Source organism: Bacillus salipaludis, assembly GCF_030938565.1.
In the GTDB taxonomy this organism is placed as follows: Bacteria; Bacillota; Bacilli; order Bacillales; family Cytobacillaceae; genus Neobacillus; species Neobacillus salipaludis_A.
The window spans coordinates 1,898,529-1,956,199 of record NZ_JAVGVR010000001.1 but is presented as its reverse complement, the minus strand read 5'-3'; the positions used below and the strand labels follow the sequence as shown (position 1 = coordinate 1,956,199).

Here is a 57,671-nt window from a genome sequence, read left to right as displayed (position 1 = left end):
ATTAACTCCACCAAAAGTCGGTTCCAATAATTTGACGACCTCCACGATTTTATCCGGATCCGTTGTATCCAGGCAAATCGGGAATGCATCTACGCCTGCAAATGATTTGAATAATAATGCTTTTCCTTCCATAACAGGCATAGCAGCTTTCGGGCCTATATTACCAAGACCAAGTACGGCAGTTCCGTCCGAGATAACAGCAACGAGATTCCCTTTCATGGTGTAATCATAGACTTTGCTTTCATCCTCATGAATGTCCAGGCAAGGCTCCGCTACACCTGGAGAGTAGGCAAGACTTAAATCATTTGCATCTTGCACAGGAATTTTTGAATGAACCCCCAGTTTTCCTTGATACTTTTTGTGTATCTTTAATGCTTCTTCACGTAACGTTGACATACAATCCCTCTTTCCATTTCTTAATGGTTGCACTATTTGTTGTTGCTACTATCTCCAATTCGCCTGGGGCAGAAAATGAACCTCATAGATGTCCGCTTCCTGCATGGTTTACAATGTGCCGCGAATTTCTTTTGATAAACCTAATTAAATTCCCCCTCTATCTGGTGCTAACACCACCTTTCCTTTCTTTTCGTTGCTTATTAAGGAACTGCGTTTCTATAATTTCTTAAAAAAAAGCAACGATTTACAGATTACTTTTTACAATGAAGAAATTCTGAAACTCATTTTATAGATCCAAAACCATACATTTTCACTTCGATACCTCCATTAAGTTGCCTATTGTGAAACAAAGTTCCATAATTGTTTTGTTTACGGAAATCTTACCATTCTATCTAATCACTTTCAATATATTTTTAGAAAATTTATTCAATTCATAATTCTAATCTTCCTCAAATCGTTCCACTCACTTCATAAATATCACTTCTAACTGATTCATCGGTTTGTTCCCATCTGAATATATTTGTTAATTTACCGAGCTTTTCAATTTCAACTGTTACTGCATCGCCATCTTTTAACCAAACCCTTTTGTCCTTAGAATATCCCAAAATTACCCCTTCCGGCGTTCCGGTTAAAATGATGTCACCTGGTTGAAGTGTTAAATGCTTGGAAACATAACTTACTAGTTCTTCACAACTAAAAATCATATCTGAAGTATTTGAATCTTGTCGTAATTCTCCATTAAGGGATAAGGTAATCTTTAAGTTATTGGGATTTTCGACTTCCTCTTTGCTAACCAAATTGGGACCAATTGGACAAAATCCATCACTTGTTTTCCCTAGCATCCACTGTGAAGATTTATTTTGTAAATCACGGGCGGATACATCATTCGCAGCGCAATAACCATAAACGATAGAAAGTGCATTTTCCACCTTTACATTTTTTGCCTTTTGGCCGATAACAATAGCTAATTCTGCTTCATAATCAACTTGTGAAGATGTAATTGGAATGAAAATATCTTTTCCATGTGCATTTATCGCGTTATTAAATTTACTAAATAAAATTGGAGCTAAAGGGAAAGGCATATTACACTCAATTGCATGCTTTTTGTAATTTAATCCGATGCAGATTATTTTCTGGGGCTTAGGTACACATGGTCCGTAGTTAAGTGAATCTTCCTTATAAAATAAGTCATCCTCCATTAGTGAATGCTCGATCAGCCTTTGAAGTCCCAGTTTTGCACTTTCTCCTAGAGTAACTAATTCAAATACTGTTTTAGGTATATTATTTATATAGGGAAACTTGGCATATGCAGCTTCAATATCTAATACTCCCCTATTTGTTTTAACTCCTAAAACTAGCCGATTATTTTTATAAAAAGTAACAGTAATCATCTTCGAATCCTCCTAAATAAATTAACGAAAATTGACTCGAGATAGCCGTTATGTATACAGGTTAAAAAATACATACATGTATGTTATAATAAATGGTATCTGCACATTGAAAATTGCATACGTAAAGGGTTGGGACAGCAAACCTTCTGTCCCGTAAAATGTATGGAGTCGGTAAAGATTACGTAATCAACCATGCAGATACCTGTATTTTTATATGTCAAGAATAAAAATGTCGTGAGCAGTACAACCCCCCACAGGTTGAATGCTCTGTTTTTGACTTAGTTATTTACTGTTACCTTTGAAAATACTTTTCCCCATTCTTTAAGTATATTAGGATCTATATCTACCATTTTTAAACATTCCCACATTAGTACATTAATAGTGTCATACATTGGTAATTTATATGTTTTTTCATAGTATTCTACTTTATTTACTGCAGGAAAGTTCGTACATACTACACTTATTGCATCTGCAGGCAAAACAGATACCGATTTAATTTGCTCTTCAATTCTTTCTTGTGATACGAGAGCGAAAGAACGATTGTGTGTTTGAGCAAGTCCTGAAATATTAATCGTATCAACATTACAATGCTTTTTATATTGTTCTGCAATTAGTTTATTAATTTCAGGAATGTATGGAGTTACAAGGTGAACCGATTTAATATTGTGCTCTTTAAACGCTCTTACTTGAGACAACATGGAAGTAGTTGCTGGAATACCTGTTCTTTTGGTAATAGCTTCACAAAGTTCACGGTCTGCTTCAAAACCAAGCCATCCACCAGAGGTCCCGTTCCATGCAATCACATCTACTTCAGCATGTGCTAACAATTCTGCAGCCTGGAGCATTGGCTCAAAATTAAATTGACTTAAAGCGTCTTGTTCAAGTGAAATTTTAGTAACCTCAAAGCGTCCATAGTGGCAAGTTACTTCTGGAACATTATAAAGCATTCTGGAACAAATTGGCTCTAAGGTTGTGTTAGAAGAAGGAGTAAGCATTCCAATTTTTTTAGGTTCTTTCATGATAATTCCTCCTATTAAATTTAATGTTTTATTTTACACTGCTACTTGAACTGCCAATTTTTTTATTGTAATTTATTAAACTTGAAACCGTCGCCAAAAGAAGACCAGCGAAGACAAACACCATTAATGCCAAGAAATAAGATCCTGTTGTCGATACAATAAGACCAATATAAATTGGAGTTATAACACCTGCAATATTCCCAGCGAAGTTCATACATCCACCCACTGTACCAATATGTTCACGTTGTGAAATTGCAGCAGGAACACTCCAATACAAGCCGCCCCAACGAAGGAAGAATAACGCAAATGACAGTGTTGTTATCGCCATAGTTACAGAAGTTGACTTACTTAACAAAAAGATGGATAGTGCAGTCATGATTCCGGCTATGGATAACATCGTTCTCATCACCGTGTTATAATTACCGCCTTTTTCGCGCCACTTGTCTGTAATCCACCCACCAATGAGTTCACCGATAAATCCTGAACCGAAAATAATTAGAATGGAGCCGCCAATCGACTTAATGTCCAGATTTTGTGTTGCAGCAAGATATGATGGACCCCATGTCATTAATCCATAGAATACAGTGTTAAATGAAAACCATCCAAGACACATACACCAGAAATTACGAGCTGTCAGATAATCCTTTGCACCGATTTTAATTCCAGTAGCATTACGCTTATGCTCTTCGTACTCCTCTTCGAGAGCTTTACGAATATATTCACGTTCTGCCTCGTTGACTTTTGAATTTCCTTCTGGTCCGCCTTTAATAACTCTCCATACCAAAAATGCGACAACAATGGTAAGGATACCAGCCCCAATTAAAGCGCCGCGCCAGCCGCCAAACCATGCCATAAATCCAACAATAATAGGTCCACCAATTGCTGTACCTAATGGTGCACCGCTATCAATGATCGTGGCTCCGCGGCCCCTTTCCTTTGAACTAAGCCAAATCGACTGTAATTTCGAACATCCCGGCATAACAGGTGCCTCTGTTATTCCAAGCAAAACTCGAAGAAACAAAAGTGTTTTTGCACCTGATATAAAACCTGTTAATGCTTGGACAATCCCCCATCCAAGTGCAGCACCATACACTACTTTTTCTGGGCGGTATTTGTCGGCAATCCAACCTGATGGAATTTGCATTAAGGCATATCCCCAAAAGAAAGAACTAAGAATAAGTCCTACGATAGCAGGATCTAAATTTAAATCCTTTTGGATTGCAGGCATTGCAATAGACAATACTGCTCGGTCAACATAGTTAATTGTCACGAGCATAAGCAGCATAAAAAATACTCGCCAACGGATATTAGTTGGTTTTGCCGCTAAATCAATAAGCGATTCTTGCACATTTAGATTTACGTTACCTCTTGCCATAAAAATCCCCCTTTTTAAGATAAAGATGTTCGGTGTGTTTTACTCCAAAAATTAGATAATGTTTAGGAATCACCCCCTTCAATAACTGGGAAACACACCTGGGGACTTTACAAGATGTTTTCATTTAGCAACTAACGTTTAATTGAACAATGTAAACACCCTTACAATGGTATCGCTTACAAAATTATCTGCAGTTCCTGTTACTTTGGTAGATCAAATCAGATTTCTCCATATCAAGCAGCATTTTATTGTCGTCTGTCGACACTTTATTTATCCCCCCTCTATATTTATCATTATGTAAACAACATAGAAAAACAGGTCCTATTCCGTTTTGCCAGGTTTTAGCTGGTTATTAAAAATTTCCTTTAAATGTTGCAAATCAGTTTCTAGATGTTTTTTCATTTGTAACGAAGCATTTTCTTCATTTCTTCGTTTAATTTGATCAAGAATTTCTTGATGTTCGTTAAAAACAATCCACTCTCTATTTTCACCCTGAAAATTTAATACTCGATAATATTGACTTAGTGATTTTAGCTCCCTAAGTTGTTTCTGTAACCTTCTATTTTGACTATATTTTGTAATCAGATCATGAAAACGGCCATTTTCCTCAATTAGCACGTCCCTATTTTGTTCACCTTCAGGATTAAGGTTCTGTTTTACATTTAGAACGGTATTTTCAATATCTTTTATTTCCTGGTTTGTAGCGTACCTTGTTGTCAATCTCGTCGCTAATGATTCAAGTGCAATACGGCATTCATATATATCGAAAATATCCTTTAATGTTGGTTTATAAACTGTTATTCTTGATTTTTCATCAATAACCAATAATCCTTCTTTTTCCAATGCTCGGACCGCTTCCCTTACCGGACTGCGGCTAATATTTAATTCTTTTGCTATTCTAGATTCAAAAATGCTATCACCAGGCTTTATAACTCCTTTAACAATTTTTTCTTTAATCGAATTATAGACCTGATCATAATATCTCACTGGTTTTTCTATAGAGAAAGAATTCATAGTGTTCTCCTATCTTGTCGTTTATAGACACTTTGATCCGGTTTTAATAGTAATAAAAATAACACAACTATCCTCATTATTTGTTGCTTATTACAAAACATAGTTTCCTATTCGTTTTCTATACTAAAAATAACATCTTTAATAGACATTTTCAATATTTATTTTAAATTTTCTCATAATTACTATTTTTTAAATCAATATTCCGTCAAAAATTAATAAGATACATCTTAACGATAAAAAAGACATAACACATTCATTAAGTCTTCATAATTATTCTCCCAAATTATATTTCAGTTACTTTTATATCCCAGACACTCAGAGACATTCTTCCCGGCATCCATAAGATTTTCCTTTAACCAATCAATTTTCTCTTATTCTTCCTCAAGGAAATGGTGATATACTTTCCACACCAGTAACATCACTAAGATAATTAAAGATCGGAAACCGCTATACTAGTGATTTCCGGTTCATTTTTCTTCTCTTTCAATTCCGAATCCTTGTTTTTTGGATACTTTTGAGGTCAGAAATTAATTCGACCTTTTTTAGGAATTATTAATTCATCATCTGGAATTAAACGTCCAGGGAAATATCGAAATTTATATTAATTATTTTGTCCCTGCAAAAGATCATATAATGTGAGAGCAACAATTTTTGTTGCTTTTATTAGATCATCTACTTTTACGTGTTCGTCTGCACGGTGTCCATTTGCCTCCAATAATGTTCTAGGACCAGCACCAAATAAAACGACAGGAATATCAGCTTCATAAAAGTGACGAGCATCAGTATATAAAGGAGATCCAACTATAGGAAGCTCTTCTCCACCCATAATTTTTGACCAATTTGCTGCGAAAGATTGTACCAAAGGAGAATGAACTGGAACAGGGCCCATGCTGTGTGCCAATATAATTCGATTAACTTCTGCTTCCACCCCTGGATAATTTTAAAGTGCTTCTACAATGACATTACGAATTTCTGCTTCTGCAAACTTTGGATTTTCTTCAGGAATTAATCTTCTATCAATTCGAATGGTGGCTGTATCTGGAACAACGTTCGTATTAATACCACCTGAAATCAATCCAACTACTAGATTAGGAGAACCAACATTAGGAATATTAGATTTTATCTCCGAGAAGCCTTTTCTGTATTCGTATAATGCACTTAAAACACCTGTCATTGCCTCCAAGGCATCATGTCCATATTGCGGCTCCGCAGCATGGGCAGACTTTCCTTTCAATTTTACTTCTAAATGAAGGCAACCATTATGAGCATTGGCAAGGGAATATGTAAATCCAGGACAAATCGCCATATCAGGGTTTATAAGCCCTTTCTCGAGCAGCCATTTTGGTCCGATGTCTCCACCCGTTTCTTCATCAAATGTGAAAGCCAATGAAATTTTTCCGTTTAATGTTTCTTTCAATTGTCTTAATGCTAATGTAGCGAATGTAAAAGAGGCGATATCAGATTTTGATACAGCTGCACCGCCATAAAGTTTTCCATCAACAATATTGCCTCCATAAGGATTTTGTGTCCATCCAAGCCCAGGAGGTACAACATCTCCATGCGAATTCAAAGTAATTTCTGGACCTTGGGTATTTCCAAAGGTTTGAAACCCAATAACATTGGAAACCTTAATCCTTCCAACTGCTTTAACTCTTTCTTCTTCTACTTCATTCAATGAAACATTTTCAAATTCATATTCTCCAAGTCGCTTAAAAATATGTTCAGCAATTTTTTGACAGTTACCTGGAGGGTTATCAGACGGAATCGATACAAGCTCTTTTAAAAAACCACTTAAATTTTCTTGTTGGTCCTCAATAAAATTAATAATTTGTTGTTTTTCTGTACTTAATGTTTCGGTTGTCAGCTTATACTCTCTTTAATCTTGTTTTTTGCTAGTTAACTGAATAAAAGATTCCAATAAAACCATCGTACCTATTTTTGTATCTCGTAAATAAATGGATTCCTTTAGATTATGGCTAATTCCACCCCTTACAACGGACAAAAATCAGAAATCCTTCCTAACTCATCAATTCTTTGATATATTCTCTGAACGTTGAGTTTTCCATTGAGGTCCAACAACATCTTCCTTAGCCTAACCCCATCCAATAACAAAGAGAGAACCAAATGGGTAACTCCTTGTTATTGGACGGTTTTGATCATTTCAATGAAAATTTAAATTTCTACCAAACTACTTTTTGCAGAAATATACTTTCCTATTGGTTTACCAACTATTCCTTCTTCAAGATCAAATACTAGCTGCCCTCTAACAAAAGTTTTCGTTACACGACTATTTATTGTCCGGCCAATATAAGGGCTGTGCTGATGACGATAATATAAGTCTTCCTTTTGTACTGTATAGTACTGATTCGGGTCGATGAAGATGATGTCTGCATCTTTACCTAATTCGATACTACCTTTTTGAGGTAAATTTAATCTCTCTGAAGGGGTGGTTGCAATCATCTTGGCAAAACGATTAATAGATAACCCGCGTTTTTTAACCGCTTCATCAAACATTAAATCAACATTATTTTGGCAGCCGCTGATTCCCCCCAGATATCAAAAATACTGTTTGTATCGCTTTGCTTCATTTCAGGCGTGCATGGGGAGTGATCAGAAGTCAGCATATCAATTTTCCCTTCCAAAAGAGCTTCCCATAATTGATCCTGTTCAGCTTTTTCACGTAATGGAGGAGCACACTTTGCAACAGGACCAATTTTTTCAAAAGCTTCTAAATCAATTGTAAAATAATGTGGACATGACTCTAATGTGACATCTTGGCCCTCTTCACGTGCCTTTTGAATTTCCTCCACCGCTCGTTTACTGCTGATATGAACAAAATGCAATTTACATCCTGTTTCTTTTGCTAAAAATAAAGCTCGCCTTACGGCATCAACTTCTGCGATAACCGGTCTGGATTCCACATAATCCCTAATAGCTACCTTTCCCTGCTTTATTTTATTAAGTGCGTAATTATCAGTAAATTCGGCATTTTCAGCATGTATGGATAAGACATGCCCTAATTCTGCCAATTTCTTCATTCCATGATAAAGAGTGTAGTCATCGGCGTTTTTGAAATCGCCAATCTCATCAGTACCGCATGTTGCCATAAAACATTTATAAGCGACTACACCTTCATCTGAGAGATCTTTTAAATCATCGATGTTTCCTGGTACTAGTCCCCCATATAGTGCATAATCGACATAGGCTTTATTTTCCGCAGATTTTAATTTTTTTCTTAATGCCTCTTTATCTGTGGTAGCTGGAAGAGCATTTAAAGGCATATCGACAAAAGCGGTCGTTCCACCCGCAGCCAAAGCCTTTGTCCCTGTTTCAAAGCCTTCCCATTCCGATCTTCCAGGTTCACAAATATGAACATGAGTATCGATCATCCCTGGCATAACATACTGATTGGAAGCATCAACAACTTCTTTTGAAGGATCGGTTATATTTTTAGATATTTCAGCAATTTTTCCATTTTTAATCCCAATATCTACTTGTTCCACAAAATTCTTTAACACAACATTTCCATTTTTTATGAGCAAATCATACTTCATACCTTTTGATCCTCCAGTTTTATGAATATTCAGAAAAATATTCATTTATTTATCTTTAAAATAAAGTTTTAATTGAGTCAACTATTTTTTTCGAATATTGTGCCTCTTTTGAACTTTGAATCCTTAAATGCGTACTTCGTAAGGAGATAATAAGCAATACCTGAAGTGATAAGACCAATAATCCATGCAAGCTTTACAACTAAAAAGGCTCCTGTTGCACCAATACACATTGCAAGTACTGCGGCAGGATTAAGACCTGAAAATGTTCCGTTTTCCTGGTACAATTCTTCTATATTGATTTTTTGCTTTCTAAGAATATAGTATTCTACTAATAAAATGGAAACGATCGGTCCTAAAAATGCTGAATAAGTGAGAATGAATAAATTAAGACCTTCTGCATTAGAATCTTGAACAAGCAGCCAAGGGAATGAGCCTAAAGCAAGAAGTCCAGTAATTGTAACAGAAACTTTAAATTTAGCTTTTGTAAGTAATGTAATTACATAGGTCGGTGGAATAATATTGGCAACCATATTTACAGCAATCGTACCCAGTACAATAAATACGGAAACAAAAAATGTAATATAAGAATTATCTACTACGATGGCAAATGCCTTTACAGGATTAGTGATGCCAGTAACTGAAGCAAGCATTGCTCCGATGGCAAGTGTAACGCTATACACAACTAAAATTGGCGAAAAGTACAATAATCCTCGTTTTGAGTCACTAATACCAGCTTTGAGTTCTCGTGAGTAATCTGCAGCACTTAAAAAAATTGCTGCATAATTTCCCATAAACACCATGATGAACCCAAAGAACGGTAATCCCCACGTACCCTTTGTACGAACCCATTTTTCTGCAATGACAGTGCTATGGTCTTTTAGTAGAATAACAAATACATAAAGAAGTGCTCCGATAATTACTACCGATACTAATGTTTCCACCCATTTAATGGCATGAAAACCGTACATCGAAAGTACAATTTGTATTAATTGAATTACAACAAAGCAAATGGCAACATTATCAAAGGTTCCACTTGTAGCAATCTTCGCAATTTCATTTAAAGCAGTACCTCCGATCCAACTTTGAAAACCGTACCAAATGATGGCGGGGATTCCCCGCAAAAGGGATGATATGATGGCACCTTTCTCCCCGAAGGACATTCTCAGATGGACAACATATGGAATTCCCGTTTTGTATCCTAGCCTGTCATTTAAAGCAAAAATTGTAGAAGTTATAGCAATCGATATGAAAGCAGCGACAAATGTCTGAAAGATGTTTAGCGTTGCGACACCAGCTATGAACAAACTCGCTCCAAGCGTCATATTGCCTAAATTAACACCGTCACCCATCCACATAAAAACATAGTTTTGCGGACTTACCGTCCTATCCTTTGCACTTTTTGGCCTTAATGATTCATCGATATTAGCAGCAAATTGGATCTGTGGCTCTTCATAAACATCTTCTTTTTTTAAATTTGTTGACATTATATACCCAACTCCCTTAATTCATTGTAATACGGTATTTTAAAATACAATGCTCTCCAAGTTAGGTCTTAGATGTTTACCAATAGACATTAATTCAATCTTAAAAAATTTTACTACTAATAATTTTTTCTGGTGAAATATATTGTTGTTTATCAGGCAACTACGTTTCTACTATGGTGTAAAAAAATAAACAAACTCTAATTACTTTCTTATTTTGTTCTATCACCACCTATATACTTTTTTATGTAAAATCCTCTCCAACTAAAGTACATGCTCTTATTAAATAGGAGAAGAATGAACATCTACCATTTACTATATCCGTATTTTCATATGCATACTCCACGATGGGTAAGCGTTTTCAATTATTCGAAAAATTTTATATTTTTAGGAAAGAAGTTCCAAAAGAGAAGTGGAGATCTGAAGGTTTTCATTAAAGTGAAGATTCGATTCTATTTCTTTCAAATGATCGACAGTCAATTTCTCAGCTAAATCTTCATCTCTTTCTTTTATTGCATGGAAGATTTCAAGATGGTGAGAACATGTACCATTCCTCTCATCTCCCCTTCCATAAATGGAAACAATAACATACGTTAACGAAATTAAATCTTCAAGATACTGATAAAAATAAGAATTACCAGCCATTTCAGCTATTTTCAAATGGAAATCTCCAGACATTTGCAATGCTTCAATGTAGTTTCCTTGTCCAATTTCTCTTAATTCTTCATGAACCATATTTTCAAGTTCTTGAATCTGTTCCTGGTTGTATAATCTACATGATTTTCGAACTGCCTCTGCCTCAAGAATTCTTCTCATTTCAAATACTTCTTTTGATTCTTCTATTGAGGAACAAGTAACGAACGCACCTTTATTCTCAATAATTTTTACCAACCTCTCATAGGACAATCTACGAAGCACATTACGGACTGGAGTTCGGCTAACTCCAAAAGAATCAGCTATTTCCTTTTCAACTAATTGCATATTTGGAAAGAGTTTTCGATGGAGAATAGCTTGCTTAATCTTTTTATAAATCTCTAATTCCTTGGAATTCATTTCACATTTTCCTTTCTTCTAAAATTCAATATGATAAGCATCCTCAAAGAATTCCAGATTGAGAAATAAAAAAGTTCCAATAAAATGGTATTTATTGTATCTCTTTTAGAATACTAGATTGTATACAATTTCTATAAATAGAATACTCTAAATTGTTTTTATTTGCAAGTGTTTTCTGAAAACTCAAAAATTATATTATGATAATTTAATGCCTTTCATCTTTTTTTATTCAAAGGTAGATTTCTCATATATACTAGGGAATCTACCTTTTTTTGATTTAAACAATTATAGCAAAAAAGACATTTAAGTATAGTTTATAAAAAAGAACGTAGATTTATTTAGACTGTATCATTGTCAATAAGATTGAACTTAAGGATTCCCTCCCTAAAAAATATTAATAAATTAGCAAGTACGATCAAGAATGGCCGCTAGAGCTGGAGGTAAACCCTTATTAGGCTTTATTGGTGGTTTAGCGAAACTGCCCGCTACTGCTCTTCCGGGATTAAGAGCTATTAGTGACTCACAATGACGTACAGCACTAGACACACCATCAACTACTGGCACAGATAATTGACCTTCAAGGGTGCGAGCTAACCCTGCAAGAGGAGCTCCAGCCAGAATAATAACGTCAGCGCCATCCTTCTCAACCGCCTCTTTTGCAAGCTCTTTTAACCGCTTGGAATGATCTTCCTGTACAGAACCAATATCACGCAAAGGATCATCTAATGATCTGATGCTAGCTAGACGTGTTGTTAAATGGCCACTATGAACAGTCTCTAAATACCATGCCTTGATACGTGATGAAATTGCAATAATCGAAAAGCGTTTTCCCAGGAGACATGCCGAGGCCAGAGCGGCTTCTGTCATTCCTACTACAGGAACGTCAAGCATTTCTTTGATACCCAAAAGTCCGGGATCTCCAAAAGCATCAATAATTACCCCATCATATTCACCGTGGCGTTCAGCCGCAATGCATGCCGCTGCGTATCCGCCAATTAGGGCTTCCATTCTCGTTTCAATATAAGCAACCCCAAAAGAAGCTGTAGCAAACGTTAATTCTGTTCCTGGGGATGCAACACGTCGAGACTCATTTGCTATAAGTTCTGTAACACTCTCTGAAATATTCGGATTAATAACTAAGATTCGCACAAGTTTGATCTCCTTTTTCTTTTGTAAAAAAATATGAGAATAATTTACTTCAATCTGAAAGTTCTTGTTTAAATCATAACTTTAAGATTAAGCTCTAACCTTCTTTACGCAGTTAATCATTGCAGCTGCAATAGTTAAAAATACCTTGTGAAGGAAAAAAATCATTAGACCTACAGTAAAAGAGCCGGTGAATTTAGCGATAAGCCCAATGTAAAATGGTTAATAACACCAGCAATATTTCTATAGGAGTTGATAAAACCACAGCAACACCTACATATTAAACGTTATACCATTGCTGTTACCATGTCATTCATTTTAACAAAAAGGTCAAACACCCCCAGCCTATTGTTCATGTGCCGGGTTTATATGATTTCTTAATTAAATTCAATTCTAAATCAACTTATAATTTAAATGACTCTTTCGGAACCGCCATGCTCTATAATTCTGGTGTTACAATTGGGGGCTGTCTATGGTGAGTAGCTTGTTCATATGAATAAGCTATTTCAAATAGAATAGGTTCACTCCAGGGACGTCCTAGAAATTCAATTCCAACTGGAACCCCAATAGGAGCTGATATTTCAGGACTTGAAAACCCTGCTGGAACCGTTATAGCTGGAAAACCTGATATGGCTCCTATAATCCCATTTCTCCCCGTCTGCGGCTCCCCAACTTTCGCAACAAGCTGTTTTTGATGGGGATATACAATAGCATGAAGATTGTTGTCTGCCATAGATTTGATTACGATATTCTTTAGCTCCAAACCATAAAGCAAGCGTTTCTTATACTCTGTTTCTTCCAATGGATTTTCTAATGCCTGTGTATCCAATAAGAAGTTTTCAATTCTATTGTCATAAGTTTTCGAATCGATAAGTTCCTTTAATGATTTTATTGAAGCATTAGTGGCATGACCTTCCAAATAAGAATTAAATAGAGTTTTAAATTCAAAAACAGTAACATCTTTTTCTAGAACACGATTGGTATCAAGTTCTGGAATATCCAAATAAACAATCTCAGCACCGTTATTTTTTAAATCCTCAATTGCCTTTTCCATAATATTATTTACTTCCTGATGCTCTGAATCACTACCAAATAAAGTCTTTAGGACACCTAACCTTTTCCCTTTTAACCCATCTTTTTGTAGAAATTCAGTATAGGTTTTGGGTATATGACTAACATTCCAGGCTGTAGTTGAATCATAGGGATTATACCCGGCCAATACGTCCAACAATACAGCAGCATCCTGTACTGTTCTGGTTATCGGGCCAACTGTTTCCTGAGTAATTGTTGCAGGCATAATTCCCTCACGGCTTAAAAGTCCCTTTGTAGGTCTAAACCCCACAAGACTATTTGCGGAACCAGGAGAACGAATAGAATTTACGCCATCAGTTCCCATTCCAGCAGCTGCAAAATTACTCGCAATGGAAGCCCCTGTCCCGCCGCTTGAACTTCCTGGAGTCCTTGTTAAATCGTATGGATTTAGCGTCTGCCCTCCTAATGAACTATAGTTCTGAGGTAACATTGCTAGTTCACCAAGATTTGATTTCGCAATTATTATTGCTCCTGCTTCTCGTAGTTTATTTACCACAAATGCATCCTTTGTTGGAATGAAATCTTTAAGTATCGTGGCTCCACCTGTTGTTGGCATATCAACTGTATCAAAGTTATCCTTTAATATAATGGGTATACCATGTAGGGGTCCCCGTAAATTTCCTTCAATTCTTTCTTTATCAAGACGTGCGGCTTCCGTGAGTCCACTTTCGTTAATGCTAATTATGCTTTTTAAATTTGGTCCAGATTTATCATAAGCATTAATACGATCTAGATAAATTTGTACTAACTCAACGGATGTAATTTCTCCCGTCGTCAAAGCTTCCTGTAATTCTTCAATTGTCTTTTCCAATACCTTAAATGTCTTTTGAATGGTACTCATGTTTTCCTCCCTAAGAGCAAAAAAAGCTTTTCCTTTCTAGTAAAATATAAAATTAAGTAAGTAATAAAACGTATACAATTTTTTAGTCTTAATCCCCAGAATGCAGAGACTTATCTTATTCCGTAGCTATATTTGGCATGTGGTCTTGTTTCAAAAGATACAAATCGCATTTTAGTCCCCTTTTAAAAACAATATTTTTCCGCAAATTATTATTGAGTCATACTTCCTGTGTAGGTATGTATCTCCAGACAATATAGTTTATGTGTATTTCCCTTTCTAACTCCCCTTTCTTATCAAAGATTTACTAATAGTAGTAACCTTATTTTCTGGAGAACACCCCCTAAATAAATCGTTAGCCGCTTTCAGAAAAAATTCAATATATGAGCACTCAAACTCCACTCCTTAATGTCGTCTGTCGACAGTTTATTTAGTGTTATTAACACTTTTAGTCATACTTATCGACCTGTTGTTGCTTATTACAAAACAACGTTTCTAAAACTTATAAATAAAGAATACCATCACGTTTTTGTAAATTCAATATTAATTTTTAAAATTTTCTTAAAATTTTTTATATCCAATTATAACTCGTATATATCAAACTTCGGTGAGTGATATCGACAAATAAGCCTTAATGTAATTGCTTGGAAGACCTGAATCGATTACGATTTCTAGGCTCTTATTTTTTATAAATCTGGGTTGCATGTAATAAAAGCCATGTTTAAGAAATATGACTCTCAATCCTTCATCAATTGTAAAAAACATGTCTATTATTGACTCGAAATACTTCTTCAGATCGTAACCTTCCCTTCCCACTTTTCTGTCTCTTTACAACGGAAGGTAACTCGTTCACATCATTATTAAAAGCTTCAATAACTACCTCCCAATTCATCCATAAATAAAAAGAAATTCAAAATTTATGAATCTCTTTTTGTACTACTACTCTTTTTAATTAATTTTCATAGCTATGCCGGCCGCTCCTCACTCGAAACGGTATATTATTCTCCCTCACCCATCTCACTGCATTTAAGACATCTTGAACATTCTGACAAAATACAATAACCCTTGGGAATATTGGGATGCTTAAATTATTATTAATTCTTGCCTGTCTATATTCAGGATCATCAGGTGTCACGATTCGTCCAGATAGCTCCGTCTTTTTCAATACATAACCCCTTTCACAATAGTTTTGAGATATGTAATATACTATGGGGAATTTTTAAAAAAGACATAGGCTGCTATATGGGGAAATATAAGGAGTTAATAATAATGTTCATAGTGTTTATTAATTTAATCAAACTGATTTTCGTGATCTACAAATAGGGAGTACTCTCTTATATTAGATGTGTTCAATGGCACTGAAGAGGAATATGTTTTAGCAGTTTTGCCTATAGGGCCATGATAAGCTGTCCCTCGCAATTTTTAAATGACTGAGCTTCCTCTATTTATTCTTGCCTTTTTTCCCAAGTATAAATTTCATGGTAACTCAAGACAGAGTATAACCAACACCTTCTAAGTGCTTTGCTCCATAATCTTGATATTGGTGAGTATCTGATACCAAGTGGTCGCCATAATAACCTACTGTTTCCTGCGGGTTATATAAAAATCTCATATATGCTGAAAAAAGTATCCGAACTGATTTTGAGGACAAGCATATGATAAATTACATCTTATTTTTAAAGGAGGGATAAATATGAATCTTAATACTTCACTCATCGCATGGAACCCAACTACGGGCACGCTTACCTACAGCGTTGAAGGACTTATGCAAACATCAATCGTCGTTTCGATGACAAAACCGCATCGTGCGCAGCTAAATCGGTTCCTTCCTAACGATCAAATGCTTCCAATCATAACGCGTTGGAACGCACTGATTGAGATGACCGAGGGTCCGGTTACTTTTGGTCCAACGAACCCACCAGATAACATCCCAAACACCTTCAGCGGGATAATAGGTGACCTTGCGACTGCCGGAGTATATATGCAAATTCATCTAAAACCCCAGTACAATATCGTAACCTCTCTCTGCCCTATTCCTATTATTCCATCTAATCCGTATAATTCATAAATAATTCTAACGAAGAATGCACTTGTGTATTAAGGCCGTCATCCTTTATTTAAAAACTGCCTGTTTTGATACCTACGGATCTTACTGAACGTAATAAGTTAAGACATAGTCCACAGTAAATATCACTACAAATTCCACAATGGTCACCCTTCTTATAATCCAGCATTAGATGGAGACAAGGGTGGATACATAATGATTTACTTATTACTACTGTTTTTAGTGGTGATTTTTCCCACAAGGGCAATAATTATAAATTATAAGTTTTGAACTTTACTGCCTTATTTAAAAGGCCTATGCTGCGGTCTAAATCTTCTCTCACTTGCTTCTTATACCGTCTAGCTTCATCCATATTGGCAATTTCATATACCTTAAGCTCTTTACGCTAGACCCCTCTTTTACTTCTTCACAAACTTTTAACTAGGCATTTCCAATTCCCGGTACCCTTTTTGATTCTCATGGTATCCAGGGATCATATAACACATATGATGGAACATTTCGATCATAATGGAATGTTTCTCACTTAAGGATTCAAATGGAGATGAAAATTAAATAAAAAAGTGCTAAGAGAGTTTTTATTTTCCTCCTCAGCACTTACTTACTATTAAGTTATAAAGCGATGGGTGCTATTTGAGCTCTTCTAGTAATTCCTCACTTTCTTTTTTGATTCTCAAGATACTTATCGAAAATGAGAAATTCAAAAGCTCTTTTGTAACACCGTTTTTCAATACTCATTTTTTATCCCAATCATACTCCTTCTTTATGCACTGTTCACATTTATTCAGGTACAATTCATGCTGTTCGATAATATCATAGCCGCAATCAGAACAAATTTTTGAAGGTAGATTTTTATAAAACCCTAGGTAATCAGTGTCTTTCCGTTCAATTGTAATATTTGCGCACATAAAAATCCTCCTCTTAATCTAGTTAATTAATCTTGAATGAAAATTCAGTCTAACCCATTGGTATATAAGCATAAATTTCATTAATACCGTCTTTATTGATAATTAGAAGGCACTAATTACGTTCGCTATTGAACAACGCTGTTTCTATTTTATTCTAATAAAAAAGACCTGTATTACCAAGTTATTTTTTTTGTCGTTATAAATATAACAACCATTCTAATAACCACCAATATTACCTCCCTATGCTTGCTGCACTTAAGGACAAAGCTAATATAGGTAATTAAGCTTATAAAGAATTTAAGGAAATCGTTTAGGGGCCAGTTATTGTATCCACCTTTCTTTTTTTATTTCATAAATATCACGCCTTTCTATTATCTGTTGCTTATTAAGAGATACAGTTTCTTTTAAATCTTTTGTTGAAATGAATTTTATCACATGCAAGAAATTGATTCAAGAATATTCGGAATATTTTTTACCGAAATTAAGGGGTGCCATATCATAATTAATTTTCCCTTCCAGCTAAATCGCTGGTAAATCATTTGTCGAAAAAGATTAAGCCGGGTTATCCAGAAGGCAATCGGAACGATCATGCACATCCGTCATATCATTTAATAGATTAAATCCAGCATAAAAATGACCCCAAATTTTAAAGTGACGACAAATAAAGAAAAGTTTTCAATCCAATTTTCTTTATTTGTCGTAATGCCTATCCGGCTAATTTCGTTGTTAACTTATTCCAATCTACCATTTTCTCTAAAATGATCGATATGATTACACCCATAATGAGACCATTTGTAATTAATGGCTGCAATAGAACTGGAAAACTGCCGAATAGGGCCGGAGGGATATTCATTAGACTGACTCCAATTAGTACCGGACCTGCTAAACGGAATATCGTTTCCGAGTTAAAGAATATACCCTTTAAGCTGTTTAAAGCTGTCCCAAACAATTGAAGATAAGCAACAAATAAAACCGCATTACCTATTGTTAGTGGCATGGTACCTAAAAATTCAGCTAAAGGCGGGATAATTCCAAGCAGGATAAACACAAAACCGCTAATCATAAACGGCTTTCTCCTATATAATTTTGTACTTTGTAAGAATCCGATTGTGGATGTAAAGGGTGTAAAAGGAACTAAGCCAAAAATGGCAGTGATAACCCCAAAAATCCCCGTTAAAAAAATTGAGCTTTTGTATTGTTTTTTTTCTACCTTTACCTTATATACATCTGCAGCAGCTTGAATGGAGGCAAAAGAATTCGTCAAAGTCAGAAGGGATGCAAAAAAAGAGACGAAAACAATCCCTAGCTCTAAGTTCGGAGCCCCAAGAGGGAATATGGTGAATTCCATACTAGAAGAGCCTTCTACCGGATGAACTGACGGGAAAATAAGTCGATACACTAACCATCCTGCAACCATTCCTATCAGAATTGAAAAATTGCCAAAAACTCTTCCGCCTTTAATCTTTAATAGAGCTACAAAAATAACAACCCCAATTGAAACAAAACTGACAGGAAGATCAATTGTCCCATTTTCAGTTATTTTGAACATTCCTTTGAAGAAAATAAAGATGAGCTGAAAGGTTAACAAAAAAATATATACGCTTATTACCATCGGATTAATGATTTTTTGTATAATCGAAATAAAATTGAACGCAGCAATTAGAACAGTTACAGCTCCTGCGAGCAGAAAACCTGTTGTAATTCCTCCCCCAACTGTTGCATAGTCTATACCAAGTGCGGAAGCCGAAATCCCCATATTTAGCATTAAGCCCCACATTAATCCAGAGTGACTATCCAATAATGGATAACGATGGCCAACCCAGGCCTGCAAGATACTAGAAATGCCTGTAAAGATAAAAGAGCATCTTATTGTCATTTCAATCGTTTCGGGAGGAAGCTGAAACGCAGCTCCAATAGAAATTGGAACAACTACCGTATTAGCAAACATAAAAAAAAGCCACTGTACAGGAGACAAGAATGCTACAACAGCTCCTTGCTTTATCATGAATCGACACCTCTTCCAAAAACAATGATTACTTTATGAATCCTATTGATTGAAATAAATTGGATTTATTTATATAAAATGAAGAGAAGCGACTGTCTTCATTACAATCGCTCCTCTTCAATCACTTATTATATGAATGTTTAAAGCATCAATCGACTTTTTAAAGACGGATATTTACATTATTTAGTTTAACAAATTTATAGTTTATAAATTCATTATTACTATTAATATCTCGTAATATCCATTGGCAATGAACCAGCAGCAAAGCCTACAAACATGAATCGCTCTGTCCCTGTATTTCTCATTCCATGAATTTGATTTGGTTTAGCTAATAATACCATGCCTTTTTTAATCGGAATTTCATTCTCTAAGTCTGGGAAATAAATTCCTTCTCCCTCCATGCACACCCAAATATCATCAACATTCGAATGGGAATGTAAATATAATTCCTGGCCAGGCTCAAGACACCAAACGGCTCCAACTGTTTTATCTGTTTCATAGAAATAGTTTTTTTGCGCTTCATCTGGATCAAATTTTGCGATCTTATCAATTTCGAAAACTCTTTCTGCTTTTATCGCTTCGATTTTTGTCAAAGTCGCTTCCCCTTCCACTTCCCAACACCTCATTTTTCTTATTTTTTTAGCTATTTTTGCATACTTTGTTGTTATTTTTTATATGATCATTACAATGAAGAATATACTTCCTTTCTATTCTTCATTTAAGCTATCATTCTGCTTACCTTTTACAATGCAGCGTCACGATTGCAATCTTTAGAATAAACGTATGTTAAATTTTCTCTGCCTACAGCATAAGCTGCCTGATGTACATATGGTCCCATAAAAATGTAATCTCCTTTTTTCACTGGAATCCATTGATTGTCTAGATTATACATACCTTCTCCTGAAAGTAAGTAGGCACCATGCTCTTGTACATGTGTTTCGATAAACGGATGGCATGCAGCAGGGTCAAAAGAAAGAATGTGAAAATTCATATCAAAATCTAGGTCTGTAGGTAAAAGATCTTTAATATTAACATTATGCATATCATCATAATTTCTATATTCAATCTTGTTCGCATGGTCTGAATAAACCCATGGTTTCCGTCCTTCAAGCGGACGATATTTTTGTTTGTAAAGAAATAGTTTTGATTCTCCGCCAAATTGGTTTTCTACATACATTTTTGTTCCTGGAGGACAGTATAAATATCCGCTTTCTTCAAGAATAAATTCTTGCTCACCTGCAGCAGCTTTAATTTTGCCTTCAAGAACATAGACGAACGTCTCGATATTTTCTTGCCCGCCGAATCCCTCACTATTTTTACCATCTTGTTTCATGGTTACAACGTAATCAACAAAGCTTGCTCCAAGTTTTGGTGAACCTAAAATCGAAATAATGCAATTTTCAAATCCTGGAATCACATTGTTAACCAAGCCTTCAGGTGCGATTAATGCATATTTACCGTGCTCAATGATTGATCTGCTTGATAATAAGTCTTTAGGATAACCCATCTTATTTAAACTCCCCTTATGTTTTATTCTTTGAATTATTCGTTTCTAATTAAATGTTAATCGTTTTCACTTTATTCGTCATTATCACTAATGAATAAAAACACTTTTTATTTTTGTATACTTTGGATAAATTAAGACTTTTACTTCTACAATTTTCTTAGTCCTTCAAACCGATTTGTATCTCCCACTTTTCTTTAGACATCTAAAAAAGCTAATAATAGGACATGAGACAGTGATCTAGTCCTGTTATTAGCTTTTTGTTTCCTAACATATGGTATTAATAGGAGTTGATTTCGGTTTTTTCCCCAATTGTAATATTGCCATTTTCAAAGACAACCTTTCCATTTACGATCGTTGTTGTCACTTTTCCTTTAAAGGTTTTGCCAACATATGGGGATTGCTGATGGCGGTAGAACAAATCTTCCTGTTTCAGCTCGAAGCTTTCGTTTAGATTTACTATTGCCAGATCGGCATCACTATCAACGGCAATGATTCCTTTTTGCGGATAAAGTCCGAACAGCTTAGCAGGATTCGCAGCCGTTAACTCAACAACCTTTTCTAAAGGCAGATTACGATTAAAATACCCTTCAGTCAACATAATATTCAGGGTAGATTGAGCACCTGAAATACCGCCCCAAGCCTTAAAAAAGTCTCCATTTGTTACTTTTTTCATGCTTGGCGGTGCAGGAGAATGGTCAGAAGCTATGACATCAATTTCACCATTTGCTACAGCCAGCCATAGCTGTTCTACTTCTTGATTATCTCGCAGTGGTGGGCAACATTTTGCCACCCCGCCTTTTTCCTCTAAGTCTTTCAAAGTCAATGATAAATAATGAGGACATGTTTCCACAGTAATATCTACACCTCTCTGCTTAGCCTCATTAATGACTTCGACGACTTTTCGGCTGCTCGCATGAACGATATGCAGTTTACAACCTGTCGCTTCAGCATACGAAATAATCCGTCTTACCGCTTCAATTTCGGAAATAATCGGTCTTGATTCAACAAAGTCTTTGGCAGATGTTTTATTTTGCCTTTGTTTTTCTTCAGCGAGTTGATCACAAATAACCGTACTTTCGGCATGTACTGCTAATAAAGAACCAATTGAAGCGATTTCACTCATTCCTTTAAAAATCGCCCGATCATCTACATGATTGAAATCGGCAATTCCACTCGGCGACATAAAAGCCTTAAAACCAATTACCCCATTTTCATATAGTTCCTTAATATTCTCAATATTTTCTGGTACAAGTCCACCCCAAAAGCGGCAATTGACAACCGACTTTTCTTCGGACAAGACTCTTTTTAATTCCAAATTCTCTTTATTAATTGTTGGAGGTGTACTATTTAATGGCATATCAAAATAGGTTGTTACCCCACCTGCCGCTAAACTTCTACTACCTGTTCGTACGCCTTCCCATTCAGTCCTGCCTGGCTCATTAAAGTGGACATGGGTATCAATTAATCCAGGTACGATGTGCTGTCCACTTGCATCAATCTCCCTCTCTGCAGTTGCTGCTAAACTTTTTCCGACAGACACTTCTTTAATTTTCCCGTCTTTAATGGCAATATCCCCTTGAACAATCGTGTCTATTACAATATTTCCATTTCGAATAATTAAATCATATGTACCCATAATTTCCCTCCTCAATGGTAAAAACCACAAGATAATAAATGACTTTTATATTAAGCTGCCTTTTTGCAAATTTTTTTGAAAACAGTTTCATTCCAAATCAATTCTTTGTACAATTAATTTTAAATGATTTAATTTTCAAAATCATTATTCACTTTAAACAATTTAGTTAGAGATATTTGTTTAAACAAAACATTAAAAAATGTCTATTCTCGTTCAATCATTAAAAATATACTTGGCAAAAGAAGGAGAAAAGAGGGATTAGAATGAAAATTGTCGAAGATTTATTCATCGTAGATGTATTACAAGAAGCAAAAATTCTTGCTGGACATGCCGGACTCAAAAGGAAAGTTGATTCAATTGAGATATCAGAAACTCCTGACGTCATCCATTTTTTGGCCGAGAATTCCTTATTATTGACGACAGGCTACGCCTTTAAAGATGCCCCGCACCAGTTAGGTGATCTCATTTCGCAAATAAATAAGCGTCCCTGTGCTGGAATTGCGATTAAACTTAAACGATTCATTGATGTCATTCCACAAGAGGTAATCGATTTAGCTGACTCATTACAATTTCCAATCATTCAAATTCCGGAATCATTAACATTAGGTACGGTAGCCCATCAATTAATAAGCTTTATTTGGGATAACCAAATTGAAGAATTATTTTACGCGATTCATGTACACAAGAAATTTACCAATATGATGATGAAAGGCTATAGTTTGCATTCTTTAATCGAAAACCTTGGTTCTTTATTAAAATGTCCTGTTCTACTTCTAGACCCTATCGGTGATGTAACATCATTTTCCCACCATTTTCAAACGGGAAATATGAAAATCGTCATGGAAAATGTGGAGGATCATTTTAAACGTAATCTTGATAACTACCGAGAAAAAAATGACCTTACAATCGGTATCACTCGTCAACATCATCCAGTAATTTCGTTAAAAATGTTTAAAGTAAAAACGATGAACCCATATCCATATTTATTAATTATTTTAAATCCGGAGAAGCTGCCATATCCTTCTTCACAATTAACCATCGAGCAAGCATCAACTGTCATATCATTCACCTTGCTTAAAAATGAGGCGATTAGAGAGAACAGCCGTATGTTAGAAAATCACTTTTTTGCTTCGCTTGTTGATGGGAACGTATCGACTAAACAAGAAATTATTCACATGGGAAAACAGTATGGCTTATTAGACAATCAGAAATACGTTTGCATTGTATGTAAGATAGATGATAATAAACAAAGCACAGATATCATGAATAGATTATACGATTATTTATATAAATTTTTTAAACAATCATTTTTAAAAATCGATAATAAAAATATCGTTTTCATGAAGGATTCATATTTTGTGATTTTAATGCAGTTTCCTTCAAATATTGATGAGCCAAATAAAAGCTCAATTGAAGAAAGACTTATAGAATTTCAGAATGAGGCCTATACAAATTTGAAAATTTCACTCTCGTTTGGAATCGGTAACTTTTTTAATGATCTTACCAATATTCCTGTAACGTATGAAGAAGCGGTGAAGGCATGGAAACAAGGAGAAGAATTGTTTCAATACAAATTTATAAATTTTTATGAAACGAAGCAATTAAAGGAACTGATTCGATTAATTCCTGAGAAGGATCTGCGGAAATTTTACGAAAATACGTTGCGCTCTCTGGCGTATCCGAAAAATAAGGATGAAGAAGACTTAGTTAATACTTTATTTGTCTATTTAGATAATAATTGTGAAATTGCGATTACCTCTAGAAAATTGTATGTACACAGAAATACAGTAAAATATCGAATTGCCAAATGTGAAGAAATTTTAAATTATTCCATCCATGATTCTCAAGAATCGCTGCAATTACGAATCGCGTTACTTTTACGATCAAATTTTACTTAAATGAGAGGGAGTTAATCAGACCTTTCAATGAAATTAAAAGGCTGTTTTAGCAAACTTAATTGCTATTTACTTAGTAATGAGGGGTAGGAGATTTTTCTTTTAAAAAAACAATCTCTTATAGAAAAGAACCAAATCAAAAAACTAAGGCTCGCTGCCTATCGAATGGCAAAAGCCTTAGTTTTTCTCATTCTATCATCGATATAAGTGAATAGTTTCTGCTTGTTGTTTTTCTATTATTCTTAAAGAAAAAACTTGTGATCCTATATAGCCGGATCACAAGTTTTTTAGTAAGTCTTTTTAATTAATCATCTATATTATTAGACTGTTTTCCAGCTATTTTCATAACTGTAGATAGAAGCACTTTAGCTCCGGCACCCATATCTTCATCTGTCACGAATTCATCAGGGTGATGACTAAGACCATCTTTACAACGAACGAAAATCATCGCAACATCCGTCACATCGGCCATCGCCATTGCATCATGACCAGCACCACTCACTAGCTTAATAACGCTTCCCCCTGTTCACTAATTGATTGTTCAATTAAGGTCATGATTTCTTCGCTACAGTATACCGGGTCAGCTTCCATTACTTTTTCAAATGTAATTTGCAATCCTCTAGTCTCAGCTATTCTTTCACTTGCTATTAAAATAGCATCAATCGCTTTTTGTTTACGTTCGACATTTAAATCCCGAATATCGAGCGTTCCTGTAACGAAACCTGGTATGACATTACTCGCACCAGGACTAACTGTAAGTTTACCAACTGTTGCAACTAATGGTACGTTTTCGAGTGCAATTTTCTCGATAAAAGAAATAAGTTCACTTGCACCTAAAAGGGCATCTTGTCTAATAGCAACAGGAACTGTCCCTGCATGACCCGGTTTTCCAATAATGTCAAAAGAAAATCTTGTCGCACCGGCAATCCCAGTAACGACTCCAACTGCCTCATTTACCTTCTCAAGAACAGGTCCCTGTTCGATATGAAGTTCTAAATAAGCGAGAAGTTCCTCAGGAGTACGACTAGCGTGTTTATATGCATCTGGGTCAGAAATTCCAATTGCTTTTAAAGCTTCAGCAATAGTGATTCCATTTTCATCTGTTCTTTCCAAATCTTCTGGAGTAAAAGTTCCAGCGATTGCTTTACTTCCAAGGAAAGTTGAATGAAATCTTACTCCTTCCTCATCACAGAAACCAACTACCTCAATTGGATTGTCTAAAACAATTTTATTATCGTAAAGGTATTGAACAACTTCTATTCCCGAAATAACACCTAAAATCCCATCATACTTACCTGCTTCAATGACACTATCTAAATGGGAACCAATCATTAAAACGGGTGCTGTTGGATTTTTTCCTTCATAACGGCCGATCATATTATTAAGACCATCTTTTCTTACAGACATCCCTGCTGCTTTCATCCACTCTTCAACAAGTCTTTCGGCTTTCGTACTTTCGATGGTGAATGGTAATCTTGTGACACCGACAGTAGTAGATGAACAACGAGCAAGTTCTTCAATTCTAGTACTGATTCTTTTCGCGTCAATGTCCTGCTGCAGTTTAACCAAACAATAACTCCCCTTCCTATATAATCAATATAAGATCATAGTATTGTTTATTACAAAACGTAATTTTTAATAGAATCATAACATCCTAGGCAGATGATAGACAATAAGTCATTTTGTATCATAAGCGAGTTAAACGATTGATTCATTTGTTTAGTTATTGGTGTATTTTTCATGATATTACTGAGCGACAAGTACAAATACTTGTCGCTCAGTAAAGCAATTGCAATTTATATAGAAAGACTTACGAGGCGGCCTTTTGTTGAATGCACTAATGACCATGCATCAATAAGCGTACGTTTTGACTGGGCAATAACAATATCTGATGACTCTGTACCAACTGGTTTTACCTCAAAGGCAACAACATTCTTATTCCCTTTGCCGATATAGCCAATTTCTAATAGAGCTCGTAAGTACTCTGCTAATTCTGGAACATCTACTTCACTTCCTGGATAGCCGAAACGGGGATGCTGATCACCATAGGCAGGATTAGAAGTATCTTTAATGTAGCAATTTCCGATATGTGCATGATTAATATAGTCACGAGCAACCGTTAATGCATCAATTGACGTTTCCCGCTGCATTGGTAAATGACTTAAATCAAGCATTAATCCAAAAGTAGGATCTACTTTACGAACCTCTTTTGCCACTTCAACAGCAAGTTTATTAGAACCGATTAAACATTTTTTATCTGTCTCATCATCAAATGTTTCAAGTGAAAGAATAAGATCACCTTTAGATCTTGCATATTGACATAATTCTTTAATCGATTCTGATAATAATTGTAACGCAGTATCTTGATCAGCATCTGGTTTTGCACCGCTTAAGAAACCAAATTTAGAAGCATTTAATTCGTATGCCTGGTCAATTCCACCCTTCACTAATTCGATCGCTCTTCTTCGCTCAGCCTCATCAAAAGAGTTAAGATTTCCTTTGTTTCTTAAAAGAATTGGTTGTGCACCAAATCCGACAGTCATTCGGCCAGATTCTAAAATTTGCGCAACCTCTTTACGATCTTCAAGGTTGTTAATAGATGTAATCTCAATTCCAGAGAAAAAATCATCTTGAACAATTTTCTTAACTGTTTCAACAGTTGGACCTTCTCCACCCATTGTTTCAGGATAAGCCATAAAATGGACAATTCCGACTTTCATTGAATTATGAAGATTTGCTGACATGTTTTCGCCGATTTTTCGGCTTCCCTCCTTTAATATTGAAACTTTTTCGTTAACTTGATTCCATTTACATAACCGTTATTTTGACAAGATTATCTCTGAAGCAATCGGAAAATCACCAATTGCTTCATTAGGTTCTCAGAGATTTACAAAGTAATAACTATTTGGAATAGTTGATTTTATCGGAATATTTAAATCCGTTAAGTGCCCCGTTATTAGAGAACTCACATGCTTTTTCAGGATCACCATCTACTAGTACTTCGATTATATATGGTTTACCTGAGTCAACTGCACGTTGTAATGCTGGTTTGATATCGTCATAATGAGTAACGAGCTCACCACGAACACCCATGCCTGCTGCAGTTTTAACGAAGTCAATTCCCCGTTCACTATGTTCACCATCAGTTAATTCGTTCTTGTATTCTAAGTCAGTCGAAATACGACGGTTATCATAGAACCAGTTTTGTTGTTGACGAATTAATCCAAGTAATGAGTTGTTCATACAGAAAATGATGACTGGGATATCATGCTTTGCAGCTGTCGCGATATCTTGTAATGACATTCCTAAGCTTCCGTCACCAAGGATGTTAACACTTTGTCTTTCAGGAAAAGCAAGTTTTGCTGCCATTGCTGCACCAAGCCCCCAGCCCATTGTACCTGCACCACCAGTTAATAGGTATGTTCTTGGTTCATACGTTTCAAATAATTGGCAAGACCAGATTTGGCTGATACCGCAGTCATGTGATACGAATGCATCGCGATCTAAGAATTCACGAAGTTCGCGTAATGCACGCTCTTGTCTGATCGGAAGTGTTTTGTAATCCGTTTTACGAGCCCATTTTTTACGCTCTTCCGTTAAGTCAATTTTAGTATCTGCTTCGGCAGTTGCAGCTACAGTAGCCCCAAGGTCTTTATACGCTTCTGTAAGTTTAACCATGAATGTTTTAACATCAGAAACGATACCTAAAGTAGTTGGTACAACTTTACCAATTTCTTTGTTATCAAGGTTTACGTGGATAATTTTCTTACCGTTTTGTGTAAATACGCCAACATTACCAGTAGAACGGTCAGCAAAACGTCCAGCAAGGTTAATTACTAAGTCAGCTTCAACAATTGTTTTGTTACCGAATGGAGTATCAAGCATTGTACCCATACGTCCAGCGAATAATGGGTGATCGTTAGGGAATGTATCCATACCCATACCAGTAGTTACAACAGGGATTTGAAGTTCTTCAGCTAATGCTTTTAGTTCAGCAGTAGCGTTTGCAAGGTTAACCCCGCCACCAGAAAGCAATACTGGTCTTTTAGCATCTTTTAATAATTCAAAAGTTTTCTGGATATCCGCATCAGTAGCTTGTGGTAAGTTATCTACTGGAGTAGATGCAATCAGTTCATCGATATCAACTTCGATTTCAACTTTTTGTTGGTCAACTGGTAAGTCAAGTAGAACTGGACCTTTTCTACCAGTTGTAGCTGTTATCCATGCTTCATGGATAAATTGAGCAGCTATCGAACCGTCTGTTAAACGATATGCAGCTTTCGTTACAGGTTTAGCCATTTCAACTATAGGAGCTTCTTGGAATTGCATTGTTCCAATTAAACTATTTTTTTGTTGGCCAGTAATAGCAATCATTGGAATTGAATCCATCCATGCACTGTAAAGGCCTGTTAAGAAGTTCGTTCCTCCTGGACCTGAAGTTGCAGCACAAACACCAACCTCACCAGTTGCTCTTGAATAACCGTCAGCCATGAAAGCACCCGTTTGCTCGTGACGAACAACATATGACTCGATTTTCGTTAATTCTTTTACTGCATCATAAAATGGTAGGATTGCAGCTCCTGGTACACCATAAAGATGTTTTACTCCTCTTTTTTCTAAATACAATGCAATTAACTCAGCTGCTGTCATTTTTTGTTTAGCCATTTAAAACTCTCCCTTTTGATCGTTTTTAATATTTTCAAAGATTTGAGCAATCGATTCTTTTTCCCCTACATTACCCGGAAATACGATATAAGGTGTATCTTTAAACTTAGCTTCACTTCCAGTTAACCATACTGGAACACCCGCGATTGCTTGCCCTAAAATTTTTGCATGTTTGATTTCCAAGCCCTTAGTTGCCACATCACTAGAGGTTATACCGCCTTTAGCTATGATAAATTTCGGCTTAACTTTTAGTGAACGAACCACTTCGACCAAAGCACGTGAAACGGTTTGACTAATTTTTAAATTTTCTTCTTTATCTTTTGCAATAATTACATCTCTACTTGTATAAACAAGCGTATCTCGATTAGAAGAAATATTATAATCTACTAATTGACATACTCGTGTTAGCTCTTCAGCTCTTGTTTCTTCATCTATTATTTTCACAACATTAAGTTGGATTTGTTCAATCGGGTATTTCTTCATTAGTTCGTTAATTTGTTCCGTTGTTTTTTTCGTGTGAGAACCTACAACGATAAATCCACCATTGTTACGGCTTTCATCTTTTGAAACAATCTCATCTGCTGACAAATATGGACGATCTTTTATTCCAGTAATCGATTTTACAAAAGATGCCGCAGTTCTAAATAAGAATTGTTTACCAGAATCAATTGCTTTTAGGACTGCTAATGATAGAATGTCTAAATCATAATAAGATTTAGCATTCACTATAATAGGAGTATTATTGTTGGCAGAGAGTAAAATCTCGTAAATTTTATCAATACCACCGATATGAATATCTTCGAGTGAAATGATCAATGCGGACTCTGAAGATACTCTTCCATTTGTCTTCTCCTCAATCCATTTTGGCAAATTAGCTGTTTGGAAGCCGAATACCGAATCTTTCGCAAATTCCGTTTCACATACAGGGACAAGCTGGCCATCTACAGCTAAATAATGAGTATTATCTAATGTATAACGATACCCTTCAAAGAAGGCAGGTATAATTAAGTGTCCTGAAGTCTCACCATTACCCACTTTAAAAAGTTCATCTTGTAGTACATCAATTTCCAGTGGATAATGTCCTCTTAATGTTGAGTCACTTCTACTAATAATTGAGAAGTTAATACCCATTTCTTTCGTTACTTCAACAATGTTTTGAACAATCTCTCTATTGATGTTTTCAGCTTTTTCGGCATTGTAACTTCTTGTATTTGTTAAAATGTAAAGTACACTTCTCTGATCAGATAAACCTTTTTTAATCCAATCTTTGCTCCAGTTTGTAATGACAAAAATATCATGGACAGTTTGGACACCAGTTGGATCATCATCTAGAACAATAAACTTATGTTTTGTTTGTTTTAAATGATCTTTTATTTTTGCACGGAGACTATCATCTGATTTAGAGAAGAGAGGATTTTCTAATGTATCCGTTAAATTTGGATATTGGGTCACGTTTGACAAAACCCATCCCCCTTTCATGATCTAAATAGGTTACCAGCTATTTACTTTTTCACCTAATAATTCATTTGCTGTTGAAACAATCCGGTGTGCTCTTAATTCAAAGAGGTCGAGGAGTTCATCCATTTTCCCAGAAACTCCGAAACGGTCATTTGTACCGATTCTTCTTAATTTAGCAGGTTGGTTTTCTGATAGTACTTCAGCAACTGCACTACCTAAACCTCCGATAATTGAATGCTCTTCAACTGAGATAACATTTTTTGTTTTCGCAGCTGATGCTACAATTGCTTCTCTATCAATAGGTTTAATTGTATGAATGTGCAAAAGTTCAGCGCTTACACCTTGTTTTTCTAACTCCTCTACTGCTTTTAGTGATTCATCAAGCATAATACCAGTACTGATGATTGTAATATCAGATCCTTCACGGTATTTAATTGCTTTACCGATTTCAAAAGGTTCTTCTTTCTTTGTAACGATCGGTACTGGTAATTTTCCAACACGCAGATAAATAGGTCCTTCATGGTAATAAGCTGCTTCTACTGCTTTTTCCATTTCAACAGCATCTGCTGGAACAATTACTGTCATACGTGGAAGAGAGCGCATTAAAGATATATCTTCAAGCGGCAAATGTGTTGCTCCTTCTTGAGCAGCTGATGTACCAGCGTTATGACCGACAATTTTCACATTGTTATTTGAGTAACATACCGAAATTCTCATCTGATCAAATGCGCGTCCAGTAAGGAAGTTTGCATAAGCATTTGCAAATGGTACTTTACCTGCTATCGCCATGCCAGCCGCAGTTCCAACTAAATCACATTCAGAAATACCGATGTTAAAAAAGCGTTCTGGAAATCTATTTTTAAAAAGATTTGTCATATTTGATTTTGCGCAGTCCGCATCAAGAACTACTAAATTATCATGTCTTTCGCCAAGTCTAATTAGTGCATCAGCAAAACCTTTACGTGGTGCTTCTAGATTTGCCATCTTAAGCCAACTCCTTTAAAGCGATTTCTAACTGCTCATCATTCGGTGCCATTCCATGCCACTCATGTGTATCTTCCATAAATGAAACTCCCTTGCCCTTAACGGTATGAGCTAGAATTGCAGTAGGTTTACCCTTTGTGCGTTTAGCTTCTTTAAACGCATCATTTACTGCATTGATATCATGGCCATCGATTTCAACAACGTGCCAACCGAAAGCTCTAAATTTATCTCCAAGATTTTTAACACCTTTCACATTTTCAACGAAATCATCAAGTTGGATTTTATTCCAGTCGATTATTGCACAAACGTTATCAAGATTGTAATGTGCACTTGTCATCGCCGCTTCCCATATTTGACCTTCTTGTAACTCTCCATCACCGATCATGCAATATGATCTTCTATTGCTACCATCTAGTTTTGCAATTAATCCAATACCATTAGCAGCTGATAATCCTTGACCAAGTGATCCTGATGATATGTCTACACCTGGGATATGCTCTCCACATGGATGTCCATGTAATCTACCGTCTACATCCCTGAATGTCATTAACTCTTCAATAGGGAAGAATCCTTTTTCAGCTAAAACCGAGTAAAACACAGGTGTACAATGTCCTTTTGATAGGAAGAAACAATCACGGTCTTGCCATTCTGGATTGTTGGTATCTACATTCATGTGTTCAAAAAAAAGTACTGACAAAAGTTCAGTAGCAGATAAAGAACCACCGGGATGCCCACTTCCGGCATGATTTGTCATTTTAACTATGTGCCGACGAATTCTTTTGGTTAAATCATTATAAAGTTCGCTTTTCTCTTTAGAAAAAACCATTATTACTCCTCCTTCATCTCATAATAAGCAACATCGTTTCATTTTATAATTAAAAAAATAAGACATTCGTTGTTGCTTATCAACTAACCATGTTTCATATTTTGATAATATCACCGTTTTTTGAATATTTCAAGTGTTTGTAATTAAATTTTTTTATAAAAATTCGTCGGTGAACAGACAATCAATAATTTTTTGCATAAAAAAAGAACTGGTCTTATAACCAATTCTTACTTCATACCAATCAATTGTCTGTGTAACCAAGCCGCTTGGAAATCTTTATACCTATATCCATTATAATTGGTTTAATTTCAGCTAATCTTTCTTCAGTCATTCGGAAGCTTGGTCCTGAAATACTAATAGCAGCGGTAATTTTCTTCCGATTATCAAAAATTGGTGCTGCAATACAGGAGACTCCAGGTTCATTTTCTTCAACTTCTTTACCAATGCCTTCGTTCCTTATTTTTCCCAATTCCTTAAAAAAAGAGTCTTTATCTGTAATCGTTTTTTCAGTATGTTTTGGTAAACCATACTTGTCAATTATATCTACAATCTCATTAAGCGGCAGATGTGCTAAGATGACCTTCCCAACTGCCGTACAATGCATCGGGGCCCTTCTTCCTACTTGAGAATGCGTTCTAAGGGTTTCACTTCCTTCAAGTTTTTCAATATAAATTACCTCTCCTTGATCATATACCGTCAAGTGGATTACTTCATTAAATTGTGATTCTAACTCTTCCAAAAAAGGTTTAGCTTGAGTTCTCAGGTCAATAGATTCAAGTAGCATCGAACTTAATTCTAAATATTTATAGCCTAATCTATATTTTTTAGTTTCAGGATTTTGTTCGATGAATCCATGATCTGCAAGAGTACTTAATAATCTGAATATAGAGCTTTTATTTAAATCTAGATTGGCGGCCAGCTCAGTAACACCCATCCCTTCTTTACGCTTGCTTACTAATGAAATAATTGTTAATGCCCTATCTACTGACTTAACCATTTATATTAAACCCCCGATTCAGGCCTAAATTACTGATCCCGTTTACTTACCACAAGAGTAATACGACCTTATTTATATAAAATGACACCACTGTAATTTTTATTTTCTTCCATTTTATCAGAAAAGACGTTGCGTATAAAGCAATAATACCTTACTCAATTATCTTTAATTAGAAATTTTACCATAAGGTCGTAACTATTCAAATATTTTAAAATTACTTTTTGAATCAAGGGTTTGATTTAAAATTAATTATCATAGGCATAAAACCATTCAAAATTTATATTTTCCGATAAATTAAAAAGAAGGTATGACCCCATAAAGAACACCTTTCATGCCCTTTTAAGTCAACCTTCATTAAGTAGTGGACGATAAAAAGACATCCACTCTAAGTTAAAGTTAAAGAAGCTATGCGATGAGCTTAATATCACGGACGCCAGTATGGAGCAAAATGGAAAGTAGATCTATTTTATGGTTAAAAAATAGCCCCCACTCATCACACCCAGGGGACTACAAAAAAATTAAATTGAAATGTCCCGGAAATATGGGGAGTTACAGTTTAAAGTAGGTTACTATTTTCATGTAATGTGACTTCTTAAACATAGTATGAAGCACTACCGTTACTAATTAAAAAGTTTTCAATTTTATCTTCTACTACGTTTTGAACAACCTTTTGAACTAAATTTAATGTTACTGTAGGTAGTTCAGACCACTCCTTTTCAGTAACATAATTTTCTCTATTTAGAGCTTTTATCATCGCATGTTCTAAATCTGTTGCAATATTCACTTTACTAATTCCACCGCTAGGAATTTGAATTGCATTCTTAATTATTTCTGATGGAATGCCCGAACCGCCATGTAACACTAATGGTACAGATGTTAACGCACGAATTTCAATTAAACGCTCAATATCAATTTTTGGATCTTTAACAAGATAGACCCCATGTGAAGTCCCTACAGAAACCGCTAATGCATCAACTCCTGTCTCTTCAACAAACTGTTTTGCTTCTTCAGGTTCTGTAAATAGCTCTTCATCAACGTCTGTTTCAATAAAGTCAGTTGTCCCAATTTTGCCTAATTCAGCTTCAACTGTTACGCCTTTTGAATGTGCATACTCAACAACCCTTTTTGTTATCTCGATATTTTTCTTAAATGGTTGCTCTGATGCATCAATCATAACGGATGTAAAACCAACTTCGATAGCTTCCGAAATTACATTGAAGTCCTTCGTATGATCTAAATGTAATACAGCAGGGATTTTAATATTCTCCTCTTGAATAACACGATAAAACTCTCTACTAAATTCCTCTAAATTAATTCCATATCGTTCTTGCTCCCTCTCAGAAGTCTGAACAATAACTGCAGAATTCATTTCTTTGGCCGCTCTAAGAATAGGAGCTATCATTTTTGTAGCTCTAGGAGTAAATGAACCGACAGCAAATTGATTTTGCTTAGCCAATGCAAGGACTTTAGTTAACGAACAAACATTATTTGCTTTTAAATTTGTTTCCATTCATTTCTTACCACCTTTCTGTTTGAAATACACAAGTTTTAGATTTTAACTCTTTTTTAAACGGTGTAACTTATTTCTTTCACACCAAATTCGTTACTTAATAAACAACGGTGTTTCATTTTATTTTAACCATTTATCAAAAATATTGCAAAAATTTTTACTCTTTCCACCCAGAAAAAAATAAATGCCTCCGCAAAAGGTTTAATTTGGAAGGAAGTTATTGGAGCATTGATTGACACGGTTTCATCAAAAGATTAAATTCTCTATTACTCGCACCAACCTGTAATTTACGCTTTTTTACTTTTTCGTTAATAGAATAATTGAAATAGTTAAGCCGTTTAAAAATGCTACCCGGTTACTATTAGAACCATATGGTTTGCATTAAATTTTTCCGTTTTTCTTATTTAGCGTTTATTGTAGGATCTAAATTTACTGATTCTTCTTTTGGCTTACTGCTAATAATCAACGCGGTAAGCATCAAAATGGAATGAGGTTCTTTAAAACTTTATTAAAGTACCATATATCTAACGATGTACTGGCATCTACCGAAAATAACTTATCAAAAATCAATGAGTTATGTAAAAGTGATTCTCATAAGTGGGCTGAAACAACAGCAAAAAACTTATAGTAGCAGCCGTACGGAATCCTTTTCAGGGAACCTTATATCGTCATAGTCATATTTTAACCTTAGAAATGTACAGTAAAATGCTTATAGAACACCAAAAGCACCTATCTAACGTTTGAGGAATAGATAGATGCTTTAGCAAAAGAAATAAAAGAATATAAGACTTTTTTTTGGTTTTAACTGACACTGCCTATGGGCAGACTAAGCATAATCTCTCTTGTATACCTTCCAAGATTTCTTCTGTCACTTCCCTAATCTTGATATCCCCACCTAGAAAAAGTAGCCAATTTGTTATTACAGTCAATTCTTCTGAATCATTTACATTAATAAAAGTCTTTAAAATTGTTGTGTTTTAGTGAGGATTAGCATAAGAAATGAAAACTTTTAAAGTCTTGTATTTTTTGAACTGGGCAATCACTTTCGGACTAAGTTCAATGAATATATTATGCGCTTTTCCAATTTCAAATATCTTATCTTTTCTAAAGAAAGAACTCACATGTTATTAGCTCTATCACTTTTATTTATATCCCTCCCCCCTAGTTATCTCCTAAAAATCTAAAGTTGTATTTTTTAGATTTTACTTTCCTTCGAGATGGCACAGTAATCTGATTGCAATTTATGAAACTTAATTTATATGTTTATTTTCTTTTTTTTCAGAAAACTAAGTGTTATAATTACCCTACAAACTTATTTACTATATTAAGTTGTGGGTTTTCAATAAATAACACGGAAAGGGGGATTGTTAATGGATTTTTGTATTTCTTGCGGAGAGGAATTATCTATTATGGAGAGGAATCGAGCGGAATGCTGGGAGTGCAGAGACACAACAAACTCAGAAGCGGAGTGATCATGACATTTAATATTTTTATGATAGTTTTATAAAAAAACTGGTGTCCCTAATCCTTTTATCCGCCCTTGGCCTCGGACCTAAACGATTTTTCAAAACAAAAAGCAAAAAGGTTAAGTTTATAGCTCCACCCCGGAAATAGATGAATTCTTATATTTTACCAATTCAATTCTTAAAGTCTCCAATATAATAAATACTTTCTGAATATACCTTCCACAAAGTTTTAAATAAATGATTTTATTTCGTAGAATACTTCCTGATAGTTTAACAAAATGTCGGCCTCGTAGTGGATATTTCCCTTTAAGCTTCATTTCTGCAAAATTCACTTTTCCATTGAAAAATAGCCTTTGCTCTTTATGAGTAAAGGCTATTTTTCACGAGTTTCTTCTATAAATGTTGTTCTCCTAATTAGTCTTATAACTTCGATTGCATTCGAATAGAATACGTTGTTTAGAAACTTCATGATTATGAGTGAAATAATGACGACGTTGTAACGATTTAATCCCATTTCTCACTCCTCATTATGTTCTGAATCAAAATACTGTTTCATCTTCATGAGGTCTTCAGGTGTGTCAACATCCACTCCCCACATTGGATTGTCAAATGAAACAATCTTCATTACGTGCTTATATTTTTTTATAATGCTTTGACCGCCACTATCCCCCTCAATTGTATGGAATTCGTTAAATAATTCCGCATCCATTAATACCGGATGGCCTAATTTGCCTTGATATTCTGGGCGGACAATCCGAATTCCTTCTTTTCTATTTGCTTCATATTTTTCCATTAAAGATTGTATGACGGTACTAGAAACAAGAGGCTGATCCGCAAGGAAAATCATAACGGCATCCACATGTTCTTTGATAGATTGGATTCCCAGCTTTAAAGATGTGGACATCCCCGCAGCATAATTCTGGTTAAAAATTATCTTTATTTCTGGATAGTCCACAGTATGTTGATTGATTTCTTCTATATATTTACCGGCAACCAAGATGATCGGCTCCAAAGAGCTTTCAACGACTGGTCCAAGGACGTAACGAAAAAGAGGTTTGCCTTGTATGGATAGTAATAGTTTAGGTTCTCCCATTCGTTTAGACATACCTGCAGCGAGTATGATTGCACCAATTTTATGCATGAATTTTCACTTTACCATGCAAAGGCCTAGGATTTCTCCCGTTTCTAACTGTCATTAGTTCCGATACAATACTTAAAGACACTTCTTCCATCGTTTCAGCTCCTATATCCAAACCAAGTGGTGAGCGAATTGGTCCGCTGGAAAAATTTTGTCCAATATTGATCAGCATTTCTTCTGTACGAGAGATTGGACCAAGAACACCAATGTATCGCGGGTCACTTTTTAAAGCAAGTTGTAGGGTTTTTTCATCCAAAGCCTGGTTATGATTCATAATCACCCACCATGAATCAGTGACATCATTAGGGTCGATTTCCTCAGGGCTCTTTTTCAAATGCGAAGCTAAAGGAAATAAACGAGAATTATTGAAATCTTCACGTGAATCCAAGACTGTGACAGAAAAGCCAACTTTAGCTGCCAAATCTGCAACGGGTACTGCATCCTTTCCTGCTCCTGCTACAATCAAGTGTTCACTATGTTTAACGGCATCAATTAGATATCTACTTCCGTCACAAGCTACTATTTCTGCACGAGTTTGCGTATCCATCACAGTTTTTGCTTTTTCAATAACTTCAAGAGGCACACTCTCGTGATTTCCAATGAAATGGCCGTCTTTATCAACTAACAACCTGTTTCCCGTAGGGATTTCCAATACAAGTGTAAAGTGTTGTCCTTTCTGTACGACTTGGTCGGTTTTAACCCAGAATTCATCATTTCGATCAACGGGCAGGATCAGCATTTCAAGATTACCTTTACATCCTATTCCTAAACCCCAAATTTCATTTTCGCTTAAGTCGTATTTGTGTGTTAAAGGAGAATTCATTTCCATAGCTTTTTCTGCCCAGCCGTATAAATCGCTTTCCAAACACCCACCGCTTATTGTTCCGAACATTTGTCCGTCCGATGCCATCATCATTTTTGTTCCTGGAAGTCTGTATGCAGAACCCTTTACGCCAATTTGAATGACTATGGCTGCTTTTTGGTTACGATTCCATGCTAATCTGATATTTCTTAATACATCTTTCATTTCTTGTAACCTTGACACACATTACTCCTCCCACCTGCTAAAAAATGATAATCCCTAATATTATGAAGATAGAGGGAGACAAAAAATCAGATTTCCTTTTTGTCTCTCTCCTCTTTTCGCTTATCTTTTAAAATCCTTTTCTAACTAAGAAAACACTTAAGAAAAGTGAAAGGGCAATGAAACATAAAATAGCGATAAAACCACCATTATATGAACCACTCATTTGACTGAATATACCAACAATCATCGGCCCCAATGCTGCGATTAAATACGATAAACATCCGAATATACCACTGATACTTCCCATTACTTCTGGCGACGCTACACGGTGAAGCATTGTCATCGTCAAAGCTGCTGGCATAAACAAAAGACCTATTAGTAAAATACTCAGGATGGCCGCAACTGTACTGTTTGTCGTAAAAAGGGATAAAAGCATAAATACAATGATAAGTGCGCCTGCTCCACCAACAAAAACAGCCCTCTTCATGAACCGATCGGAGAAATACCCAGTAACCATTTGTACAACAATAGCTAAAGCGAACCCCCCAGCATTGATGACCGCTGAATTTACAAAGTCTATTCCTTTTTCTTCTGTCAAGTAACTAGGTAAAAAGGTTGAAATTCCATAATATCCAATAGAAAAACAAGAATAAACAATCGTTAAAATCCAAAACAAAGGACTTATAAGTACAGTTTTGATGCTTCCTTTATTACCAGTAATAGTTACCTCCACTTTTTGATTGCTTTGAATATAGTTAAACTCTGTTTGATTAACTGCATAATGCTTAGCTGGATTATCTCTTGCCATAATCCAAAATAAAATTAAACATACGATTGAAATCGCTGCAAGTATAAAGTAACTTTCCCTCCAACCATATGCAGACGCTATGATCGCAATGAGAGGAAGTCCGAGGACTGGGCCAAATGCATTCCCACTATACCAGGTGGTTTGCGCTTTAGCTTGTTCATTATACGGGAACCAGTTTGAAGTTAATTTGAGAGCCATTGGATAAAGGACGCCTTCACCTATTCCTAATAAAGCCCTAGACCATAAAATCATACTAATAGAATCAGCTATTCCCCCCAAAACCATGGCAAATGCCCAGAGGCTGATTCCAATAAGTCCACTGCGTTGCGCACCAATCTTGTCAATAATGAAACCCCAGGCTAATTGACCAAATGCATAGGTTACTAAAAATATACTGCTAAGTGTCCCTTTTACAAGATTTCCATCAATGCCTAAGTCTTGCAAAAAAGGCTTATTGGCAAGCAGAATATTGATGTTTGCTTTATCCATCATGGAAACGGTAAAAAGCAAGAGTAATGGAAAAGCGATATAAAACCAGCGAATTTTTGTCATTTTTTTAGTCGGCATGATTGTTTGAGCATTAAAGTTATTCAATATATTTTCCCCTATCATCATGAATTGTTTTATAATCAGTACTTACAGTATCTAGATATAAATCTTTTTAAACCTTCTGCTTTCATGATTGTCTACTATTCTGTTTTCGCATAGGGTATATTCTAATGACAATGAATACTTAATTTTTTTACACAACACATCTCAACCTATTTCAACTTTATCCTGTTTACGTTCTGCTTCCTTAATCCATTGACGAAGGTTACTAGGGCTAATAGGCAGTTGATTAATTGCAATGTCTAAAGGATAAAGTGCATCTACAACAGCATTCGCAATAGCAGCAGGCGGCGAAATGGCTCCACCTTCTCCAACTCCCTTAATACCTAGCGGATTTCTGGTTGATAGGAATTCTTGATGGCCTTTTTCTACATTCGGGATCTCCATCGATGTTGGCAATAAATAATCCATATAAGAACCAGTCAAGAGTTGGCCTTTTTCATCGTATATGACTTCCTCATATAAAGCTGCACCAATTCCCTGAGCAATCCCCCCTTGAACTTGTCCGTCTACAATCATTGGGTTGATGACCTTTCCTGCATCATGAACCACGCTATAACCTTTCAAGTCAACAAAACCCGTTTTCTTATCCACTTCTACCATGGCAATATGGACAGACGATGCAAACGTAACAGTTGGCGGAACAAAGTAATGTGTGACTTGTAGGCCAGGTTCCATTCCATCAGGCACCTTGCATCTGGACCCTGGACGTGCTGCATTCGCAACTTCCTTATAGGTCACATATTTTTTAGGTGCAGATTCAACAAAAACTTTGCCATCCACCATTTGTAAATCCGAAGGATCCACTTCCAGCATGACAGCTGCGACAGCTAATACTTTTTCGCGTAATTTCGCTGATGCTGCTTGAATCGCTGATCCTGCATTTACCGCACTTCTACTCGCATACGTTCCAGCTCCATAAGCCAGATTTGTCGTATCTCCGACCCTAATAGTAATGTTGTCTGGGCTTAGCATTAACTCATCTGCACATATTTGGGAGAATACGGTTTCATGCCCTTGCCCTTGCGGGGATGCCCCAAGATGGGCTACTACTTGACCAGTACTGTCAATAGTTACATAAGCACTTTCAAATGGACCTGCCCCTGTTCCTTCCACATAAGAAGAAATACCTATTCCAACAAGCTTACCTTGTTTCTTCCATTCTTTTTGTTGTACACGGAAGCCTTCGTAATCGACCATTTTTAAGCCTTGTTCTAGTGCAGCAGGATAGTCGCCGCTATCATAAATTAACTGAGCACCATCTTTTATCAATATCCCTTGGTCGTAAGGCATTTCTTCCGCTTGAATCATGTTTTTTCTCATAACTTCAACTGGGTCTTTTTTTAGTTTTCTAGCTACCATATCGATAATTCGATCCATAACGAAAACTACCTCTGGTCTTCCCGCCCCCCTAAATGGAACATTTGGTGTTTTGTTCGTTAGGACAATCTGGCAACCAATATCGTAGTTTGGTATTTTATAAGCACCTCGCAAATGATAGGCACTGTTGTAAGCACATGTTAAACCAAAATAATTCATAGCACCGCAATCTATAATGAACTGATCTTTTATTCCAACAATTGTCCCATCCTGTTTATAAGCCACTTCTACATCATGGATTTGATCCCTTGAATGACGGGCACTTGTTAAATGTTCTAATCGATCTTCGATCCATTTGACTGGTCTCTTCAACAATTTAGATAAATATGGAATGATAATTTCTTCAGGATGAACTCCACCTTTAGGACCAAAACCTCCCCCAACATCTGGGGCTGTTACTCGAATGCTTTGTTCAACTAGACCTAAACATTTAGCCATATAGGTTCTTACTTCAAAAGGAAGTTGTGTGGATGAGTAAACATGTAATTGATTGGTACGAACATCATAAGTTGAAACGACCCCTCTCGTCTCTAACGGGTTAGAAGAAACCCTTGGGGTTTTAATCCTTGCCTTTAGGATATGCTCTGCATCTTTAAGAGCCTGATCTGCATCTCCTGTCGTCACCCGGAATTCCGCTTGAATATTTCCGTCAAGATGATCTTGAATCAACGGCGCGTCTTTTTCCAATGACTTAAATGGATCGACAACGATTGGTATTGTTTCATATTCGACTTTTATTAAATCCGCTGCATCTTCAGCAATATACCGATTTTCTGCGACAATGACTGCAATTGGCTGCCCTACATACATTACCTTTTTTTTAGCTAGGACGTCTTCATAACAAAAACGAATTGTCGGATTAATTTCCTTCTCTACATTAGGAGGCAGAGCACTATGTGATTCAAATTGGACAAGAGGCTTGATCTTCCCGTCTATTTCAAGTCCAGTAATGATGGCGTAGACACCATCTAAAGCCTTCGCTTCAGTGATATCAATCTCTTTAATGATGGCATGGGCATGAGTGCTGCGAACAAAGACTGCTTCCGCCATATTTGCCATTTTGATATCAGCTACGAACTGTCCTGTACCTGTCACTAGTCGATAGTCTTCTTTTCGCCTAATACTTTGACCAACGTATTTTGTCATCCGTCTTCCCTCCCTAATTTGATACAGTTTGAGCAGCCTGCTTCACAGCTTTTATAATATTGGAATATCCAGTGCAGCGACATAGATTCCCAGAAATACATTCTCTTATTTCCTCTTCACTGGGATTTGGGTTTTCTTCTAAATAACTAGAAACGGTCATCAAGAAACCTGGTGTACAAAATCCACATTGTAATGCATGATTGTCTGAAAATGCTTGCTGTAAGTAATTAAGTTCACCATTTTCTTGCATAAGTGATTCCACTGTCTTGACATCACAGCCATCTGCTTGAACAGCAAGCACTAAACATGAGCGAACGGGGGCCTCATCTAAATGAATTGTACAAGCCCCGCAAACTCCATGTTCACAGCCGACATGCGTTCCAGTAAGTAACAAGTTCTCCCTAATAAAATCTGACAGCAGCAGTCTAGGATCTACCTCTCTATCGATATGATGACCGTTAACTTTTAGGTTTATTTTAACCTTTTCTATCATAATCCTCCGCCTCCCTGTGCACGTTCGGTTGCTTGCTTTAATGCACGAATAACTATAGTTCCAGAAAGTTCTCTTCGATATTCGGCAGTCCCATGAAGATCAGATTCCGGTTCAACAATTTCCATTGTTAGATTACCCGCCTCTTCATATATTTCCTCGGACGCCTCTTTGCCGATTAGAAGTTTCTCCACATCCTCTAATGGTGTAGGAACAGAATTTACACCGCCAATGGCTAAATTGACACTTAAAAAACGACTATCCGCATCTAAATCAACGACTGCAGCCACTTCGACAAGTCCAAAATCCCCATGTCTTCTCGCTACTTCAACAAATGCAGAACCGCTTGATGGTTTTGTAATGGGGAAACGAACCTCCTTAACCAATTGATCTGGCTGTAGCGAAGTAAGCATATAAGTAAGAAAAAATTCTTCAGGACAAAAGACTTCTTCACCATTTGCATCGGCAATAACAATTTCTCCCCTTAAAGCCGTTATCACACATGGTAATTCAGCCGATGGATCACCATGGGCGATACTTCCACCAACAGTTCCCCGATTACGAATTTGTGCGTGGCCTACCCACCGGATTGCTTCCGACAATAATGGACACTTTTCTTTAACCAATTCAGATTTTTCTATTTCGCAATGTTTGGTCAAAGCTCCAATAACGAGGAATTCTCCATCTTCTCGGATATAGCCTAACCCCTCAGCTCTTCCTAAATCGATTAAGTATTTTGGTGTTGAAAGCCTCATATTCAATAGAGGAATCAAACTTTGGCCACCAGATATGATTTTCGCATCTTCCCCGTATTCGGATAAATATTGTACGGCTTCTTCTATGCTCGAAGGTCGAAGGTAATTAAACTTTGCTGGTTTCATAGGAATCCCTCCATTCGGAATAAAATACTAAATCACTTTGAATTTCTATACATTAAATGTTTTGATGAACATTTAGCTGTTTTTCTATATCTTTAAAGAATTTACCGGCCATGAATTTGGCAATACCTCCGATGACCCTGCTTCCAACCCCAGCAATCATTCCTCCTATATCTGCATTGCATTCCCAAATTAATTGACAGCCTTTTCCTTCAGGTATAATTTTACAATCCATTTTCGCGGAAACAAATCCTGGCTTCCCACTACCTTCAGCAGTCAAGATATAATGAGATGGTACATGGACGTCTTCTAATTTAACCTTACCCGTGTAGTCCCCTTTTACAGCTGCTACACCAAGCTTAAGCTCAACGTCATATTTACCATCTCCAACCAAGTTTAAGTTTTGACATCCTGGGATGGCATTCTTCAGCAATTCTGGATCATGCATCGCTTCCCAAACGACTTCTGAACAATAATTAAATTTCGCTTTCCCTGATAATTCCATTGATATCTTGCCTCCATTTTTTAGTAAGTATTACTTTATATAGCTTGATTCCCTGTTAGAAAGGATTATCAAGTTGGTGCCCCTGAAAATATATTTCTCAAAGATTTTTTATGAGTAAATTCTTAGTTGTTCTTTACCTACAGCAGGGATGTATCCGCTTTCTTTTACTTTAATTTTCTAACTCCCCTATTGGCGCTATATTGTTGTTTGCCAAAACATATCATCCGGAAATATTGGTAAAAACAAATCTCTATTACCACTTTGCATCCAATTCTATGAACACTTTGATTCCAGGTCGCTTATATATAGAACCTTTCATATCCAGGATTTCCCTTTGAATACGTATCAGTGTCATGCAGTGCTCTTTCAACTGATGTTTGAAAAGTGGCTTCTCCCGCTTTACTCATCAAAGTCACATTAGATTCAATTTAAAGTGATTGAAAATTTAGTCATTTTAAATCTTTTATATGATTGTACACTTGATTTTTTATAAAGTTAAATACATAATTTTCTATATATCGATAGATTCTAAGCTATAAAGGAAGGCGATAAATATGGATCTACTCCAGTTAAGATATTTTCAAACTCTTGCCCGTATGGAGCATATGACGAAAGCTGCAGAACAACTGCATATCGCTCAGCCATCACTGAGCAAAACAATCTCCAGGTTGGAAAAGTCTTTAGGCGTCCCCTTATTTGATCGTCAAGGGAAGCAAATCAGGCTGAACCCATTCGGAAAAGCATTCCTTTGCCGAGTTAATCGTGTTTTTACTGAGTTGGAAGAAGCAAACCGTGAATTACTTGACATGGCAGGCCTTGAAAATGGGGTTGTTCATTTGGGCACGACCACCACACGCTTGTTACCGGATCTTATCAGTGCGTTTCTGTCACAATACCCTCATGTCAATATTAGGCTATTACAATTCCCAACAAAGGAGATACAACATCACCTTGTAAATGGAGAAATTAATTTTTGTATCTCCTCACCGCCCCTCCATCAACCTGGCATTTGCTGTAATCCCTTGTTAACGGAAGACATTTACCTGGCTGTTCCTACCAAACATCCACTCGCAAATCGTGACCAAATTAATCTCTGTGAAGTTGCCAGCGATAAGTTCATCAGTCTTACAGCAGACTACGCTCTCCGTGATTTAACTATCGAATTTTGTAATCGAGCCGGTTTCATCCCCAATATCGCGTTTGAATGTAACGACGCTGAAGTTATCTTCGACATGGTGAAATTAGGATTGGGAACCGCTTTTATTCCTGCCCATTGGTGGAAAGAAAACAATAGCAACTTACCTGTAAAATTGAAGATCAGAGAACCTGTCTGCGAGAGAGTGATTGGGTTGAATTGGGTGGAAACACGATACTTATCGACTGCTGCACAAACATTTCGCACGTTTGCAACTGATTATTTTGACTCGTGATGAACTGCACCTTCGATTCTGTTGTAAAAAATCTAAACAATTTGCAATTATTCCATAAATCTTGGACATCCTCCCCAGTTACTAGAAATAATAAATAAACAGAAGATTTACTAAAGAGATCCATTAATGGAGAAACGAAAAAAGCCCAATTTCTCAATTTACTGAGAAATTGGGCTTTTAAATTTGAATTTCCTTTCAGTTTCGCTGAGTCCATCCACCTAAAAAGGGGATCTTGTCACCATCAAAGACGGCCTCTATATCTCCAAAATGAAAATATTTTTCCTGATTGGGGTCATCATTTAAAACGGCCCAAAAATTCAACTAGGCGTTTAATGCAAACCGCATCCACTTGTCTTTTTTGTCACGAAGTGTTCAAATCTTTTTGGCTTGTTTGTGAACAGATCCATAAAGCACTCCAAATTTATAATAAATGAATTTACAATAACGATGTAAACACGTTGATTATATCGCTAATTGCTTATGATACTTATTCAATCATTCACTGGAGGAAATTAAAATGAGTATGTTTTGTTTTCAATGTCAAGAAACCTCAAAAGGAACAGGTTGTACAGTTGTTGGAGTATGCGGAAAAAAAGATGATTTAGCAAATATGCAAGATTTATTGATTTACACGATTAAAGGACTAGCGATTGTGAATACAATGGCCCGTGAAATCGGGATTAATCAAAAGAAAACTGATCAGTTTATCATAAATGGCCTCTTTATGACGATTACAAATGCAAATTGGGATAAAAATGAATTTTTTAATACAGTAAGAGAAGGACTAAAGCTCCGGGAAGAAATTAAAGCGGCAATCAGAAATGCAGGGTACACATTAGACAATAATAGCGACTTTGTCACTTGGTATCGTGAAACCAATTATGAGCTTGAAATGAAATCTGCTTCTCAAGAAGTTAGTATTTTAGCTACAAGAGATGAAGATATTCGTTCATTAAGAGAGTTAGTGACTTACGGTTTGAAAGGAATGGCAGCATATTTAGAGCATGCAGCAAATCTAAGCTATGAAAATGAAGAGCTAAATGCGTTTATGCAAAAAGCACTAGCAAAGATTACAGATGATTCCGTAAGTATGGAACAATTGATCGAACTTTCAATGGAATGTGGAAAGTACGGTGTTCATGCCATGGAGCTATTAGATACAGCAAATACATCAACGTATGGTCATCCTGAGATGACAAAAGTAAACATTGGTGTACGTCAAAATCCGGGAATTTTAGTTAGCGGTCATGACCTAAAAGATATGGAAGAACTTTTAAAACAAACGGAAGGCACGGGAGTAGATGTGTATACACATAGTGAAATGCTTCCAGCGCACTATTACCCAGCATTCAAAAAATATGACCATTTTGTCGGTAACTACGGAAATGCATGGTGGGAACAAACTCGTGAATTCGAGAGCTTTAACGGTCCAATTTTAATGACAACAAACTGTATTGTACCACCAAGGGAATCTTATAAAGGAAGAATGTATACAACTGGTGCAACTGCTGTCCAGGATGTAACCTATATTCCTAAAAATGAAGATGGTACTAAAGATTTCTCCGTTATAATTGAGCATGCAAAGAAATGCCAACCACCAGTAGAAATTGAAAAAGGTGAAATTGTTGGAGGATTTGCGCATAATCAAGTAGCACAAGTAGCTGATCAAGTTGTAGAAGCTGTGAAAAAGGGTGATATTAAACGATTCTTTGTAATGGCTGGCTGTGATGGCCGCCATAAGAGCAGAACTTATTATAAAGAGTTTGCCGAAGAACTTCCGAAAGATACGATCATTTTAACTGCCGGTTGTGCTAAATATCGATACAATAAGCTAGATTTAGGTGATATCAACGGAATTCCAAGGGTGCTTGATGCCGGTCAATGTAACGATTCCTACTCACTAGTCATGACTGCATTGAAGCTGAAAGATGCATTCGGATTAGAAAGTGTAAATGAATTACCGTTATCTTACAATATCGCATGGTATGAGCAAAAAGCGGTTATCGTTTTCTTAGCTTTACTTTACTTAGGTGTGAAAAATATTCACGTTGGACCAACATTACCAGCTTTCTTATCACCAAACGTAACGAACTTCTTAATTGAGAATTTTGGTGTAGGCGGCATTTCAAATACCAAAGAAGACATAGAAATGTTCATGAACAGTGGAATTGAAATTCAAGAAAGTGCATTAGTTTAATTATAGACTCGGGTCCCGGATGGGATGAAGGATAAAGGGAGAGCCTCAGTGGCTTTCCCTGGATTAAGAATATAGTTCATATAATAAAAAACACTCACTTTTAGTGAGTGCCCATTAATAATAATAAATTCGAGTAAAATCTAGAATTAGTCTTTTCTCTTCTTTTAAAAACAACAAGGATGATGATTTTTCATTCCTTAAGGCCTAATTTATAATTACTTATCCAATTAATATTTTTTCTTCAGCATATTTTAGTTTTCCTTCTTTCTTATTTAACATAAGAGCGAAAGCCATTGTTAACGGTCCAAGTCTTCCAATAAACATCATTAAGGTAATCAAAAGTCTACCAAGCGGCGAAAGGTTTCCTGTTAATCCTTCTGATAAACCAACTGTACCAAAAGCGGAAATCGTTTCGAAAAGGATTTTATTCATATCTGCTTTTTCCGTAAAAGTTAATAAAAAGAAAATGGTAAAAATAAAAATCATAGCAGTTACTGCAATGGACAATGATTTATTCACTAATTGCCAAGGAATTCTCCTTTTAAATATATTTACATTATCTTGATTTGTAAGAACGGTCCAAAAAGCAAGAAGGATAATAGCAAAGGTTGTTACTTTGATTCCTCCGCCTGTGGAACCAGACGATGCCCCAATGAACATTAAAACCATTGTAAACACCTGAGATGATAAAGTCATTTCTCCATAATCAATGGTATTAAAACCTGCTGTGCGAGGCACTACCCCTTGAAAATAAGATGCCCATAATTTATCCCCTAAGCTAAGCTTTCCAATAGTTGCAGGATTGTGAAACTCAGATGCAAAAATGATCATTGTACCTAATATGATAAGAATAAAGGTCATTAGTAAAGCTACTTTAGAATGCAGGGATAATTTTCGAAATGATTTCTTTTGCCAAGTATCCATTATTACAGTAAAACCAATACCGCCAATCATAAATAAAAAAGTAATGACTAAATTTATAGTTGGGTCCCCCACCCATTTACTCAAACTATCAGGTTCGAGGCCAAAACCAGCATTATTAAATGCAGAAATGGAATGAAAGATACCATAATAAATGGCCTTGCCCAATGGCATTTCAAAAGACCAGCGAATGGCTAAAATAACAGCACCAATTGTTTCAACAATCAATGTTATTTTAATAATTCGCAAAACAAGCTTCACAACCCCTGATAGCGTTAATACATTTAATGAATCCTGTAATAGCAACCTCTCTTTTAGTCCTATTTTCTTTCCTAAGATGATAAACATAAATATACCAATTGTCATGAATCCCCATCCGCCGAACTGGATTAAGAAAAGAAGAACGATTTGACCAAATAATGTAAATGTTGTTCCCGTATCCACAACTGCTAATCCTGTTACACACACAGCAGATGTTGCCTCAAACAAAGCGTCAATAAAGTTAAGACCGCTTCCTTCTTCCACAGTGGAAAATGGAAGCATTAATAGCAGAGTCCCTACTAAAATAAGACTGCCAAACCCTATAACAAGAATTTGGGCTGGATGTAATTTAATTAGATTACCTTTTCGTTTAAAGGAACCCACCTTTTATCCCCCTTTATTAAATTTTTCCACTAACCTTTTCAAAATTGCTTTATGCGTTTTGATATTAATTTAATTAACTGATATGGGAGAATTTCTGTAAGTCTTCATTTTCTCCAATTACAATCAAGATGTCATCCGATTTTAGCGGGGTTTCCGGATTTGGCAAGATATCAATTTTATTTTTATTTTTTATACCGATGACGGTTATATTATAATTTGCCCTCATATTGATTTCGCGGAGGTTTTGTCCATTCATACTTGCAGGTACTTTAATTTCTTCAATACTATAGTCATCTGCCAGTTCAATGAAATTTAAAACGTTTGGAGATGACATTAACTGATGTGCAAGCCTTTCTCCCATGTCTTTCTCAGGATAAATTACACGATCCGCTCCTACTTTATCCAAAACTTGTCCATGACTTTTATTTATAGCCTTTGCCACAACATGCTTAACTCCTAATTCTTTAAGTAGGAGAACGGATAAAATACTTGCTTGAAGATCATCGCCAATCGCTACAATGACAGTATCAAAATTTCGTATCCCTACATTTTTTAGGGTCGATACATCGGTCGTATCCCCTATAACTGCATGTGTAACGGAGTCCTGATTATCCTCAATGTTTTCTTCCTTTTTATCAATAGCTAGTACTTCATTTCCTTCTTTAAATAAGGCGGCAGCAACACTTGAGCCAAACCTACCCATTCCAATGACTGCATATTGTTTTTGCATCTTAAAACCTCCTGCTGTATCTCCTAAAACTAATTAATGTAATCCAATAAAAAATACCACTCAATAAGTTGGTTCCAGTTTGTATATGTACATTCTGAATTTTATTACTTGATTTATCTTTAAAATCTGCTGTCATTCACAAATTAGCCAAGGAAAATTATAGATGTCTCATGTAATATTTTCTTAATCAATTATTCAAAAAAAAAGCCACCCACAGGTGGATTTAATATGCCACATCCATTTCTTTAAAACCATTTTCATTATTGATCATAATTGGAAGGCATTGTGTAATACTTTTAGAGTTGGCTAAAACAATCCTTATTATTAAAGTATAAAGAAGAGATCCCCTATCTTTTCGAATACTCTCAGGGATATAAAATGTAAAAGGAATGGTTTCTGATTTATCAGGTAAACTAGAATAAGAAAATAAAACCGTATGGCTATTGATAGTTTCTTCTTCATGAGAATTTGGATCTTTTTTAATTAAATCAATATCATACCTTTTCACTTTATTTTTAATAAGACCACCCTTAAGCTCAATGGAACCGTTTATATTAGTACCAACCCCATAAACTTTTTTGTCAAGCTGGATAGTTGCTTTTGGTACAACTAGATTCATTTTCATCATATAGCCATTCAACATCCGTATCATCACCCGTTTTGTATTTATTCACAAAAAAATAGACCAATACTTACTTTTTCCCAAGATGGAACAAAACCATATTCCCGGCATAAATCTGAATTAACAGACAGCAAAAAAAATGTTCTTCCATTACATAGGCAAAAAGTAACATTGGTCTACTTAACACATAGCCAGCAACTTTGCTCTCTTAGTGTTCCGTCTCCCATGTATCTTTCTCAAAAATAGGCACAAAAAAACACCTATTTTAACTTCAAGCTGCTCCTATGCTTCAATTTGTCCAATGAAACAAAAAAGCCCCCTGAATAGGCGGTCACAGACCTCCTTCGCTTTAGCCGACGAAGTTAGCTGACGGGTAGGATGGCGAAAGAGAATATTCTCATCCTTTCTACAGTATTAGAATTAACCCCCAAAAATTGGTTCCTCCGTTCCCAAATGTCGAAATTAGGCCGAACTATTTAATTAGATGTTCAATATGAGGTCATTTTAGCTCCATTTGAAAAAGCTGTAAAGAGGTATATTTTATTAAATAACCTATCATTTGCTCATTTTTCTAATAAAATTCAACATTTTCTTTAAATTACTCATGATTTTGGTATTCGTTCAAATTTAATTAAATGTATTCATAGATGAACTGCATAAGGAACAACCTATAATCATGAAAAACAAAAAGAGAACGGAGAGATCACATGGAAGCAAGTGAAATGCATTTTGTTCAACGTGAACTATACATGATCACCATGGTTTTTCTTTTTGGATTAATCGCTATTAAACTTTCCGAAAGAATTAAAATTCCCGACGTAGCCCTGTTTATGATTGTAGGGATTTTAATTGGACCATCCGTTTTCAATTTGATTACAGTTCCCAATGACTCTGTTTCCTACCAATTTATCATTGTATTGGGATCGATATTAATTCTGTTTGAAGGAGGCATTGCAATACACTTTTCAGTACTTAAAAAAGTTTGGGTTACGATTTCTCTTCTATCTATATTAGGAGTGATCATTACGGCTGCCGTTGTGGCTGTTACCGCTTTCTATTTATTAGATATACCCATTCTTTACGCCCTGCTTCTAGCTTCAGTTATTGCATCCACAGATCCGGCCACTTTGATGCCGGTATTTAAACAAATAGCCATTCAAGAGAAGGTAAGACGAACAGTTGAAAGTGAGTCCGCTTTTAACGATGCAACAGGATCTATTTTAACGTTTACCTTACTTGGGGTTATAATAGGACATACAGAATTATCCATTTCTTCAATCATATGGAGTTTTTTTCGAGAAGCTGGTGGTGGAATATTAGTTGGAGCAGTGATTGGTTTTATCGGTATTCTGTTAACCTCAGAACAACGCTTTGGCTTTTTAAAAAAATACAGCATTGTGGTTAGCTTGCTTGTATCCATAAGCTCTTATTTAGCAGCAGGATTTATTCAAGCCAGCGGCTTTATGGCTACATTCACTGCGGGTCTTATCTCAGGAAACCCACAACTTTTTAGGTTACATATTGCAGAAGAAACCAACTCAACGGTTTTTGCCTTTTCCAGTCCCCTAACCTTAATTATGAGAACCCTTATTTTTATGCTGTTAGGAACCCAGGTAGATTTTCGGATCTTAGGCCAGTATTGGATACAAGGAATTTTGGTTGTGCTTGTCTTTATGTTTATTGCTAGACCACTTGCGGTCCTTCTTTGTACTTTACCAGACCGGAAGGCAAAATGGAAAATGAATGAAATTTTGTTTATGTTCTGGGTTCGGGAAACAGGAGTTATTCCTGCCGCTCTGTCAGGGATGATTGTTGCTGCAAAAGTTGATTACGCTAACCAAATTGCTTCTATAACGTTTATTGCCATCTTAGTCACCATACTGATCCAAGCAAGTACAACTGGTTATGTAGCCAAAAAGTTGAGGATTACTATAGAACCTGTAGAAGGCACTTGAAATAATTATATATAAACAGGGTAAAAAGGACAGGTGAGGTTTCACCTGCTTTTTTTAGAATAAAAATAGAACCCCTATAGCAACAAATGGTTATATTTTTGTTTTTGTTGGTCTGCATCCACCAACACATCCATATGTCTTACTATGGCTTTGTACGGACATGGATTGGACAGTGCAGATGAAGCAGCAGCAAACACTTTTGATCAATTTTTTCAGCCAAATATTAAGAATAAAGTATAACAGCCCGCAATTAAAGCGGGTTTATTTTTTGCCACCAATCTGCCACCAACTAATCTGTATTACTATATCTTAATAACCTGTAACAACGAAAAAACCTTGATAATTCAACATTATCAAGGTTCTGTTATGATGACCTGTACAGGGATCGAACCTGTGACCTCAACCCTGTCAAGGTTGCGCTCTCCCAGCTGAGCTAACAGATCATAATAGTTAAGTACAATATTAATTATAATTATGTAGCAAAAAAAGTCAATATCTTTTTGTATTTTTTGAATACAAATTGGAAATAATTCATAAGAACGTATGTTCTAAAATATATTGAATAAAGAACGAATGTTCGGATATAATAATACTATATTAAAAAGAAAGGTGTGAATTTACATGGAAGGTCTTCTATATCGTTCAATCGAAGAACATCTGCCGTTAGAAATGATTTATCTTTCAGAAAATCAACAACTATCCCAGAGAAAATTAATTGTGAAGGAAATCAATGATGAATACATTCTGGCCTATTGCCTGCTTCGCAAACAGGTTCGGACTTTTCGCCGGGAAAATATTTTATCCATTATGCCAGATGCTCGCTCTAAGCATCGATATCTCCATTAGTCTTAATCTTGAGGATGGCCCCAAACTTTTCGTACCACCCCTCTCACATAATCTCACTTTTCATCCCACTATTTCTGCTCAGCCATCCCCTCTTTCCAATAAACAATTCAACTATCTTTATGTTAGAATGCATTTGTACAGTTTAAAATTGGAGGTATCATCAATGAATTATCCAAAAGGCACAATTAAAGAACTTACCTTTCAAAGTTTAGAACTTGGAGAAGAAATGCAGCTTCTTGTCTATTTACCGGCAAATTTCTCACCCCTTTATAAATATTCCCTTTTAATTGCACAAGATGGAAAGGACTATTTTCAACTGGGGAGAATTGGACGGTTGGCAGACGAATTACTTTTTGAGCGTAAAATTGAAAATTTAATCATGATTGGGATACCCTATAAAAATGTAGAGGACCGCCGCAGAAAATACCATCCAGAGGGTGACCAAAACAAACAATACATACGTTTCCTTGCTCATGAATTAGTTCCTTTTATCGAAAACGAATTCCCGACATATCAAATCGGAACCACAAGGGCCTTGATTGGCGACTCACTTGGTGCAACCGTCTCATTTTTGACAGCGCTTCAATACCCTCATACCTTTGGGAAAGTATTATTGCAATCACCATTAGTTAACGAACAGGTCCTTGAAAGGGTCCGCAGCTGTTCTGAACCGCAGCTTTTGGAGGTCTATCATGTGGTTGGAAACCAGGAAACAGAGGTACCCACTACCGATGGAAAAGTGAGTAATTTCATTGAGCCAAATCGAGAACTTTCAAAAGTGATGAAAGACAAGCCATTTTCATATTTTTATGAGGAATTTGATGGAAACCACACTTGGAAATACTGGCAACCTGATTTAAGACGTGCTCTTACAATGATGTTTTAGCTTATTACACATAGTGAGGCAAAGTAATTTTATATTTTTTGAAAATTTGCTATAATTATTTATGAATAATATTTTCATTTTGGAATCCTATTTTTATATAGGAAAAATTGACTAACGGAGGTATACATATGAAATTTGGTGTTGTTATTTTTCCATCTAAAACTCTTCAAGATTTAGTAAATTCCTATCGTAAACGTTATGACCCGCATTATTCTTTAATTACTCCACATATAACATTAAAAAATGCTTTTGAAGCTACTGAGGATGATGCTAAACAAGTTGCCGATAAATTGCGAAAAATTGCCGGTAACCACTATCCATTCTCGATCAAAACAACCAAAGTAAGTTCTTTTCAGCCTGTAAACAATGTCATCTATTTAAAGGTTGAGCCAACTGTTGAATTAAACGATTTGCATGTTGAAATTAATCATGAACTAAATCAAGAAGCCCCTGAATATAAATTTGTTCCACATATTACGCTTGGTCAAAAACTTTCAAATGATGAGCACTCAGATATTTACGGTTCATTGCGTATGAAGAAATTTGATCATGAGGAAAAGATTGACCGGTTCCATCTTCTTTATCAATTAGAAAATGGTTCTTGGACTGTATATGAAACATTTCGTCTTGGAAGGGATCAATAAAAAGTGACTGTAAAGATTGTTGAGAATGAAAAAGAATTAGAAGATGCTTTTTCTGTAAGAAGAACTGTATTCATCGACGAGCAAAATGTCCCTGAGGCGGAAGAGATTGATCAGCACGAGGAAGAAGCAACTCATTTTGTGCTGTATCATGAAGGCTCGCCAATTGGGGCCGGCCGTTTTCGCCTAGTGGATGGGTTTGGAAAAGTTGAACGTATTTGCATAATGAAACAGGCTAGAGGTACTGGTGCAGGAAAAACGATTATGAATGGGATCGAAGACTATGCACGGAAAATGGGGATTCAAAAATTAAAGCTGAATTCTCAGACATACGCAATTCCTTTTTATGGTGGATTGGGCTATGAAGTTGTTTCCGAAGAATTCATGGATGCGGGAATCCCCCATAAAACGATGGTGAAAAAGATTTAATTTAAAATAACCGGGTGTAAAATCTTTTAGATTTTATACTCGGTTTTTTATTTTGTTTGGAGGTGCTTTTCTATTTTTCTACCTATTATTTATCAGCTTTGCCCATTCACTCGACTATTTTTTGTAATTTATCCGTTTCATATTGCCCGTTCCACTCTTTTTGCTTCTTCACGGGCACTATGTACCCCGCTTAGTTCCCGCTACCTCTCTTTTTTCCTGCATACGGTCAAGGTAACCCCAATCCTTTTACCGTCCCACCTCTTTTTCATATACACTGGCAAACCATACACCACTTTTCTATTTTTCAAGCCTTTTTGTTACTTCAGGGTTTTGTTATGATTAAACATGTTGCTTTATTTTTAAGAGACAGAGGAAAAACTATGAAAACTGTGCTATACCAAAACCAAACGATTATACTCGATCAATTAGATCGGGATGAATATCAAAAAATATATTTAGCGGGGAAAAATGGTGAGTTAGTTTGTCCCGTTTGCCGTGAGAGTGTTCGCTTAATTCTTGGCATTCAGGAATCACCTCATTTTTCGCATACTCATTCAACCATTCCGGATTGCCCGGAACCAGTCGTTCAGGAAAGGAACGAAGAAACCAACCAAAGCCATAAAGAAGTGGATGGCTTCCGTCTTCCAAAAGGCAGAACAATCCTGGAGACACCTAAATCCGTCCAAGTCTTCAAAACAGCAAAAGTCCTTGAAGCACAGACTCCCTTTCAGAAAAATGCAGTAAACTCGATAGAATACCAATCTCCTTACTTACAACAGTTAGCAAAATCGGATGTCGTTCTTGATGAGGCACAGGCAGCAGCGGTCTCAGAAACAGACGGGGCATTATTGGTTCTTGCCGGCGCCGGGAGTGGTAAAACAAGGGTGTTAACAGCGAGAACAGCCTTTATGTTAGAGGTCAAAAAGATTGACCCGCGAAACATTATGCTGGTTACCTTCACTTCCAAAGCTGCAAGTGAAATGAAAAGCCGCTTACTTTCCTATCCGCAAATGAAAAGAGAAGCCATAAATAAACTCGTTACCGGCACCTTCCACAGCATTTTTTATCGAATTCTTATGTTCCATTCCAGGGATAAATGGACTTCAGACCGCCTTTTAAAGAAAGATTGGCAGCGGGATAGAATTCTCAAGGATGCCGGGAAAGAGATAGAATTGTCGGAAAAAGAGTTTGCCTATGATATAGCCCTTCAGCAAATCGGCTTCTGGAAAAACTCACTTCTTTTTCCAAACGATATTAGACCTACATCGGAATGGGAAGAAAAGGCGCTTTTCCTTTATAAAAAATATGAGGAATATAAGGAAAGGGAACAATTATTTGATTTTGATGATATGCTCATTGGCTGTTATCAGCTGTTAAGCTCCACACCTGAATTACTTGAACAATATCAAAATCGATTTCAATATTTCCTTATTGATGAATTTCAAGATATCAACAAGGTGCAATACGAACTGATTAAATTGCTAGCGGGAAAACATAAAAATGTCTGCGCTGTCGGAGATGACGATCAGGCGATCTATTCTTTTCGAGGCAGTGATCCTAGTTATTTACTTGAATTTGAAAAAGATTTCCCTTATGCAAAAGTAATTACCCTTGAAGAAAATTATCGCTCTTCACATGAAATTGTTACAGCAGCTAATCAAATGATTGCCGCTAATAAAATAAGAAGACTGAAGAAAATGAAAGCCCAATACTCGACTGGAGTAGCTCCCACTTTATTTTTCCCTAACGATGAAGAGGAAGAGGCAACGATGATTGTGACAGATGTACAGGAAAAAATCACACAGGGTGCGAAGCCTTCCGATTTTGCAATACTTTACCGGACGAACGCAGGTGCACGTGCCGTGTTTGAACGGTTAGCCAGTTCAAATCTTCCCTTTCGGATTGAGCAGGATGTAGAGGCTTTTTACGACCGAAGGATTGTAAAAAGCCTCCTCTCCTTCTTAAGATTAAGCTTGAATGAAGATGACCAATCTGCTTTGTCTGATATATTGCCCTTTTTGTTCTTAAAACAATCAGTTTTAAGAGACTTAAAAGCAATGAGTATCCTCCAGGATTGTAGTTATTTAGAGGCCCTATCCTATTATAAAAC

At 36.1% G+C, this 57,671-nt stretch carries 43 protein-coding genes, 1 tRNA gene, 5 pseudogenes and 1 riboswitch (2 of these 50 cut by a window edge); of the genes and pseudogenes, 10 read left to right on the top strand and 39 right to left on the bottom strand.

Annotation, left to right across the window (positions count from 1 at the left end):
• The 13 genes and pseudogenes from ystJ to RCG21_RS09525 form a co-directional block, all read right to left on the bottom strand.
• Nucleotides 1–396, bottom strand: the 5' end (the start) of a protein-coding gene (gene ystJ, locus RCG21_RS09585; protein WP_133338250.1) for an NADP-dependent malic enzyme. The gene continues 849 nt to the left of window position 1, outside the view; only the first 396 of its 1,245 coding nucleotides appear in the window; the start codon lies at nucleotides 394–396; the stop codon falls past the left edge of the window.
• Between the two features lie 449 nt (nucleotides 397–845).
• On the bottom strand, nucleotides 846–1,787 hold the full coding sequence (locus tag RCG21_RS09580; RefSeq protein WP_133338252.1) for a fumarylacetoacetate hydrolase family protein: 942 nt from the start codon (nucleotides 1,785–1,787) through the stop codon (nucleotides 846–848).
• Nucleotides 1,788–2,065: 278 nt separating this feature from the next.
• The gene (locus RCG21_RS09575; RefSeq protein WP_133338254.1) at nucleotides 2,066–2,806 is read right to left on the bottom strand and encodes a maleate cis-trans isomerase family protein; all 741 of its coding nucleotides are present in this window, start codon (nucleotides 2,804–2,806) and stop codon (nucleotides 2,066–2,068) included.
• Between the two features lie 28 nt (nucleotides 2,807–2,834).
• The gene (locus tag RCG21_RS09570) at nucleotides 2,835–4,181 is read right to left on the bottom strand and encodes an MFS transporter (RefSeq protein WP_133338256.1); all 1,347 of its coding nucleotides are present in this window, start codon (nucleotides 4,179–4,181) and stop codon (nucleotides 2,835–2,837) included.
• 321 nt (nucleotides 4,182–4,502) lie between these two features.
• On the bottom strand, nucleotides 4,503–5,195 hold the full coding sequence (locus RCG21_RS09565; RefSeq protein ID WP_133338258.1) for a GntR family transcriptional regulator: 693 nt from the start codon (nucleotides 5,193–5,195) through the stop codon (nucleotides 4,503–4,505).
• A 601-nt stretch (nucleotides 5,196–5,796) separates the two neighbouring features.
• Nucleotides 5,797–6,123, bottom strand: a complete 327-nt coding sequence (locus RCG21_RS09560) for a M20/M25/M40 family metallo-hydrolase (RefSeq protein WP_235824909.1) — start codon at nucleotides 6,121–6,123, stop codon at nucleotides 5,797–5,799.
• 12 nt (nucleotides 6,124–6,135) lie between these two features.
• Nucleotides 6,136–6,870, bottom strand: coding sequence for a M20/M25/M40 family metallo-hydrolase (locus tag RCG21_RS09555; RefSeq protein ID WP_235824910.1), 735 nt, complete (start codon nucleotides 6,868–6,870; stop codon nucleotides 6,136–6,138).
• 497 nt (nucleotides 6,871–7,367) lie between these two features.
• A pseudogene (allB, locus tag RCG21_RS09550) lies at nucleotides 7,368–8,749 on the bottom strand (allantoinase AllB).
• Nucleotides 8,750–8,826: 77 nt separating this feature from the next.
• Complete coding sequence (locus tag RCG21_RS09545; protein WP_133338262.1) at nucleotides 8,827–10,233, bottom strand: NCS1 family transporter; 1,407 nt, start codon at nucleotides 10,231–10,233, stop codon at nucleotides 8,827–8,829.
• Nucleotides 10,234–10,617: 384 nt separating this feature from the next.
• Entirely contained in the window at nucleotides 10,618–11,283 is a 666-nt protein-coding gene (locus RCG21_RS09540; protein WP_133338264.1) for a GntR family transcriptional regulator, read from the bottom strand.
• A gap of 402 nt (nucleotides 11,284–11,685) precedes the next feature.
• Complete coding sequence (locus RCG21_RS09535; RefSeq protein WP_133338266.1) at nucleotides 11,686–12,432, bottom strand: aspartate/glutamate racemase family protein; 747 nt, start codon at nucleotides 12,430–12,432, stop codon at nucleotides 11,686–11,688.
• A gap of 436 nt (nucleotides 12,433–12,868) precedes the next feature.
• On the bottom strand, nucleotides 12,869–14,362 hold the full coding sequence (locus RCG21_RS09530) for an amidase family protein (RefSeq protein ID WP_308913096.1): 1,494 nt from the start codon (nucleotides 14,360–14,362) through the stop codon (nucleotides 12,869–12,871).
• 952 nt (nucleotides 14,363–15,314) lie between these two features.
• A pseudogene (locus RCG21_RS09525) lies at nucleotides 15,315–15,524 on the bottom strand (FAD-binding protein); the annotation flags it as partial.
• Between the two features lie 528 nt (nucleotides 15,525–16,052).
• Between RCG21_RS09525 and RCG21_RS09520 the strand changes: the two are divergent.
• Complete coding sequence (locus RCG21_RS09520; RefSeq protein WP_133338272.1) at nucleotides 16,053–16,427, top strand: hypothetical protein; 375 nt, start codon at nucleotides 16,053–16,055, stop codon at nucleotides 16,425–16,427.
• A 247-nt stretch (nucleotides 16,428–16,674) separates the two neighbouring features.
• Here the strand turns inward: RCG21_RS09520 and RCG21_RS33515 are convergent.
• The 6 genes and pseudogenes from RCG21_RS33515 to RCG21_RS09495 all read right to left on the bottom strand — a co-directional run.
• Nucleotides 16,675–16,794, bottom strand: a pseudogene (locus RCG21_RS33515) (hypothetical protein); the annotation flags it as partial.
• A gap of 361 nt (nucleotides 16,795–17,155) precedes the next feature.
• Complete coding sequence (yhfH, locus tag RCG21_RS09515) at nucleotides 17,156–17,329, bottom strand: protein YhfH (RefSeq protein WP_133338274.1); 174 nt, start codon at nucleotides 17,327–17,329, stop codon at nucleotides 17,156–17,158.
• 706 nt (nucleotides 17,330–18,035) lie between these two features.
• Complete coding sequence (locus RCG21_RS09510) at nucleotides 18,036–19,334, bottom strand: uracil/xanthine transporter (RefSeq protein WP_133338276.1); 1,299 nt, start codon at nucleotides 19,332–19,334, stop codon at nucleotides 18,036–18,038.
• 224 nt (nucleotides 19,335–19,558) lie between these two features.
• A complete protein-coding gene (locus tag RCG21_RS09505) occupies nucleotides 19,559–19,927 on the bottom strand; it encodes a cupin domain-containing protein (protein WP_235824911.1) in 369 nt (122 codons plus the stop codon).
• 149 nt (nucleotides 19,928–20,076) lie between these two features.
• Complete coding sequence (allE, locus tag RCG21_RS09500) at nucleotides 20,077–20,841, bottom strand: (S)-ureidoglycine aminohydrolase (protein ID WP_133338280.1); 765 nt, start codon at nucleotides 20,839–20,841, stop codon at nucleotides 20,077–20,079.
• 277 nt (nucleotides 20,842–21,118) lie between these two features.
• On the bottom strand, nucleotides 21,119–22,477 hold the full coding sequence (locus RCG21_RS09495; protein ID WP_133338282.1) for an allantoinase: 1,359 nt from the start codon (nucleotides 22,475–22,477) through the stop codon (nucleotides 21,119–21,121).
• A gap of 263 nt (nucleotides 22,478–22,740) precedes the next feature.
• On the opposite strand from RCG21_RS09495, the gene RCG21_RS09490 reads away from it, so the two are divergent.
• A complete protein-coding gene (locus RCG21_RS09490) occupies nucleotides 22,741–24,375 on the top strand; it encodes a PucR family transcriptional regulator (protein WP_133338284.1) in 1,635 nt (544 codons plus the stop codon).
• Nucleotides 24,376–24,676: 301 nt separating this feature from the next.
• On the opposite strand, the pseudogene RCG21_RS09485 reads toward RCG21_RS09490, so the two are convergent.
• From RCG21_RS09485 to RCG21_RS09410, 16 genes and pseudogenes are all read right to left on the bottom strand, one after another.
• Nucleotides 24,677–25,941 (bottom strand): annotated as a pseudogene (locus RCG21_RS09485) (allantoate amidohydrolase).
• 227 nt (nucleotides 25,942–26,168) lie between these two features.
• Nucleotides 26,169–27,116, bottom strand: coding sequence for a sugar phosphate isomerase/epimerase family protein (locus RCG21_RS09480; protein ID WP_133338288.1), 948 nt, complete (start codon nucleotides 27,114–27,116; stop codon nucleotides 26,169–26,171).
• A gap of 157 nt (nucleotides 27,117–27,273) precedes the next feature.
• Nucleotides 27,274–29,037 (bottom strand): thiamine pyrophosphate-binding protein, encoded by a 1,764-nt coding sequence (locus RCG21_RS09475; RefSeq protein WP_133338291.1) that lies wholly within the window; start codon nucleotides 29,035–29,037, stop codon nucleotides 27,274–27,276.
• Nucleotides 29,038–30,489, bottom strand: a complete 1,452-nt coding sequence (locus RCG21_RS09470; RefSeq protein WP_235824914.1) for a four-carbon acid sugar kinase family protein — start codon at nucleotides 30,487–30,489, stop codon at nucleotides 29,038–29,040.
• 39 nt (nucleotides 30,490–30,528) lie between these two features.
• Nucleotides 30,529–31,479 (bottom strand): transketolase family protein, encoded by a 951-nt coding sequence (locus RCG21_RS09465; protein WP_133338295.1) that lies wholly within the window; start codon nucleotides 31,477–31,479, stop codon nucleotides 30,529–30,531.
• A gap of 1 nt (nucleotide 31,480) precedes the next feature.
• On the bottom strand, nucleotides 31,481–32,305 hold the full coding sequence (locus RCG21_RS09460) for a transketolase (protein WP_133338297.1): 825 nt from the start codon (nucleotides 32,303–32,305) through the stop codon (nucleotides 31,481–31,483).
• A 241-nt stretch (nucleotides 32,306–32,546) separates the two neighbouring features.
• A complete protein-coding gene (locus RCG21_RS09455) occupies nucleotides 32,547–33,302 on the bottom strand; it encodes an IclR family transcriptional regulator (protein WP_133338299.1) in 756 nt (251 codons plus the stop codon).
• A 592-nt stretch (nucleotides 33,303–33,894) separates the two neighbouring features.
• Nucleotides 33,895–34,812 (bottom strand): class II fructose-bisphosphate aldolase, encoded by a 918-nt coding sequence (locus RCG21_RS09450; protein ID WP_133338301.1) that lies wholly within the window; start codon nucleotides 34,810–34,812, stop codon nucleotides 33,895–33,897.
• A gap of 815 nt (nucleotides 34,813–35,627) precedes the next feature.
• A pseudogene (locus RCG21_RS09445) lies at nucleotides 35,628–35,882 on the bottom strand (helix-turn-helix transcriptional regulator); the annotation flags it as partial.
• A gap of 913 nt (nucleotides 35,883–36,795) precedes the next feature.
• Nucleotides 36,796–37,419 carry a nucleotidyltransferase family protein gene (locus RCG21_RS09440; protein WP_133338303.1) on the bottom strand — a complete coding sequence of 208 codons (624 nt, stop codon included), beginning with the start codon at nucleotides 37,417–37,419 and terminating at the stop codon, nucleotides 36,796–36,798.
• Nucleotides 37,412–38,461 (bottom strand): XdhC family protein, encoded by a 1,050-nt coding sequence (locus tag RCG21_RS09435; RefSeq protein ID WP_133338305.1) that lies wholly within the window; start codon nucleotides 38,459–38,461, stop codon nucleotides 37,412–37,414. The genes RCG21_RS09440 and RCG21_RS09435 overlap by 8 nt, the downstream gene beginning before the upstream one ends.
• Before the next feature lie 109 nt (nucleotides 38,462–38,570).
• Nucleotides 38,571–39,845: an MFS transporter gene (locus tag RCG21_RS09430; protein WP_165976353.1), complete on the bottom strand. Its 1,275-nt coding sequence runs from the start codon at nucleotides 39,843–39,845 to the stop codon at nucleotides 38,571–38,573.
• A gap of 162 nt (nucleotides 39,846–40,007) precedes the next feature.
• Complete coding sequence (locus RCG21_RS09425) at nucleotides 40,008–42,386, bottom strand: xanthine dehydrogenase family protein molybdopterin-binding subunit (RefSeq protein ID WP_133338308.1); 2,379 nt, start codon at nucleotides 42,384–42,386, stop codon at nucleotides 40,008–40,010.
• 13 nt (nucleotides 42,387–42,399) lie between these two features.
• Nucleotides 42,400–42,879, bottom strand: a complete 480-nt coding sequence (locus tag RCG21_RS09420) for a (2Fe-2S)-binding protein (RefSeq protein WP_133338310.1) — start codon at nucleotides 42,877–42,879, stop codon at nucleotides 42,400–42,402.
• Nucleotides 42,876–43,757 (bottom strand): FAD binding domain-containing protein, encoded by an 882-nt coding sequence (locus RCG21_RS09415; RefSeq protein WP_133338312.1) that lies wholly within the window; start codon nucleotides 43,755–43,757, stop codon nucleotides 42,876–42,878. The genes RCG21_RS09420 and RCG21_RS09415 overlap by 4 nt, the downstream gene beginning before the upstream one ends.
• Before the next feature lie 52 nt (nucleotides 43,758–43,809).
• A complete protein-coding gene (locus RCG21_RS09410; RefSeq protein ID WP_133338314.1) occupies nucleotides 43,810–44,259 on the bottom strand; it encodes an SRPBCC family protein in 450 nt (149 codons plus the stop codon).
• A 554-nt stretch (nucleotides 44,260–44,813) separates the two neighbouring features.
• Between RCG21_RS09410 and RCG21_RS09405 the strand changes: the two genes are divergently transcribed.
• Both RCG21_RS09405 and hcp read left to right on the top strand, forming a co-directional pair.
• Nucleotides 44,814–45,689 (top strand): LysR family transcriptional regulator, encoded by an 876-nt coding sequence (locus tag RCG21_RS09405; protein ID WP_133338316.1) that lies wholly within the window; start codon nucleotides 44,814–44,816, stop codon nucleotides 45,687–45,689.
• 523 nt (nucleotides 45,690–46,212) lie between these two features.
• Nucleotides 46,213–47,886 (top strand): hydroxylamine reductase, encoded by a 1,674-nt coding sequence (gene hcp / locus RCG21_RS09400; protein ID WP_208025411.1) that lies wholly within the window; start codon nucleotides 46,213–46,215, stop codon nucleotides 47,884–47,886.
• A gap of 219 nt (nucleotides 47,887–48,105) precedes the next feature.
• Here the strand turns inward: hcp and RCG21_RS09395 are convergent, their stop codons facing one another.
• From RCG21_RS09395 to RCG21_RS09385, 3 genes are all read right to left on the bottom strand, one after another.
• Nucleotides 48,106–49,452 carry a TrkH family potassium uptake protein gene (locus RCG21_RS09395; protein ID WP_133338320.1) on the bottom strand — a complete coding sequence of 449 codons (1,347 nt, stop codon included), beginning with the start codon at nucleotides 49,450–49,452 and terminating at the stop codon, nucleotides 48,106–48,108.
• Between the two features lie 73 nt (nucleotides 49,453–49,525).
• Entirely contained in the window at nucleotides 49,526–50,182 is a 657-nt protein-coding gene (locus RCG21_RS09390; RefSeq protein ID WP_133338322.1) for a potassium channel family protein, read from the bottom strand.
• A gap of 223 nt (nucleotides 50,183–50,405) precedes the next feature.
• Nucleotides 50,406–50,825: a hypothetical protein gene (locus RCG21_RS09385; protein ID WP_133338324.1), complete on the bottom strand. Its 420-nt coding sequence runs from the start codon at nucleotides 50,823–50,825 to the stop codon at nucleotides 50,406–50,408.
• Between the two features lie 315 nt (nucleotides 50,826–51,140).
• Nucleotides 51,141–51,283, bottom strand: a riboswitch (cyclic di-AMP (ydaO/yuaA leader).
• 228 nt (nucleotides 51,284–51,511) lie between these two features.
• On the opposite strand from RCG21_RS09385, the gene RCG21_RS09380 reads away from it, so the two are divergent.
• Nucleotides 51,512–52,759 carry a cation:proton antiporter gene (locus tag RCG21_RS09380; RefSeq protein ID WP_308913095.1) on the top strand — a complete coding sequence of 416 codons (1,248 nt, stop codon included), beginning with the start codon at nucleotides 51,512–51,514 and terminating at the stop codon, nucleotides 52,757–52,759.
• A gap of 370 nt (nucleotides 52,760–53,129) precedes the next feature.
• Here RCG21_RS09380 and RCG21_RS09375 read toward each other — a convergent pair.
• A tRNA-Val gene (locus tag RCG21_RS09375) sits at nucleotides 53,130–53,202 on the bottom strand.
• 178 nt (nucleotides 53,203–53,380) lie between these two features.
• On the opposite strand from RCG21_RS09375, the gene RCG21_RS09370 reads away from it, so the two are divergent.
• The 5 genes from RCG21_RS09370 to RCG21_RS09350 all read left to right on the top strand — a co-directional run.
• On the top strand, nucleotides 53,381–53,605 hold the full coding sequence (locus tag RCG21_RS09370; RefSeq protein ID WP_133338328.1) for a WYL domain-containing protein: 225 nt from the start codon (nucleotides 53,381–53,383) through the stop codon (nucleotides 53,603–53,605).
• A gap of 163 nt (nucleotides 53,606–53,768) precedes the next feature.
• Nucleotides 53,769–54,491, top strand: a complete 723-nt coding sequence (locus RCG21_RS09365) for an alpha/beta hydrolase (protein ID WP_133338330.1) — start codon at nucleotides 53,769–53,771, stop codon at nucleotides 54,489–54,491.
• A 128-nt stretch (nucleotides 54,492–54,619) separates the two neighbouring features.
• Nucleotides 54,620–55,135 (top strand): YjcG family protein, encoded by a 516-nt coding sequence (locus tag RCG21_RS09360; protein WP_133338332.1) that lies wholly within the window; start codon nucleotides 54,620–54,622, stop codon nucleotides 55,133–55,135.
• A gap of 3 nt (nucleotides 55,136–55,138) precedes the next feature.
• Nucleotides 55,139–55,561: a GNAT family N-acetyltransferase gene (locus RCG21_RS09355; protein WP_133338334.1), complete on the top strand. Its 423-nt coding sequence runs from the start codon at nucleotides 55,139–55,141 to the stop codon at nucleotides 55,559–55,561.
• A gap of 380 nt (nucleotides 55,562–55,941) precedes the next feature.
• Nucleotides 55,942–57,671: the 5' portion of a UvrD-helicase domain-containing protein gene (locus tag RCG21_RS09350; RefSeq protein WP_133338336.1), read on the top strand. It continues 580 nt past the right edge of the window; 1,730 of the gene's 2,310 nt are visible here — the first part of the coding sequence; the start codon lies at nucleotides 55,942–55,944; its stop codon lies off the right edge, out of view.

Bases quoted from the DNA above. Each gene is read 5' to 3' on its own strand.
- RCG21_RS09565 (WP_133338258.1), bottom strand. From the start codon at position 5,195: ATGAATTCTTTCTCTATAGAAAAACCAGTGAGATATTATGATCAGGTC.
- RCG21_RS09570 (WP_133338256.1), bottom strand. From the start codon at position 4,181: ATGGCAAGAGGTAACGTAAATCTAAATGTGCAAGAATCGCTTATTGAT.
- RCG21_RS09450 (WP_133338301.1), bottom strand. From the start codon at position 34,812: ATGGAAACAAATTTAAAAGCAAATAATGTTTGTTCGTTAACTAAAGTC.
- RCG21_RS09380 (WP_308913095.1), top strand. From the start codon at position 51,512: ATGGAAGCAAGTGAAATGCATTTTGTTCAACGTGAACTATACATGATC.
- RCG21_RS09370 (WP_133338328.1), top strand. From the start codon at position 53,381: ATGGAAGGTCTTCTATATCGTTCAATCGAAGAACATCTGCCGTTAGAA.
- RCG21_RS09385 (WP_133338324.1), bottom strand. From the start codon at position 50,825: ATGTTGAATGGCTATATGATGAAAATGAATCTAGTTGTACCAAAAGCA.
- RCG21_RS09440 (WP_133338303.1), bottom strand. From the start codon at position 37,419: ATGCATAAAATTGGTGCAATCATACTCGCTGCAGGTATGTCTAAACGA.
- RCG21_RS09510 (WP_133338276.1), bottom strand. From the start codon at position 19,334: ATGATAAAGCAAGGAGCTGTTGTAGCATTCTTGTCTCCTGTACAGTGG.
- RCG21_RS09495 (WP_133338282.1), bottom strand. From the start codon at position 22,477: ATGGGTACATATGATTTAATTATTCGAAATGGAAATATTGTAATAGAC.
- RCG21_RS09360 (WP_133338332.1), top strand. From the start codon at position 54,620: ATGAAATTTGGTGTTGTTATTTTTCCATCTAAAACTCTTCAAGATTTA.
- RCG21_RS09455 (WP_133338299.1), bottom strand. From the start codon at position 33,302: ATGGTTAAGTCAGTAGATAGGGCATTAACAATTATTTCATTAGTAAGC.
- RCG21_RS09475 (WP_133338291.1), bottom strand. From the start codon at position 29,037: ATGGCTAAACAAAAAATGACAGCAGCTGAGTTAATTGCATTGTATTTA.
- RCG21_RS09415 (WP_133338312.1), bottom strand. From the start codon at position 43,757: ATGAAACCAGCAAAGTTTAATTACCTTCGACCTTCGAGCATAGAAGAA.
- RCG21_RS09405 (WP_133338316.1), top strand. From the start codon at position 44,814: ATGGATCTACTCCAGTTAAGATATTTTCAAACTCTTGCCCGTATGGAG.
- RCG21_RS09420 (WP_133338310.1), bottom strand. From the start codon at position 42,879: ATGATAGAAAAGGTTAAAATAAACCTAAAAGTTAACGGTCATCATATC.
- RCG21_RS09460 (WP_133338297.1), bottom strand. From the start codon at position 32,305: ATGGTTTTTTCTAAAGAGAAAAGCGAACTTTATAATGATTTAACCAAA.
- hcp (WP_208025411.1), top strand. From the start codon at position 46,213: ATGTTTTGTTTTCAATGTCAAGAAACCTCAAAAGGAACAGGTTGTACA.
- RCG21_RS09410 (WP_133338314.1), bottom strand. From the start codon at position 44,259: ATGGAATTATCAGGGAAAGCGAAATTTAATTATTGTTCAGAAGTCGTT.
- RCG21_RS09390 (WP_133338322.1), bottom strand. From the start codon at position 50,182: ATGCAAAAACAATATGCAGTCATTGGAATGGGTAGGTTTGGCTCAAGT.
- RCG21_RS09480 (WP_133338288.1), bottom strand. From the start codon at position 27,116: ATGTCAGCAAATCTTCATAATTCAATGAAAGTCGGAATTGTCCATTTT.
- RCG21_RS09575 (WP_133338254.1), bottom strand. From the start codon at position 2,806: ATGAAAGAACCTAAAAAAATTGGAATGCTTACTCCTTCTTCTAACACA.
- allE (WP_133338280.1), bottom strand. From the start codon at position 20,841: ATGGGTTATCCTAAAGACTTATTATCAAGCAGATCAATCATTGAGCAC.
- RCG21_RS09540 (WP_133338264.1), bottom strand. From the start codon at position 11,283: ATGAATTCCAAGGAATTAGAGATTTATAAAAAGATTAAGCAAGCTATT.
- RCG21_RS09425 (WP_133338308.1), bottom strand. From the start codon at position 42,386: ATGACAAAATACGTTGGTCAAAGTATTAGGCGAAAAGAAGACTATCGA.
- RCG21_RS09545 (WP_133338262.1), bottom strand. From the start codon at position 10,233: ATGTCAACAAATTTAAAAAAAGAAGATGTTTATGAAGAGCCACAGATC.
- yhfH (WP_133338274.1), bottom strand. From the start codon at position 17,329: ATGTGCGCAAATATTACAATTGAACGGAAAGACACTGATTACCTAGGG.
- RCG21_RS09365 (WP_133338330.1), top strand. From the start codon at position 53,769: ATGAATTATCCAAAAGGCACAATTAAAGAACTTACCTTTCAAAGTTTA.
- RCG21_RS09490 (WP_133338284.1), top strand. From the start codon at position 22,741: ATGAAAATTGTCGAAGATTTATTCATCGTAGATGTATTACAAGAAGCA.
- RCG21_RS09520 (WP_133338272.1), top strand. From the start codon at position 16,053: ATGAATCTTAATACTTCACTCATCGCATGGAACCCAACTACGGGCACG.
- RCG21_RS09580 (WP_133338252.1), bottom strand. From the start codon at position 1,787: ATGATTACTGTTACTTTTTATAAAAATAATCGGCTAGTTTTAGGAGTT.
- RCG21_RS09530 (WP_308913096.1), bottom strand. From the start codon at position 14,362: ATGAGTACCATTCAAAAGACATTTAAGGTATTGGAAAAGACAATTGAA.
- RCG21_RS09465 (WP_133338295.1), bottom strand. From the start codon at position 31,479: ATGGCAAATCTAGAAGCACCACGTAAAGGTTTTGCTGATGCACTAATT.